The sequence below is a fragment of the Kitasatospora sp. NPDC097691 genome (genome assembly GCF_040302665.1).
In the GTDB taxonomy this organism is placed as follows: domain Bacteria; phylum Actinomycetota; class Actinomycetes; order Streptomycetales; family Streptomycetaceae; genus Kitasatospora.
On record NZ_JBEORY010000007.1, the window covers coordinates 169,362 to 217,408 of the forward strand.

Below are 48,047 nucleotides of genomic sequence, written 5' to 3' on the forward strand. Positions count from 1 at the left end.
GTCGAGGTACGAGCGCTGCATCTCGGTTTCGAGCTCGACCGGCTCGATCCGCATGGTCACCTGGGCGGTGGCCTCGGCGGCCTCGGGGGTCTCGGGCTGTTCGCCTTCGGGACGGTTGTCGTCGACCACTGGTGGTCAGTTTCCTTTCACGCGGACTGGTACGTGCGGGGCCTGGGGTGCAGGCGTCACACGTCCAGGAAGCGGACGTCCTTGGCGTTGCGCTGGATGAAGGAGCGGCGGGCCTCGACGTCCTCGCCCATCAACACGGAGAACAGCTCGTCGGCGCGGGCGGCGTCCTCCAGGGTGACCTGGAGCAGCAGCCGGTGCTCGGCGTCCATGGTGGTGACCCGGAGCTCCTCGGCGTTCATCTCGCCGAGACCCTTGAAGCGCTGGATCGCGTCGTCCTTGGGGAGCCGGCGCCCGGCCTCCACCCCGGCGGCGATCAGCGCGTCGCGCTCGCGGTCCGAGTAGGCGTACTCGAAGTCGTCCTTGCCCCACTTGATCTTGTACAGCGGCGGCATGGCGAGGTAGACGTACCCGGACTCGACCAGCGGCCGCATGAAGCGGAACAGCAGGGTCAGCAGCAGGGTGCGGATGTGCTGACCGTCGACGTCGGCGTCGGCCATCAGCACGATCTTGTGGTACCGCAGCTTGGACTCGTCGTAGTCCTCCTGGATGCCGCAGCCGAAGGCCGAGATCAGCGCCTGGACCTCGGTGTTCTGCAGCACCTTGTCGATCCGGGCCTTCTCGACGTTCAGGATCTTGCCGCGGATCGGCAAGATGGCCTGGGTGCGCGGGTCGCGGCCCTGCTTGGCCGAGCCGCCGGCGGAGTCACCCTCGACGATGAAGATCTCGCACTCGGACGGGTCCTTGGACTGGCAGTCCGAGAGCTTGCCCGGCAGCGAGGCGGACTCCAGCAGGCCCTTGCGACGGGTCAGGTCGCGGGCCTTGCGGGCGGCGACGCGCGCGGTGGCGGCCTGGATGGACTTGCGGATGATGTCCGCGGCCTCGTTGGGGTTGCGGTCCAGCCAGTCGTTGAGCTGCTCGTGGACGACCTTCTGGACGAAGGTCTTGGCCTCGGTGTTGCCGAGCTTGTCCTTGGTCTGGCCCTCGAACTGCGGCTCGCCGAGCTTGACCGAGATGATCGCGGTCAGACCCTCGCGGATGTCCTCGCCGGAGAGGTTGTCGTCCTTCTCGCGGAGCAGCTTCTTGTCCCGCGCGTAGCGGTTGACCAGGCCGGTCAGCGCGGCGCGGAAGCCCTCCTCGTGGGTACCGCCGCCGTGCGTGTGGATGGTGTTGGCGAAGCTGTAGACACCCTCGGTGTAGGAGGAGTTCCACTGCATCGCGATCTCCACCGAGATCGCCTTGTCCTTGTCCTCCGCCTCGAAGTCGATCACCGAGGGGTGGATGGGCTCGCCCTTGCGGGAGTTCAGGTGCGCGACGAAGTCGGCGATGCCGCCGTCGTACTTGTAGGTGACGGTGAGCGGCTTGCCCTCCTCGTCCACGTGCTCCGGGCGCTCGTCGGTCAGCGAGATCGACAGGCCCTTGTTGAGGAAGGCCATCTCCTGGAAGCGCCGGGAGAGCGTCTCGAAGGAGTAGACGGTGGTCTCGAAGATGTCGCCGTCGGCCCAGAAGGTGACGCTGGTACCGGTGCGGTCGGCCTCCTCGGCGGCCAGCTCGGTGCTCGCCAGGGCGGCGGTCGGGGCGCCCATCTTGTAGTCCTGGGTCCAGCGGCGGCCGTCCCGGAGGATCTCGACGGAGAGCCGGGTGGACAGCGCGTTCACCACGGAGACGCCGACGCCGTGCAGACCGCCGGAGACCGCGTAGCCGCCGCCGCCGAACTTGCCGCCTGCGTGCAGGACGGTGAGGACGACCTCGACGGCCGGCTTCTCCTGACCGGGGACGATGTCCACCGGGATGCCCCGGCCGTTGTCGACGCAGCGCACCGCGCCGTCGGGCAGGATCGTGACGTCGATGTGGGTGGCGTACCCGGCCATCGCCTCGTCGACGGAGTTGTCCACGACCTCCTGCACCAGGTGGTGCAGGCCGCGCTCGCCGGTGGAACCGATGTACATGCCGGGGCGCTTGCGGACGGCGTCGAGGCCTTCCAGCACCTGGATGTTGCTACCGGTGTAGGAAGCCTGGTCGGACTGGTCTGGGGTCTGGCTGGGGTTGCCGGAATCGGCCACGAAGCGCCCTCTCTGGCACAGCACGGGCCGCATTCCCGCCCCGTGCGGGCGAGCGTGCGACCACGGCGTTTCGACTCGGTTGCCACTAGCAACAGTGTTTGGCTCTCAGTCTACCGGTACGACTGACAGAGATGGGCGTTTGGCAGCCCTTGAAGGCAGATACGCCGCCCTGAATCCCCTCTGCACATGTCCCGATACTCGCCCGGGGGCCCCAGAGCGCCTGGGAGGGCTGTCAGGGGTTCCGGAAGATCGCCATCCGATCGGCACCGGGCGGGCGCCGGGCCGGCACCGCGTCGGCACTCGGGCCGACACCGGTCCGGCACCGGTCCGACACCGGTCAGCCCCAGGTGTCGCCCGGCCCCTTGCTCCCCGGAGCGCGCAGCCGGCCGTAGCCGCGGGCGGGCGCCGCCGGGCCCAGCACCTTGATGGTCTTGACCGTGCCGTGGCCCAGCTCGTGGTTCAGACGGGCCACCAACTGCCGCGCCAGCCATCGCAGTTGGGTGGCCCAGGCGGTGGAGTCGCACTGCACGGTGAGCACCGCGGCGGCCTCGTCGTAGGAGGAGGGGTGGCAGTGCGCGGCGATGTCCGGGCCGACGATCTGCGGCCAACGGCCCATCACCCCGCCGACGGCGGCCGAGGACTCCCAGCCGCGCTCGGTCAGCAGCCGGTTCAGCGCCGCGCCCAGCGGGACCGGGTCGCGGCCGTCCGAGCGGGCGCCGCTGCGAAGGCCGTGCCGCTTCGCCTCGCGCTTCTCCCGGACCTGCTCACCGCGCTGGCGGGCCTGGGCACGGGCCGCCCGCAGCGCGGAGCGGGCCAGGTCGGCACCGGTCGGCTCGGGGGTGCCGGGCTTGGGGGTGCCGGGCTTGGGGGTGCCGGGCTTGGGGGAGTGCTCCGCCGACTCGCTCACGGCGATCTCCTTTCCCCAGCCTGTGGACAACGGTCGCGGTCGCGCGCCCGTCGAGCCGTCCAGCCTACGGGAGTACTCGGACGCCGTGGATCGCGGCGGGGTCGGGGGAACGCGACGGGGGTCGTGGAACGGGTGCGCGGTCAGGCGTCGACGCGGCGCACGGCGCCGTCGGAGACCGCGAACCGGGCGCCGGCCAGCGCCTTCGGAACGTCCTCGGCGACCGCAGCGGTCACCAGCACCTGCTCGCCGTCGGCCACCAGCTCGGCCAGCCGGTCCCGGCGGGCGGCGTCCAGCTCGGCGAACACGTCGTCCAGGATCAGCACCGGCTCACCGCCGTCGGCGCGCAGCAGCTCGTACGAGGCCAGCCGCAGCGCCAGCGCGTACGACCAGGACTCGCCGTGGCTGGCGTAGCCCTTGGCGGGCATCGGGCCGAGCTTGAGCACCAGCTCGTCGCGGTGTGGGCCGACCAGGGTGAGGCCGCGTTCGACCTCCTGCTTGCGGACCGCCTGCAGCGCCTGCAGCAGCTGCTCCTCGGCCTGCTCGCGGCTGGTCGGCAGCTCGCCCTCGAAGGAGCTGCGGTACTCCAGGGTGGTCTCGCCGCCGCCGGGGGCCAGCTGCCCGTAGGCGGCCGTCACCAGCGGCTGCAGGGCGGCCACCAGCTGGATCCGGAAGGCCGTCAACTCGGCCCCGGCGCGGGCCAGGTGGCCGTCCCAGACCTCCAGGGTGGACAGGTCCGCGCCCTTGCCGCCGCCCGCCCGGCGGGCCATCGCGGCGGTCTTCAGCAGGGCGTTGCGCTGCTTGAGCACCCGCTCGTAGTCCTGCCGCACGCCGGCCAGCCGGGGCGCGCGGGCGGTCAGCAGCTCGTCCAGGAAACGTCGGCGCTCACCCGGGTCGCCCTTGACCAGGCTGAGGTCCTCGGGGGCGAACAGCACGGTGCGCAGCAGACCCAGCACGTCGCGCGGGCGGACGTTGTCGGAGCGGTTGATCCGGGCGCGGTTGGCCTTGCCCGGGGTGAGCTCCAGTTCGACCAGCGTCGAGCGGCCGCGGTCCACCACCGAGGTGCGGATCACCGCCCGCTCGGTGCCCAGCCGGATCAGCGGGGCGTCGGTGGCGACCCGGTGGCTGCCCAGGGTGGCGACGTAGCCGATCGCCTCGACCAGGTTGGTCTTGCCCTGGCCGTTGGGCCCCACGAAGGCCGTCACGCCCGGGTCGAGGGGAACCTCGGCCCGGGCGTACGACCGGAAGTCGGCGAGCGACAGATGCGCGACGTGCATGGCTGTGGACTGCGCTCGCCTTCTGTGGATGAACCGGGGCCGGGCCCCGGTGGGGACCGGGCCCCGGGGAGAACTACTTCGACTCGACCGCGTGGCCGCCGAACTGGTTGCGCAGCGCGGCGATCATCTTCATCTGCGGCGAGTCGTCCTGGCGGGACGCGAAACGGGCGAACAGCGAGGCGGTGATCGCCGGCAGCGGCACGGCGTGGTCGATCGCGGCCTCGACGGTCCAGCGGCCCTCGCCGGAGTCGGCGGCCCAACCGCGCAGCTTGGCCAGGTGCTCGTCCTCGTCCAGGGCGCGGACGGCCAGGTCCAGCAGCCAGGAGCGAATGACGGTGCCCTCCTGCCAGCTGCGGAAGACCTCGCGCACGTCGGTGACCTCGGGGGCGGCCTCCAGCAGCTCCCAGCCCTCGGCGAAGGCCTGCATCATCGCGTACTCGATGCCGTTGTGGACCATCTTGGCGAAGTGGCCGGCACCCACCGCGCCCGCGTGCACCGAACCGAAGTCGCCCTCGGGCTTGAGCGCGTCGAAGACCGGCTGGACCCGCGCGACGTGCTCGGCGTCGCCGCCGTACATCAGCGCGTAGCCGTTCTCCAGGCCCCAGACGCCGCCGGAGACGCCGCAGTCGACGAAGCCGATGCCCTTGGCGGCCAGCGCCTCGGCGTGCTTGACGTCGTCGGTCCAGCGGGAGTTGCCGCCGTCGACGACCACGTCACCGGGGGAGAGCAGCTCGGCGAGCTCGTCGACGGTCGCCTGGGTGGCGGCGCCGGCCGGGACCATCACCCAGACCACGCGCGGGCCCTGCAGCTTGGTGACGAGTTCCTGCAGGCTCTCGACGTCGGAGATGTCCGGATTGCGGTCGTAGCCGATGACGGTGTGGCCGGCGCGGCGGATCCGCTCGCGCATGTTGCCGCCCATCTTGCCGAGACCGATGAGGCCGAGCTCCATGACCAAGTCCTTACCTGTGGTGACGTGCCTGCCGGCGGCGCCGTTGCCGCACTCCCTGAGCCTACGCGCTGAACCACCGGGGCCCGTCTGCGGTCGGGCCCGACCGGGGGAGACGTCCACAGGCTGTGCACAGCGGGTGTGCACAGCCTGTGGACGGTCACGCGGAAGCGGAGCGGATCAACGGTTCAGCGGATCAACCGGAGAGGCGGACCGGCATGATCAGGTACTGGTACGCCTTGTCCTCCTCGGCGTCCACCGAGACCTTGCCGCTGAGCAGCGCGGGCTTGGTCGGGGTGGTGAAGCTCAGCTGGGCGTAGGCGGAGTCGATGGCCTTGAGGCCCTCCTCCAGGTAGCCCGGGTTGAAGGCGATCGAGATGGCGTCGCCCTCCAGGGAGGCCTCGATCCGCTCGGTGGCCTGGGCGTCGTCGCCCGAGCCGGCCTCCAGCGTCAGCACGCCCTCCTCGAAGTTGAGGCGGACCGGGGTGTTGCGCTCAGCGACCAGCGAGACGCGCTTGAGCGCCTCCAGGAAGGGCTGGGTCTGGATCGCGGCGATCGCGTTGAACTCGGTCGGGAAGAGGCTGCGGAACTTGGGGAACTCGCCCTCCAGCAGCCGGGTCGTGGTCCGGCGACCGGCGCCCTCGAAGCCGATCAGGCCCTCGCCCGCACCGCCCGAGGAGAGCGCGATGGAGACGTTGTCGCCGCTGCCCAGGGACTTGGCGATGTCCTGCAGGGTCTTGGCCGGCACCAGGGCGACCGCGGAGATGTCCGACTGCTCGGGCTTCCACAGCAGCTCGCGGACCGCGAAGCGGTAGCGGTCGGTGGCGGCCAGGGTGATCCGGTCGCCCTCGATCTCGACCCGGACACCGGTGAGCACCGGCAGGGTGTCGTCCCGGCCGGCGGCGACCGCGGCCTGGCTGACGGCCGAGGCGAAGACGTCCCCGGAGACGGTGCCGGTGGCGGTCGGCATCTGGGGCAGGGCCGGGTACTCGTCCACCGGGAGGGTGGGCAGGGTGAACCGGGAGCTGCCGCACACCACGCTGACCCGCTGGCCGTCGGTGGAGATCTCCACCGGCCTGTTGGGAAGGTTGCGGGAGATGTCGTTCAGCAGTCGACCGGAGACCAGGACGGTGCCGGCCTCCTCGACGTCCGCCTCCAGCTCGACCCGGGCCGAGACCTCGTAGTCGAAGCCGGACAGCGCCAGGCTGCCCTCCTGTGCCGTCAGCAGCAGGCCGGCCAGCACCGGCACCGGCGGCCGTGCCGGGAGGCTGCGGGCAGCCCAGGCCACCGCCTCCGCGAGGACGTCACGCTCCACCCGGAACTTCACCGGTAACCGCCTCCTGGATCGAGCGCTCCCGCTCGCACTCTGGTTCGTCTGATCTTGATCGTCGGTTGGGCTGTCCGCCGAGCTCTGCTCAACTCCGCTTCCAGTCGCAAGGACAGTCTGACGTACTCCGCCGACAGACGGGGCAGACGGGCGGAAGCAAGCCGAACAAGTGTCGGGGCGCGGTTGTCCACAGATTTCGGGCCCACCCACTTTGAAAGCAAGTCCACGGTCTAACTGTGTAGTGGTAGTAGTAGGGCCTGTGGAAACCGTGGATAACCCCGTTTCCGCAGGTCAGGGCCCGAATTTTGTCCACAGCGCATGTGGACGGCGGCTGTGGACGGGCAGGCCGCGCTGTGGACAGCCGAGCGTTACCCACAGGGCACGCAGGGTATCCACAGGTTATCCCCAGGGCTATCCCCAGATCCGGGCCCGGTTATCCACGGGCGCCGGTCAACTTTGCGTGACGCCTTTCACACCAGGGTATGAACGCCAGCCCACGGTTGTCGAACTGTGGACGCCGCTGTGGACAACCTGGGGATAACCTGCCCGCGCCTGGGGACAACCGGTGGACAACCCGGACGGCCCACTGGCTGGCCGTCAATTGTCCACACCCTGTGGATAACCGTTGTGCACAAGTCCACAGGCACCTGACCTGCGCGGAAGAGCGTAGCGGCGACGGGCCTGTGGACGAATTCTGGATAACTCCGGGCTCCCCGGCCTGTGGACGGCGGGGAAGGCGCTCGTCCTGTGGACAACGGCCTTGCGCGCCCCGGGTTTTCGAATCACCGGTCAGTTGTTCGACGCGGACTGTGGACTGGCACCCCGTCCGTCCACCGCGTTCATGCCCGGTCGGCGCCGGCCGCACACCTGTGGATGCGCGAAAAGGGCGTCAGGATCGCTCCTGACGCCCTCGGGCCGCGGTGTGCGGCGGTGGCTAGCTCTTGATGCGGTTGGTGAGTTCGGTGACCTGGTTGTAGATCGAGCGGCGCTCGGCCATCAGCGAGCGGATCTTGCGGTCGGCGTGCATCACGGTGGTGTGGTCCCGGCCGCCGAACTGCGCGCCGATCTTCGGCAGCGACAGGTCGGTGAGCTCCCGGCACAGGTACATCGCGATCTGGCGGGCCGTCACCAGGACGCGGCTGCGGGAGGATCCGCAGAGGTCGTCCACGCCCAGGCCGAAGTACGCGGCGGTCTGCTGCATGATGACCTGCGCGGTGATCTCCGGACCGGCGTCCTCGTCCCCGCCGGGGATCAGGTCCTTGAGGACGATCCCGGCCAACTCCATGTCCACCGGCGCCCGGTTGAGGTTGGCGAAGGCGGTGACCCGGATCAGGGCGCCCTCCAACTCCCGGATGTTGCGGGTGATCCGGGACGCGATGAACTCCAACACGTCGGCGGGAGCGTTGAGTTGCTCCTGGATCGCCTTCTTGCGCAGGATCGCGATCCGGGTCTCCAGCTCCGGCGGGGTGACGTCGGTGATCAGACCCCACTCGAAGCGGTTGCGCAGCCGGTCCTCCAGCGTGGTCAGCAGCTTGGGCGGCCGGTCCGAGGAGAGGACGATCTGCTTGTTCGCGTTGTGGAGGGTGTTGAAGGTGTGGAAGAACTCCTCCTGCGTGGACTCCTTGCTCGCGAGGAACTGGACGTCGTCCACGAGCAGGATGTCCATGTCCCGGTAGCGGCGGCGGAAGGTGTCCGCCTTGCCGTCCCGGATCGAGTTGATGAACTCGTTGGTGAACTCCTCGGAGGACACGTAGCGCACCCGGGTGCCCGGGAAGAGGCTGCGCGAGTAGTGCCCGATGGCGTGCAGCAGGTGGGTCTTGCCCAGCCCGGACTCGCCGTAGATGAAGAGCGGGTTGTACGCCTTGGCCGGGGCCTCGGCGACCGCCACCGCCGCCGCGTGCGCGAAGCGGTTGCTGGCGCCGATGACGAAGGTGTCGAACAGGTACTTGGGGTTCAGCCGGGCGGCCGGTTCGTCCTTGCGGGAGCCGCCGGCCGGGGGCGCGCCGGGCGGGGCGGGCACGCCGGGGACGGCGGAGCGCTCGCCGGGCCGCTCCGGGGCCGCCTTCTCGGCCGGGCGACCGCCGGTGGGGCGGGAACCGGCGGCGCGGCGGCCTGCGCCACCGCGGGGCTGCTCGTTCGGGCCGGGGCCGTAGGCGCCGCCGAAGAGGTCGCCCTGGGTGGTCGCGGATGCGCCCGGCAGGGGCCGCGGCGCCGGACGGGGCGCGGGCTCCTCGTGCTCGTAGGAGACGGGCGGCTGGTCCTGGTAGCCCGGCCAGCCCTGCGGGCCGGCGGAGGGGCCGCCGTACGGGGCCGGGCGCTGCTCGTAGCCGCCGGTGTCGTAGCGGGGGCGCTCGTAGTCCTGCTCGTACGGCTGGTCCTGCTCGTACCGCTGCCGCTGCTCGTAGGGCTGGTCCTGCTCGTACGGCTGCTGGTAGTCCTGGCCGCCGTAGCCGCCGGTGTCCTCGGCCGGACCGGGGTAGGGCTCGGCGGGGGCCTGGGGGGCGGGCGCAGGGGTGGTCGGCACGGCGTTGGCATCGACCATGACGGCGATCCGGACCGGGCGGCTGAGCTCACGGCTGAGGGCCTCGGTCAGCTGCGGCAGCAGCCGGCCCTCCAGCACCTGCTTGGCCCGCTCGTTCGGGGTCGCCAGCAGGGCGGTGTCGTGCATCATCCACATCGGCTGGGTGCGCTGCACCCACTGCTTGTCCATCTCTCCGACATCGGGGTCGCTGACCAGCCGCTCGACGACCCTGGCCCAGACCGGGACGAGGTCGCTGTTGACATCAGCCACTGGTGCACGCTTTCCAAGAACAAACCAGACAAGTTCTGCAACGGTAGTCAGCGAACAGGGCGGGATCAAGTCGTTGTCCACAGGCTGTGGGTAAAGCGGGTCGGGGAGGCTGGTTTGACCCTCGCACCCCGTCCCGCGTACCGTAACCAGGTCGAGTTGTCGATGGCCGCTGCCGCATGTCCGCGGGTCCACCCGCTCCATAAGGCGCGCAGCACGGGCGCCGTGGATTGCCCAAGACCCCAGCCGAACTGGGGCGATGGGCCGGATTTCCGAAATCAGGGGAGATCACGCGGACGCACGGTGACGGCCAAGCGACTTCTCGTCATCCTACGATTCACCTCAGGAGCCCCCGAGTGAGCAAGCGCACCTTCCAGCCGAACAACCGTCGCCGCGCGAAGACCCACGGCTTCCGGCTGCGTATGCGTACCCGCGCCGGCCGCGCCATTCTGGCTGCCCGCCGTGGCAAGGGCCGCGCCAGCCTGTCCGCCTGATCCGCGCCAGAGTCTGTTGTGCTGCCCTCCGAGAATCGGCTGCGGCGGCGCCAGGACTTCGCGACCGCGGTGAAACGCGGTCGCCGGGCCGGCCGGCCCCTTCTGGTCGTCCATCTCAGCAGAGAGGGTGACCCCCAGGGGCAGACCGACCGGACCAGCGACTCCCGCCCGCACGTCGCCGAGGGGACTCCTTCGGCGCGTGCGGGTTTCGTCGTGAGCAAGGCCGTTGGTCCGGCGGTCGTCCGCAATCTGGTGAAGCGCAGGTTGCGCCATCTCGTGCGTGATCGCCTGTCCAGGCTGCCCGCCGGTAGCCTGATAGTGGTGCGTGCGCTGCCCCAGGCCGCGTCCGCCTCGTACCAGGATCTCGAACGGGACCTGGACGCGGCGCTGAAGCGGTTGCTGAGGGCCGAGCCCGCCGCCACGGCGCCGACGGGAGCAGGGCGATGAAGTACCTGCTGATGGGTCTGATCAGGGTCTACCAGTGGACGATCAGCCCACTGCTGGGTCCGGTATGCCGTTACTACCCCTCCTGCTCGCACTACGGCTACGAGGCCGTGAAGGTACACGGGGCGGTCAAGGGCGGCGGACTGACCGTGTGGCGCATCCTGCGCTGCAATCCATGGACGCCCGGCGGGGTCGATCACGTCCCGCCGCGCAAGCATCCGGTGTGGCACCGCCGGCTGCGTGATCTTCTGAGCCCCCAGAGCGGGACCGCCGAGCCGGAGCCGGTGGCGAAGCCCGATGCCCAAGGAGTCTGACCGGTGACCTTCGGTTTTCTGAGTCCCCTCTACACAGCAGTGTCCTGGATCATCGTCCAGTTCCACTCGCTGTACAGCCACATCTTCGACCCGGACGGTGGCTGGGCGTGGGGTCTGTCCATCGCCTCGATGGTGGTCGTCATCCGGATCTGCCTGATCCCGCTCTTCGTGAAGCAGATCAAGGCGACCCGGGCCATGCAGGCGATCCAGCCGAAGATGAAGGCCATCCAGGAGCGCTACAAGAACGACCGCCAGCGCCAGTCCGAAGAGATGATGAAGCTGTACAAGGAGGCGGGTACCAACCCGTTCTCCAGCTGCCTTCCCATCATCGTGCAGGCGCCGTTCTTCACCGCCCTCTACGGCGTGCTGGCCAAGGTCGCCAAGGGTCAGGACATCGGCGTCATCCACGGTGACCTGCTGGTGAGCGCCGGCAAGGCGCACATCTTCGGCGCCCCGCTCTCCGCGACCTTCCTCGGCAGCAGCGAGACCAGCGTCAAGATCGTCACCGCCGTGATGATCATTCTGATGTCGCTGTCGCAGTTCGTCACCCAGCGACAGCTGATGACCAAGAACGTCGACCTCACGGTCAAGACGCCGTTCATGCAGCAGCAGAAGATGCTGATGTACGTCTTCCCGGTGATGTTCGCCGTGATGGGCATCAACTTCCCCGTCGGTGTCCTGGTCTACTGGCTGACCACCAACGTCTGGTCGATGGGCCAGCAGCTGATCGTCATCCACAACAACCCGACCCCGGGCAGCAAGGCTTTCCAGGAGCGCCAGGCGCGGCTGAAGAAGGCCGGCCGGCTGCGTCCGGACGGCACGGAGATCAAGGGCGCGCTCTGGGGCATCCTGCCCCCGTCCAAGGAGGCCCTCAGCGCCGCGTCGAGTGCGTCCGCGGTGGTCGAGGAGTCGGTGCAGGCGCGCCGCCAGCAGCCCCGTCGGCAGACCAAGTCGCAGCGCCAGCACGGCGCCGCCGGTCACCAGACGGCCGAGCTGAGCAAGGACACCCCGGCCGAGGAGCCCGTCGAGGCCGTCCCGGCCGAGTCGGAGACCAAGTCGACGGCTCCCGAGCAGACCGCGGCCAAGCCGACCGGCACCAAGCAGGGCACCCGGCAGCAGCCGAAGCGCGGTGGCGGCCAGCGGCCGAAGAAGAAGTCCTGACTGGCCCCGGGCCTGTCGTGACAGCCGCGAAGAGCTTCGTTCCCGGCCCGCCAGACGGGCCCATCTCCGAAGGAGTCCATCAGTGACGGAAGGCACCACCTCCGCCATCGAGGCCGAGGCCGCCGCCAGCGCCGACGAGAACCTCATCACCCGCCTGGAGCAGGAGGGGGACATCGCGGCGGACTACCTGGAGGGTCTGCTCGACATCGCGGACCTCGACGGTGACATCGACATGGACGTCGAGGGCGACCGCGCCCTGGTCTCCATCGTCAGCGACGGCAACGACCGCGCGCTGCAGCGCCTGGTCGGCCAGGACGGCGAGGTGCTGGAGGCGCTGCAGGAGCTGACCCGGTTGGCTGTCCACCGGGAGACCGGCGAGCGCAGCCGCCTCATGCTGGACATTGCCGGCTTCCGGGCCCGCAAGCGTGCGGAGCTGGCCACGCTCGGTGCCGAGGCGGCCGAGCAGGCGAAGAGCAGCGGCGAGCAGGTCAAGCTGCGTCCGATGACGCCGTTCGAGCGCAAGGTCGTCCACGACGCGGTCGCCGCGGCCGGTCTGCGCAGCGAGTCCGAGGGCGAAGAGCCGCAGCGGTGCGTGGTCGTGCTGCCGGCCTGAGGCCGGCGGATCGATGACCGGCCGCGGTGGCGGCCGGAGAGCTTCACCGGACGCGACCCCGTCCGCCTCGTGCGGGCGGGGTCGTCGTCCCTTCCGCGGGCAGCGGCCCGGCGGGAGACGTTTCACGTGAAACAGTGCGTTGAGCGGGTCGGTGGATCCGGGGATCGGAGAGGTCGAGATGGACACGGAGAACGCGGCTGCCGGCCGGCCGGGGGCGGACGTGGATCCGGCCGCCGAGGGGCGGGCCGCCGAGGTGGTGGCACCGCCGGAGGCACCGGCCGTCGCCCGGGAGGTCTTCGGCGACCGGTTCGACGCCGCCGTCCGGTACACCGAGCTGCTGGCGACCGCAGGTGTCCAGCGCGGGCTGATCGGTCCGCGTGAGGTGCCCCGGCTCTGGGACCGCCACGTCCTCAACTGCGCGGTGCTGGCCGAGCTGCTGCCCGGCGGCACCACCCTGTGCGACGTCGGCTCCGGCGCCGGCCTGCCCGGCATCCCGGTGGCGCTGGCCCGGCCGGACGTCTCGGTGACGCTGCTGGAGCCGCTGCTGCGCCGGACCACCTTCCTGGAGGAGGTCGTCCGGGAGCTGGGACTGGAGAACGTCACGGTGCTGCGAGGCCGCGCCGAGGAGATGGTCGGCAAGCTCGCGGTGGACGTGGTGACCGCCCGGGCGGTGGCGCCGATGGAGCGGCTGGCCGGCTGGGGCCTGCCGCTGCTGCGCCCGCACGGTCAGATGCTGGCGCTCAAGGGGGACAGCGCGGAGCAGGAGCTGGCCGATTCGCGCGCCGGGCTGGCCAAGCTGGGCGCGGTCGAGTGGAGCGTGATCTCGGTCGGCGCCGGCACCCTGGAGACCTCCACCCGGGTGGTCCAGGTCAAGGCGGGGGAGAGCCCCGGCGGGGTGAAGGCCGCGACCCGGCGGGCCAAGGCGGCCCGGGCGGGCCGCAACGCGAGCGCCCGCAACGGCGAGCGCGGCCGGGGCGGGCGGCGTCGCACCCGCTGAGCCGGGAGGCGTCGGACACGTACGGAGACGGGCGGACGGGCCTCCTGGACGGGAGGCGCGTCCGCCCGTCGTCGTCCGGGTGACCAGCGGGACGACCTTCCGGCCTTCGGCCGGGAGGTGGGGTGCTTCAGGACACCGGAGTGTCGCACCATCAGATTTCCGGCAAACCGGGCATGGTGTTTCACGTGAAACGTCGCTCCTTGCTCTCGGGCATCCTCCGCCGTGACCGGGCGGCGACTGTTGCCGCTCCGGTTTCACGTGAAACACTGACCCCCATGCAGGACTCGGAGACCATCGACCAGATCGATGACACGCCCATCGCGCGGGCTGCCCAGGCTGCGGTTCAGGCGATCGGCCGAGCGGGTGAGGGGCTTCCCCGGCCCGCCGCGACCCGGGTGATCGTGGTCGCGAACCAGAAGGGTGGGGTGGGCAAGACCACCACCACCGTGAACATGGCCGCCTCGCTGGCCATGCACGGACTGCGCGTCCTGGTCGTCGACCTCGACCCGCAGGGCAACGCCTCGACGGCGCTGGGCATCGACCACCACGCCGAGGTGCCGTCCATCTACGACGTCCTGGTGGAGGGCAAGCCCCTGGCCGACGTGGTGCAGCCGGTGCACGACGTCGAGGGGCTGTTCTGCGTCCCCGCCACCATCGACCTGGCCGGCGCCGAGATCGAGCTGGTCTCCCTGGTGGCCCGGGAGAGCCGGCTCCAGCGCGCCATCGCGGCGTACGAGCAGCCGTTGGACTACATCCTGATCGACTGTCCGCCCTCGCTGGGCCTGCTGACGGTCAACGCCCTGGTCGCCGGCCAGGAGGTGCTGATCCCGATCCAGTGCGAGTACTACGCGCTGGAGGGCCTCGGCCAGCTGCTGCGGAACGTCGAGCTGGTGCGCGCGCACCTCAACCCGGCGCTGCACGTGTCGACCATCCTGCTCACCATGTACGACGCCCGGACCCGGCTGGCCGCCCAGGTCGCCGAGGAGGTCCGGACCCACTTCCAGCAAGAGGTGTTGAGCACGGCGATCCCGCGCTCGGTACGCATCTCGGAGGCGCCCAGCTACGGGCAGACGGTGCTCACCTACGACCCGGGTTCGACCGGGGCGCTCTCCTACCTGGAGGCCGCCCGCGAGCTCGCGATGCGTGCGGTGGGCCAGGGCGGCTCGCTGGTGGGCCAGCAGCGGGACGGCCAGCAGGGGCACGACGCCCCGGTGGCACAGCACGGCACGACGGAGGGTCATCAGTGAGTGGTCGCAGGGGTCTGGGTCGAGGGCTGGAGGCGCTGATCCGCCCTGCCGTGCCGGTGGACGGCGGGGCGGCGACGCCTGCGACAGCCACGCCCGCACCGGCCCCGGTGGTGGCGACCGGTGCGACGGCGTCGGCCCCGGTGCTGCCGGGTGGTCGCGGCACGGTGGCGGCCCGGGCGGCCGCGGAGAAGCAGGCCGAACAGGCGCAGCCGGCGGGTGCCTACTTCGCCGAGCTGCCGCTGGACGCGATCACCCGCAACCCGTGCCAGCCGCGCAAGGTCTTCGACGACGACAAGCTGGCCGAGCTGGTCACCTCCATCAAGGAGGTCGGTCTGCTGCAGCCGATCGTGGTGCGCCAGGCCGGCGTCGACAGCTTCGAGCTGATCATGGGCGAGCGTCGCTGGCGGGCCTCCCGGGAGGCCGGGCTGGATCGGATCCCGGCGATCGTCCGGGCCACCGAGGACGACAAGCTGCTGCTGGACGCCCTCCTGGAGAACCTGCACCGGGCCGAGCTGAACCCGCTGGAGGAGGCCGCCGCCTACGACCAGCTGCTGCGGGACTTCTCCTGCACCCACGAGGAGCTGGCCGACCGGATCGGCCGGTCCCGCGCGCACGTCTCCAACACCCTGCGGCTGATGAAGCTCCCGTCGTCCGTCCAGTCCCGACTGGTGGCCGGAACGCTGATGGCCGGGCACGCGCGGGCGCTGCTCGGCGTGCCGGACGCCGAGCAGCAGGAGCGGCTGGCCGCGCGGATCATCGCCGAGGGCCTCACCGTGCGCAACGTCGAGGAGATCGTCCTGCTGATGCGCTCGGAGGACGAGGAGGCGAAGCCCAAGCGCCAGACGCCCAAGGCGGGCAAGCTGCTCTCCCCGGCCTTCAATGACCTGGCGAGCCGGCTGTCGGACCGTTTCGACACCCGGGTCAAGGTCGAGGTCTCGCAGCGCGGGGGCAAGCTGGGCAAGGGCAAGGTGGTGCTGGAGTTCGGTTCGGTGGAGGACCTCAACCGGATCCTGGACAGCATGGCCCCCGGCGAGGACGGTCTGCGGCTGTCGCAGGGCTGAGCCGGGATCCGGGGCCGAGGGCACCGACCCGATGGGTGCATGCTTCACGTGAGCGCTGTTTCACGTGAAACATGCACCCATCGGTGTTCATGGGGGAATGCTCGACCGTGAAGTGGAGGAGGAGGTGCGGGCATGGGACGCCGGATCGCTCCGCTGACGCTGGACAACCTCGGGGACCTGCCGGACGGCTGCCGCTCCTGTGTGTTCTGGGAGCTGGACCCGGTCAGCGCCAAGGCGGCGGTGGAGTCCGGGAAGCCGGAGCTGGAGAAGGAGGGGTGGATCTCCACGGTGCTGCTGGAGTGGGGCTCCTGCGGTCGGATCGTCTACGTGGACGACCGGCCCGCGGGGTTCGTGCTCTACGCGCCGCCCGCCTACGTCCCCCGCTCGCAGTCCTTCCCGACCAGCCCGGTCTCGCCGGACGCCGTCCAGCTGATGGTCAGCCGGGTCCTGCCGGGCTACCAGCGCCAGGGGCTCGGCCGGGTGCTGGTGCAGACGGTGGCCAAGGACCTGATCGGGCGCGGGGTGCGGGCGATCGAGGCCTTCGGCTCGGCCGGCCGGCAGCCGACCGGCTGTGTGCTGCCGGCCGATCACCTGCTCGCGGTCGGCTTCAAGACCGTCCGGCCGCACGCCCGCTACCCGCGTCTGCGGCTGGAGGCGCGGACGACGCTCTCCTGGCGGGGGGACGTGGAGGGGGCGCTGGAGCGGCTGCTCGGCGGCGGGCGCAAGGAGCCGGCCCTGCGACCGTTCTGAGCCTCCCCAGGGCCCGCCTTCCGGCCCGGGGCGGGAAGTGGGACGAAAGACGGCGGCGGGGCTCCCGAGTGGGGAGCCCCGCCGCCGTGTGGTCGACGATCCGACGACCTAGATGAAGCCGTCCAGCTCGCGCAGCAGCGCGGCCTTCGGACGGGCACCGGTGATGGACTTCACCGGCTCGCCGCCCTTGTAGAGGATCAGGGTCGGGATCGAGATGACGCCGTACTGGGCGGCGGTCGCCTGGTTGGCGTCCACGTCGAGCTTGGCGATGGTCAGCTTGTCGGCGTGCTCGGCCGCGATCTCGTCCAGGATCGGGGCGACCTGGCGGCACGGGCCGCACCAGGTGGCCCAGAAGTCGACCAGCACGGGCTTGTCGCTGTCCAGGACGTCGGACTGGAACGTCGCGTCGGTGACGGTGGTGGTTTCGCCGGCCACGGGAACTCCTCGGGTTCGGACGGAGGGGGCGGGGGGAGGGGGTGCTGCCGGGAGAACAACGGGCGGGCCCGTTCTGTTTCTGCCCGGCAGGGGCGGGGGTGTTCCACGGGGGACACCCCCGCGGGGGTGGGTCGGTGGCCCGGGGTCAGACCGCCACGGTGGCGGCCTGGGCCTCCAGGTCGTCCAGCGCGGCGAGGTAGCGCTCGGCGTCCAGGGCGGAGGAGCAGCCGGTGCCGGCGGCGGTGATGGCCTGGCGGTAGGTGTGGTCCACGACGTCGCCGGCGCCGAAGACGCCCGGGATGTTGGTCCGGGTCGAGGGGGCCTCGACCTTGAGGTAGCCCTCGGCGTCGAGGTCCAGCTGGCCCTTGAACAGCTCGGTGCGCGGGTCGTGGCCGATCGCGATGAACAGGCCGGTGACGGCCAGCTCGCGGGTCTCGCCGGTGGTGGTGTCGCGCAGGGTGACACCGGTCAGCTTCGGGTCGCCGTGGATGGCCTCGACCGCGCTGTCCCACTCGAAGCGGATCTTCGGGTCGGCGAAGGCGCGCTCCTGCATCGCCTTGGAGGCGCGCAGGCTGTCGCGGCGGTGGATGATCGTGACGCTCTTGGCGAAGCGGGAGAGGAAGGTCGCCTCCTCCAGGGCGGTGTCACCGCCGCCGACCACCGCGATGTCCTGGTCGCGGAAGAAGAAGCCGTCGCAGGTGGCGCACCAGGAGACGCCGCGCCCGGAGAGCTTGTCCTCGTTCGGCAGGCCGAGCTTGCGGTGCTGGGAGCCGGTGGTGACGATCACGGCACGGGCCTTGTGGACGTTGCCCTCGGAGTCCGTGACGGTCTTGACGTCCCCGGTCAGGTCGACCGCGACGATGTCGTCGGGGACCAGCTCGGCGCCGAAGCGCTCGGCCTGGGCACGCATGTTGTCCATCAGCTCGGGGCCCATGATGCCGTCCCGGAAGCCCGGGAAGTTCTCGACCTCGGTGGTGTTCATCAGCGCACCACCGGCGGTGACGGCCCCCTCGAAGACCAGCGGCTTGAGGGAGGCACGGGCCGTGTAGAGCGCAGCCGTGTACCCGGCCGGGCCGGAACCGATGATGATCACGTTACGGACGTCGCTCACTGCTTCTCCTGGTTCGCATCGCGACCCGCGTTAGCTGCGGGGAGGGCGGTCCTGCTCCGCCGCCCGGGACAACGACTGACCAGTGTCTCGCATTCCCAGGCGGATCAGTACCAGGTGCCCGAACTCCGGAAGCGGCGTGCCGCACTGGGCGTGGATCGCATGGGAACCGCTGGTCAACGGCTGGGAACGCTCTGGTGCAGGACGATCCGGCCGCAGTCGGAGGCGCGCAGGTAGACGTCCACCAGGTCGGGCCGGCCGGGCACCGGGTAGACCAGGACGTCCACCGGGGCGCCGTCGAAGCTGCCCCGGTCGGTGGCCACCGGGACGCCCGGGGCGGGGGCCGGGCAGCTCGGCGAGGCGGCGGGGGAGGACGGAGCCGGGGAGGAGAGCTCCGGCCGGGCGCCCTCGGCGGGCAGGACGCTCTCGGGCCTGGCCTGTCCGGTCGGCTGCAGCCCCGGGGCGGTGGCGGCACCCTCCGAGCGGGCCAGCAACTGCTGGATCTGGGGGGCGAGCAGGTCGGCCCGGTAGACGGTGCCGCCGCTCGCCGTGTGCGGGGTGCGGGCGCTCTGCGCCGCGGCGGCGGTGGTGTCCGCCGGGGCGCCCGCGCTGACCGCCGTGCCGCCGGTCCGGTCGTCGGTGTGGAGCAGCACCGCCCCGCCGATTCCGACGGCGGCCAGGGCGGCGGCGGCACCGAGCAGCAGCGCGAAGCGTCGCCGGGGGCGCGGGCGGCCGGGGCCGGTGGAGGCGGCGGGCCGGGACGGCGGCGCGGTGGACCCCGTGGCGGCGCGGGCGGGCGGAGCGGGGGTGCCGGGCCGGCGGCCGGTGGCGGTGCCGTCCTGCGCGCGCGCCACGGTCGCGCGGCGGTCGCCGGGCGTGGCGTCCGGGGCGTCGGACGCACTGGGGGTGTCGGTGGTGTCGGAGGCTGCCTCGGCCACGGCGCGGGCCAGTGCGGCGTCCAGTCGGGCGGCGACGTCGGCGGGCATCGGCGGGGTCTCGACGGTGCCGAGCAGTTCCTGGACCTCGGCGAGGGCGTCGAGGGTCTCCCGGCACTCGGCGCAGTCGGCCAGGTGCCGGTGCAGCGCCTCGACGGCCCCGGGGGAGTCGATCAGCCCCTCGGAGAGGTCGGCGAGCCGTTCGATCGGCGGGTGGTCCCCGGCGTGGTCGGGGGAGGAGGGGGTGGCGGTCATCGTGTGCTCGCGTCTCCTTCCAGCATCGTCCGACCGGTGCTCGGGCCTGTCCCTCTGACGGCGCGGGGGCCCGTCGGGTTCCCGGGGGTGCCCCGCCCCGGTGGGGCCGAGCCCGGGGTGCCCGGTGTTTCACGTGAAACATCCGGCCCGTCGTCGCTCTCGCGCAGGTGCCGAACCAGCGGGAGCAGCCGGGCCCGGCCGCGCGCGCAGCGGCTCTTCACGGTGCCCACCGGGACGCCCAGCAGCTCGGCGGCCTCGGCGACCGGGTAGCCCTGCATGTCGACCAGGACCAGCGCGGCCCGCTGGTCCGCGGGCAGTTCGCCGAGCGCCGCGGTCACCTCGCGGTGCAGCTCGGCCCGGACCACCGGGGAGTCGGCCGGCTCGGCGGCGCCGACCAGGGTGTCGAGCCGCTGCGGGTCCTCGTCGAGCGGGGTGGTGCGGCGGGTGGCGCTGCGCCGGGCGCGGTCCAGGCAGGCGTTGACCACGATCCGGTGCAGCCAGGTGGTGACGGCCGAGCGGCCCTGGAACCCGGCAGCGGCGCGGAAGGCGGAGACCAGGGCGTCCTGCAGCGCGTCGGCGGCCTCCTCGCGGTCGCCCAGGGTGCGCAGGGCGACCGCCCAGAGGCGGTCGCGGTGGCGGTCCACCAGCAGACCGAAGGCCTCCCGGTCACCGGCGACGTGCCGAGCGAGCAACGCCGCGTCGTCGTCCGTCCGGTCCACGCTGTCCGCCACCGCCACCTCTTCGTCCTCGCCGTGCGCGTGTCGCCCCACGGCCCGCCGCGACCGTCGGGTCAGCCGGTGACCTTCACCTCGGCGACGCGGCCCTGGAACTTGCCCTCGGAATTCTTCGGCAGGCCGGTCAGCCAGATCAAGAGGTAGCGGGTGGTGACCGGGTTGTCCAGGGAGAAGTCGGCCGTGGGGCCGCTCTTCTTGCCGACCACCGCGTAGTCGTTGAGCGGGGCGCCCTTCGGGTTGGCCGCGGCCGCGGCGTTGGGCACCCGGAGCTCCGCCGTGTGGTTCCCGACGAACTGGACGTTCACGGAGTTGACGGGCTGCGGCGAGCCGAGGTCGATCAGCAGTCCGGTACCCGCCTTGTAGAGGTTCGGGGCGAACTGGTCCTCGTACCACTGGGTGATCCACTGCGTGTCGGGCTTGCCGTCGATGGCGTTGGCGAGGGTGTCCTTGCCCTCGGCACCGTCGCCCAGCGGGTTGTACGACTGCGCGTCCTTGATGGCGATCGGCGCCGGGTTGTGGGCGCTGGTCTGCGGGCTGGGCGCGGTGCTGCCGATCGAGGGCAGCGGGGACGCGGTGGCGGCGGCGCCGCCACCGTTGTTGGTGTGGCGCAGGTGGTCGACGAACTGCCACGAGGCGACGCCGATCGCGCCCAGGGCGACCGTCCAGGCGGTGGCCTTGACCACCCGGCGCAGCCGCCGCTTCATCCGCCGGGAGGCGGTCGGCCGGGAGGAGGCGGGCAGCGGGGCGACCGCCGGGTCGGCGACCCGGGTCGGGCTGGGCGCGGTCGGCAGGGCGTGGGTGTTGTGCCGGGGCGGGACGGGGTAGGCGGGCAGCTCCGGCTCGGGCGGGCGGATCCGGGGCATCTGCGCGATCGCCCGGACCAGCTCCTCCGGGGTGGTGATCGGCTCGGCGTGGTGCGGCGGGTGGTCGAACAGGGCCCGCGCGGCCAGCTCGGACAGCCCCTTGTGGACCCCGGCGCGGACCTGGTCCGGCGCGACGTTCTGGAGGCCCTTCGGCAGGCCGCGGAGGTCGTAGCGGTCCTCCGGATACGGCCAGCGGTGGGTGAGCGCGGCGAACAGCAGGGCGCCGATCGCGCGGGTGTCGGTGCGCTGGGCGTCCTCGGTGGCGTCCTCCTGGGACAGCCCGCGCAGGGCGGCGTCCACCGCGATGCCGTTGATCCGGTACTGACCGCTGTCGGTGCGCAGCACACAGCGCGGGGTGAGCCGCAGGTGGGCCTGGCCGCGCCGGTGGGCGGCCGCGACCGCGTCGGCGACCTGGCGGACCATCTGGTACGCCTCGTGCGGCTCCATCGGTCCGTTGGCGAGCAGCCTGGCCAGGTCGGAGGAGTGCGGCAGCCACTCCCGCACGACGACGACCAGTTCGCCCTCCTGGACGGCGTCCAGGACCTGGACGAAGCGCGGGTCGCCGAGCAGGGCGGCGGACTTGGCCGCGGCCAGCACCTTGCGGGCCCGCTGGTGGCCGGAGGCCATCAGGTGGACGCCGACGGCCCGGCGCAGCTTCTCGTCGACGGCACGCCAGCTGCTGAAGGTGTCGGTCTCGGAGATGCACTCCTCCAGCAGGTACCGGTGGCCGATCATGTCGCCGCTACGGTGCTGGGGTGCCGGGAGGGTGCGCGGGAGGGTGGCGGTGTCGCGCGGGTCGACCGTGGGCTGCGGGTCGGTGGGGCGGCGTTTGCCGGGTGCCTGCGCGGGGGCGGGGGCCGGCTTCTTGCGGGCGGAGCCCGCGGCGAGTTCGGCGGCGATCTCCTGGACCGAGAGCGGGGCGGTGATCTCCGAGGTCTCCTCGCTCACGGAGGCCTCCGGGCCCTGTCCGGCGGAGTCCCCGGGAACGTCCCGGTCGGTGTTCCCGTCGACGCCCGCGCGGTTCTTCCCGGCAACGGCGGCAGCGGTGGGGGCGACCTCGCCGTCGACCGCGGAGGCGCGCCCGTCGGTGTCCTTCGCGACGGCGAGCTCGTCGATCGCCGCGGCCAGCGCGGCTTCGTCAGCCGCCGCGTCAGCTGTTGACGTGTCGACGACCGCCTTGGTGCCATCAGCCACCGTGGTCCTGCCTCCCCTTGTGTCGCCCCGGCTGAGAGAGTCGCTGGAGCCCGCGGGTTGGCGGCCCTGTGCTCCAGGACAATTGTGCCCACTCTTCTCCACCGGGTACGACCGCTGAGGGGGCGTCTCGGTTGCCCACCGGTGGAGAGATGTGGTGCAGATAGGACACCGGGTCACCATCCGGCCGCCGGACGGGCCCGGGGCGGCTGGCGGCCCAGCAGTCGGCCGGACGAGCGGCGGAGCTGTCCGCTCCGGTTGACGCCCGGTCAGGGCGCCCGCTCGTCCGGCCGTCGAAAGTGCGGTCAGCGGCCCAGTCGGCCGCGGACCATGCCCAGCATGGCGTTCAGTTCCTCGATCCGCAGGCGCTTCGCGATCAGCACGAAGACCCCGAGCTGCAGGCCGCCGGCCACGACGAGCGAGGCCACACTGCCCGGCCAGCCGCCGAGCACCTGCTGGACCGCCAGGCTGGCGCCGAGGCCGACCAGGGCGGCCGGGACGCAGGCGGCAGCCAGTCGGCTGTACGTCTTGCCGATCCGCTTGGTGTCCAGCCCGCCGATCTTCTTCTTCAGCTTCGGTACGGCCACCATCACCCCGATGGCGTAGGCGAAGCCGTAGCCGAAGGCGATGCCGACCACGGTCCACTGTGCGGGCAGCAGCAGCCAGCACAGCAGCGAGAAGCCGGCCTGGCACACCGCGACCCAGACGGTGTTGGAGAACGGCGTCCGGGTGTCCTCGTAGGCGTAGAAGCCGCGCAGCATCACGTACTGCGCCGAGTACGGGATCAGGCCCAGCGCGAAGGCCGAGAGCATCAGGCCGACGTTGGTGGCGTCGTTCAGGACGGTCTCGTTGCCGCCGACCGCGTAGATCGAACGGCCGATCACCGGTCCGAGTGACAGGAACAGGAACGCCGCCGGGACCACCGCCACCGCGGTGGTGCGCAGACCGTAGGAGATGTCGTCGCGGACGGCTCCGGCGTCGTCGTCGGCGGCCGCCCGGGAGAGCCGGGGGAGCACCGCGCTCATGATCGAGACGGTGATCACGGCCTGCGGCAGCTGCCAGATCAGCAGGGCGTTGGAGAACGCGGCCAGACCGACACCGCCGTGGCCGGCCGCCGAGGCGGCGTCGCCGGCCTTGGTGGACAGCTGGGTGATCACCAGGTAGCCGGCCTGGTTGGCGAGCACGAAGAAGAACGTCCACTTGGCCAGCCGGGCGGCCTTGCCCAGGCCGTGGCCGCGCCAGTCGAAGCGGGGCCGGAAGTGGAAGTCGGCCGCCCGCAGGTACGGGATCATCGCCAGCGACTGGACGACCAGGCCGATCAGGGTGCCGAGGCCGAGCAGCCGGACGCCCTCGGGCGAGATGGACTCCGGGGTGACGTGGGTGGTGCCGAAGCCGCCGTAGACCCAGACGTAGGCGGAGAAGGTGAAGATCACCACGATGTTGTTCAGGACCGGGGTCCACATCATCGCGCCGAACCGGCCGCGGGCGTTGAGGACCTGGCCCATCACCACGTGGATGCCCATGAAGAAGATGGTCGGCAGGCAGTAGCGGGCCATCGCGACCGTGGTCTCGGCGCGCTCCGGGTTCGCCATCATCGGGTCGGCGATCAGCCGGACCAGGACGGGCGCCCCGAGCACCGCGAGGAACACCACGCCGCCGAGCCCGACCATCACCAGCGTGAGCAGCCGACTGGCGTAGGCGGTGCCGCCGTCCTCGTCGTTCTTCATGCTGCGCACCAGCTGCGGTACGAAGACCGCGTTCAGCGCGCCGCCGCCGATCAGGATGTAGAGCAGGGTCGGCAGGGTGTTCGCCGCGTTGTACGAGTCACCCATCACGCTGACGCCGATGGCCGCGGTGATCACCATGGTCCGGACGAAGCCGGTGCCGCGGGAGACCAGCGTGCCGGCCGCCATGATCGCGCTGGAGTTCAGCAGGCTCGCGACCTTGCCGCCCCCGCCGGCCGCTGCGGGTTCCGGCTGTGCGGTGTGCTCCTCGGTGGCGAGGTCCGCCAGCGGCTCGACCGCCGGGGGCACCGCGACGGCGGCCACCTGCATGGTGGCCTCCTCCTCGGAGAGCGGCGGGTCGAACTCGATCGGCGGCACGAAGGGGCGCTGCCCGTCCGGACCGCCGTGCTGCTGCCGGTGTCCCGGGTAGCCGCCCGCCGGCGGGTACGGCGCGGGGCCGCCCGGCGGCACGGGCGCGCCGGGCGGTACGGGCGCGCCGGGCGGTACGGCTCCGGGCACGCCCTGCTGGGCGGCCTGCGCGGCCTGCGGGGCCTGCGGCGGGGCCGGGGCCTGCGCCTGGCGGTTGCCGAAGAGCGCCTCCACCCCGACGTACTCGGTGGTCTCGGTGTCCCAGGCGGAGTGCGCCGGGCCGGGCTCCCACTGCTGCTGCCCGGCACCGCCCCAGTGGCCGCCAGCCGGAGCCGGAGCCGGAGCCGGAGTCGCCTCCGGCTGCCACTCGGCCTGCGGCGGGGTGTCCCAGCCGGGCTGCACCGGCGGCACCGGCGGCGAGAACTGGTCCGCCGCCGGGTACGGGGTCGGCGGCACCGGCGTGGGGTAGCCGCCGCCCTGCGGCGGCAGCTGCGGCGGCACGTCGTACGCGGCGGCCTGCTGCTGCGCGGCCGGCCGACCGGCCCGCAGACCGTACGGGTCCTGGCCGTCCTGCTGGGACCCGTACGCGTCGGCCGCGTACGGGTCCTGGGCGTAGGTGTCGGCCACGTACCAGTCGCCGGACGGCGACTCGGCACCCGGCCGGCTCTCACCGCGGCCCGGCGGCCGCTCCTCGCTGCGCCCGGTCATGTCACCTCTTCGCTGTCGTGGGGGGAGGCCGGCCCGGCGTCACGGGGGGTCGGCGGTATCAAGGACCAACCTTCTCATCACTGGCGGCCCGATCCCGGCCATCCGGGCTGCTGGCGCGCGGTGTCTGCGCGGGACCCTCACCAGCGGCATCGTCCGCCGGCCCGTCCCCGTCGGACCCGCCGATCCCGCCGGACCCACCGGACCCGTCGGACCCGTCGGACCCGGTGTCCCCGCTCGCCTCGTCCGCCGTCGGCTCCTCGGCCGCGGCGCCGTCCGTCGCCGGGGCGTCCCCGACCGGCTGGTCGCCGTCCTGGTGCGGCTGACCGCCCCGCCGCTTGCGCTGGCGCATGAAGCGCACCGCGGCCAGCAGCAGCAGGAGGCCGGCGCCCGCGAAGACGTACAGCACTCCGTTGGTCACCGAGGTCACCTCGACCGTGAACGTCCGGGCCTCGCCGTACGCTCGCGGGTTGGGGCCGGTGGTCCACAGCTGGGCGGTCATCTGGACCGGCCCGTTGTTGTGGGCCTCGGCCTGGAACCGGAGGGTGGCGCTCTGCGAGGCCGGGAGGACCAGGTCCTCCGCCTTGCTCACCCGCAGCCTGTTCGGCTGGAGCGAGGTGAGGACCAGCTTCAGGTTGGTGACCGTCTGGGTCAGGTCGTTGCGGACGCTGACCTGCAGCAGGCCGGTGTCGCCGGCCAGCGTGACCGAGGTCTTCTCCGGCACCTGGACGGCCTTGGTCAGTTCCTTCAGGTACTGCGTGACGCCCGTGCGGTAGGCACCGCCGGCCGGGGCCTGGGTGCGCCACTCGGTGGACAGCGATCGGACCATGGCGGCGTTGAACGGCCCGCGCACCCGCTGCGGCAGGGTGAGCACCCGCATCAGCGTGTCCAGGTCGTACTGGATGCGGTTGGTGCTGTCCAGGTCGGTCGCCGTCAGCTCCGAGGCGCGGGCCTGGGTCGGGTAGTCGGTGGCCGCCGGGACGCCGGTGTTGGCCTTCTCGTCGGGCGACGACTGCGCCACCGCGTCCAGCTTGACCGGGGCGATCCACTTGCCGGACGCCTGCTGCAGGGCGTTCGCCAGCACCTTGGCGGTGGCGACGCTCAGCTCGCGCGGCGGCATGATCAGCAGACCGCGCTGGTTCTGCGGCTGCTCGTGGGTGATCGCGAAGGTCTCGGCGAGGAAGCGCTGGGTCGACTCGGTCTGGTCCTTCGCGGAGGTCAGGTCCCTCTGGAAGAGCCCGGAGACCGTCTCGTCGGCGACCACGGCGTTCTGCCCGTTGCCGATCGGGCGCGCCGCGGTCGGGGTGTAGTTCAGCGCGTCCGGCTCCGGCATGCTCGCCCCGTTGGCCAGCACCAGGCCGCTGCCCGCCTGCTGGGCGAGGGCGGCGATCTGCTGGTCGACGTAGCCCTGGTAGGGCCAGGCGACGTCGGAGCGGGTGTCCACGGAGAGCCGGCCCTCGACGGTCAGCCGACCGGCCGTGGCCGCCTTGTTCAGCGCCGTGGGCATGCCGGGCAGGTCGGCGCCGTTGTGCGCGATCGAGGCGATGTCCGGGTCGGCGTACGGCAGCGCCACCACCTGGGTGTCCGGCTTGGCGACGGCGCCCCGCAGCTTGTCCAGCCAGGCGGCGGCGGCCGCCGAGCCGTTGCGCGTGACGGTGTTGTCGTCCCTGGCCGGCTTGCCAGCGGACTCGGTGCCCGGGTTCTGCACCCGGTACGGCTTGGTCATCGCGAACGCGGCGTCCAGCAGGTCCGGGTCGACCACCCAGGTCAGCCCGGGCAGCTTGGCGCCGGTGTCGACCAGCTCGTACAGCCGGCCGCCCGGGGCGAACTCGGCGGCCAGGCTGTCGTCACGCAGCACCGGGACGGACTGCTCGTTGTCGGCGACGGTCTGTGCGGCCAGCACCGGCGCGTGCACCAGCGGCCACAGCGTGGTGACCTTCGTCGGCTGCGCCTCGGCGCCGCCCGGGTTGTACGGCAGGAAGCTCCGGGCGATGCCCAGGGCACGGTCGTGCCCGTTGTCGGCGGTCGAGCCCCAGGCGTCCACGGCGAGCTCGTACACGCCGCTCGACGACAGCCCGAGGTCGTTCACCGCGACGCTCAGGGTGTACGGCAGGGTCTGGCCCGGGTTGAGCTCCGGCAGGGCGTACTGCGGGCTGTCCAGCTCGACGCCGTCCCGCTCGATCGGCGTGGTGCGGCCGGCCACGTTGGCCAGGTCGCTGCGCCGGTCCAGCGGCCTGCCGGAGTACGGCTTGCGGACGGCCGCGTGGGCGCCCTTGAGCGCGGACCGGCCGGCGTTGGTCACGTGCCCGGTGATCGTCACGGTGCCGTTGGGCACGGCCACCTGCGGGGCCAGCGACTCGATGGTCAGGACCACCGGGTACTCGGCCGAGGCGGTGGAGTCGGCGGTCGGGTGGGTGTCCCCGCCGGCCGGGCGGGTGTTCCCGCCGGCCGGCAGCGCACCGGCCGGGGCGGCCGTGAAGAGGGTCAGGGCGGCCGCGCAGGCGGCGGCGAGGCGCAGGCCCGCCCGGCGGACCGGATGACGTCCCCCGGCGGGGCGTTCGGCCCGTCCAGGCTGTCGGTGCGCCCCCAGGCCCGAGTGCCGTGCCGGCTCACTCACTCGCTTCGCCCTCGCCGTTCTCGATCGCTGCTGATGCTGTTCGTCCCGTCCGGCGCGGTCCGCCCGACGGTGTTCGCTTGGAACTCTTGAAATTCTTGAAACGCTTGAACTGTTCGCCCGACGCCGTCGCCGCACCGCTTCCGCGGGAGTTCCGCGGGCCGTGGCGGCACGCGACACCGCATCCCCTGTCCGGTGCCCGAGACTCGTCCACCGGCATGGTAACGATGCAGCCTGCGGTGCAGTGTTGCGGGCTGTGGGGTGAGACGCCCAAAACGCGCGGGCGGTTGACCTTCCGGGGCACGTACCCTTGTGAGCCGTGTCCACTGCCAATGAGCCCACCACGCGCACCGACCGTCCGAGCACCGCCGTCCGGGCCGTACCAGGCCTGAGCGAGGCCCAGACCATGGGTCTGCAAGAGCTGCTGCGGGTGTCGCCGGTCGCCGACGAGATCGCCCGCCGCTTCCAGGCGGCCGGTCACCGGCTGGCGCTGGTCGGCGGCTCCGTCCGGGACGCGCTGCTCGGTCGGCTCGGCAACGACCTGGACTTCACCACCGACGCCCGCCCGCAGCAGGTGCTCAAGCTGGTCAAGGGCTGGGCGGACGCGGTCTGGGACGTCGGCATCGCCTTCGGCACGGTCGGCGCCCGCAAGGACACCGCCGAGGGCTCGTTCCTGATCGAGATCACCACCTACCGCTCCGAGGCCTACGACCGTACCTCCCGCAAGCCCGAGGTGACGTACGGCGAGACCATCGAGGAGGACCTGGTCCGCCGCGACTTCACGGTCAACGCGATGGCCGTCGACCTGCCCGGCCGCGGCTTCGTCGACCCGCACCGCGGCCTGGAGGACCTGGAGGCCCGGGTGCTGCGCACCCCCGCCACCCCCGAGGAGTCCTTCTCCGACGACCCGCTGCGGATGATGCGGGCCGCCCGCTTCGCCGCCCAGCTCGACTTCGACCCGGCGCCCGAGGTGGTCGCCGCGATGACCGCGATGGCCGAGCGGATCACCATCGTCTCGGCCGAGCGGGTCCAGGCCGAGCTGAACAAGCTGCTGCTGGCCAAGCACCCGGTGAAGGGCCTGCGGCTGCTGGTCGACACCGGCCTGGCGGGGTACGTGCTGCCCGAGCTGCCCGCCCTGCGGCTGGAGCGCGACGAGCACCACCGGCACAAGGACGTCTACGAGCACTCGCTGACCGTCCTGGAGCAGGCCATCGACCTGGAGCAGGACGGCCCGGACCTCGCCCTGCGGCTGGCCGCGCTGCTGCACGACATCGGCAAGCCGCGCACCCGCCGCTTCGAGTCGGACGGCCGGGTCTCCTTCCACCACCACGAGGTGGTCGGCGCCAAGATGACCCGCAAGCGGATGCGCGAGCTGAAGTACTCCAAGGAGCTCACCGAGGACGTCTCGCGCCTGGTCGAGCTGCACCTGCGCTTCCACGGCTACGGCGGCGGCGAGTGGACCGACTCCGCGGTGCGCCGCTACGTCACCGACGCCGGGCCGCTGCTGGAGCGCCTGCACAAGCTGACCCGCTCCGACTGCACCACCCGCAACAAGAAGAAGGCGGCCACCCTCGCGCGCACCTACGACGGCCTGGAGAAGCGGATCTCCGAGCTGAAGGCGCAGGAGGAGCTGGACGCCGTCCGCCCGGCCCTGGACGGCAACCAGATCATGGAGCTGCTCGCCCTCAAGCCCGGCCCGCAGGTCGGCAAGGCGTACAAGCACATGCTCGAACTCCGACTGGAGCACGGCCCGATGGAGCACGACGAGGCGGTCGCGGCGCTGCGCGCCTGGTGGGCCGAGCAGCAGGGCTGACACCGGCCGCGGCTTCCGGCACGACGCGAGGGGTGGTCCCGGCACCGGGCCGGGGCCACCCCTCGCGCGTGCGGCGGGCCGCCTGAACTGCCTGAACCGCCCGAACTACTTGAGCTTCTTGAGGCAGAGCACGTAGTTCAGGGACGGGAAGTTGGTGTAGGTGCGGGTGTACCAGCTGTCCGCCTTCGACTGCTTCTCGCAGACCTTCTCGTCGGACGTGGCGAGGTACTTGTAGATCACCTTGTACTGGGCCTTGGCGTCGGTGCAGGGCAGGACCGAGACCTTCGGGTGGGTGTCGGTGGTCTCGCCGGCCGGGCCGTTCTCGTTGTGCAGGCAGTCGCCCGCCTTGGCCTGGTCCACGCTGTCGGTGTCGTCGGTCGGGGTGGTGACCGGCGGCAGGGTGATGCTCGGCACCGCCGGCATCGTGAAGGTCGGCGAGGGGAAGGCCGGCGGCGGCGAGGGCGTGAAGGTGAAGGTCGAGGCCGACGGCGAGGGCGAGGGCGCCGCGATGATCGGGTCGGACGGGTCGTCGTGCTTCGCCGGGCCGAGCACGCCGGTGGCGGCCAGGACGAGGGTGACCGCCAGCGAGACCGGCACCAGCAGCATCGCGATGTGCGGGCGGCGGGTCAGCGGGACGCCCGGGTTCAGCTGCGGGCCGTGGCTGCCCGGGACGGGCGGCTGCAGCTGCTTGAACCGGTTGTGCGGGCCGAGGTTCATCAGCAGCGTGATCGGGGTCAGCAGCCACGACACCAGGCTCCACCAGCCCTGGACCAGCGTCCGGGCGGACATGTCGCGCACGGTGGCCGTGCCGCAGGTGTGGCAGAACGGGCCGGACATCCGCAGCATCCGGTAGGCCACGATCAGGCCCTGGTGGCCGCGGACGGTGGCGTTCACCGCCGGGTAGCCGCCGCAGAACCGGCAGGTCAGGCCGTCGGCCGGGCCCTGCGGCGGGTACCCGTAGCCGTAGCCGGCCGGGGGCTGCTGGTAGCCGTACGGCTGCTCCGGCGGCGGGGCGCTCGGGTAGCCGTAGCCGGGCTGGCCGGGCGGCGGGGGCGGCGCGCCGTAGCCACCGCCGGAGGAGTAGGGGTTGCCGTCGCCCGGGGGCGGACCGTACGGCATCTGGGGCGGAGGCGGAACGGACAAGTGGTCCCCCGGGGACGGAGTGGCGGAAGGGTTCAGGACTTCTTCACCGGCGGGACGCCGGTGGAGGCGGGTGTCATCGGGCCGAGGCAGAGCACGTACCGCTTCTTGTTCCAGCGGCGGCCGCTCTTGCCCGAGACGGCGCTCGTGGTCTGCGGCGTCTGCTTGCACCGGTTCACGTCGGTGGTGCCTTCGAACTTCGACAGTACGCGGTAATTCGCTTTGGAATCCGTGCACTTGACGATGTCGACATCACGGGAGCCGCTCACCCGCACACAGTCGCCGGGCTTGGCGCTGCTGACGCTCGGCCCGGCGACGAAGTACCCGACCGCCAGGGCTATGCCGCCGCCGACCAGGCCCACGGCCTTCAGCTTGGACTTGGTGCCGAGCTTCTTCGCGGGGGCGCTCGGCGCTGCGGTCGCGGGCTGCGGGTAGCCGTACGCCCCGGCGGGCGGCTGCTGTCCGTACGGCGCCTGCCCGTACGGAGACTGTCCGGGCGGCTGTTGGCCGTACGGCTGCTGTCCGTACGACGGCGGCGCTCCGTAGCCGGCCGGGGCGGGCCGCGCGGGCTGCCCGTAGCCGGGCGGAGGTCCGTACGGCGTGGCAGGAGGGGGGACGGGCGCACCGTACGGCTGCGCGACGGGCGGCCCCGGCTGTGGCGGCCCGTACGGGTTGGGCGGTGTGCTCATCAGTTCGTCCCCCGAGACAGAGTGCTGTCGCTCCGACAGGTCTGACACCTTAGCGACTCGCTCGGACGCCATCGGTCCCGAGCCCCGGGGGATCCGGTGGGGAGCAGGTCAGGGGAGCGGGCGGCGGCGGGCGGCGCGCAGGTAGACGGCCGCCGTGACGGCGTACACCGCGGCGACCCCGACGACCACCGTGCCGGAGCGGCCGGACAACGGCAGCACCAGTGCGGTGACCATGGCGGCGGCCACGAAGGCGACGTTGAACAGCACGTCGTAGATGGCGAAGACCCGGCCGCGGTACTCGTCCTCGACCGTCTCCTGCACGACGGTGTCGGCGCAGATCTTGGTGCCCTGGGTGACCACCCCGAGCAGCAGGGCGGCGATCAGGCACGGCACCAGGGTGAAGCTCAGGCCGAGTGCCGGGACGAAGACCACCGGGGCGACCAGGCAGGCCGTCATCCAGCCGGTCAGGCCGAGCTTCCGGGTGCACCAGGGGCTGACCACGGCGGCGACGAAGAACCCGGCGGCGGAGAGGCCGACCGCCTGGCCGAGGGTGACCAGGCCGGCCGCGCTGTCGGCCGGGTCGTTGAAGGTGTACCGGGCGAGCATCACCACGACCACGATCAGCACGCCGTAGCAGAAGCGGGCCGCGGTGACCGCGGCCAGCGCGTGTACGGCGGGCCGGCAGTCCCGCACCAGATGGCGCACCGCGGCGCCGAGCTCGACGGCGGCCCGGAGCAGCGCCTGGCCGAGCGCCGGGCGGTCGGCGTGCTGGTCCGGGCCGAGCAGGTCGCGGTCCATCCGACGGGCGGCCAACGCGGCCGACAGGTAGAGCAGCGAGGCGACCGTGACCAGCGCGGCGTCCGCCTTCGGACCGGGACTCATCACCTGGTGCAGCGCGAAGCCGATGCCCCCGCCCGAGGCGGCGGCGACCGTCCCGAGAGTGGGGGAGAGCGCGTTGGCAGTGACCAGCTGGTCCTGCTCCACCACCCGGGGCAGGGCGGCGGACAGGCCGGCCAGAATGAACCGGTTGAGCGCGGTGACCAGCAGGGCCGACGCGAAGAACAGCCAGGTCGGCGCCTCGGCCAGGAGCAGCGCTCCGGTGCCCAGGCCCAGTCCGAAGCGGGCGAGATTGCCGAAGTACAGCACCTGGCGGCGGCGCCAGCGGTCCAGCAGCACCCCGGCGAACGGGCCGATCACCGAGAAGGGCAGCAGCATCACGGCCAGCACCGAGGCGATGTCGGCGGGGGAGGACTGCTTCTCCGGGGAGAACACCACGTAGGCGGCGAGCGAGACCTGGAAGACGCCGTCCGAGAGTTGGGAGAGCACCCGGGCGGTCAGCAGCCGCCGGAAGTCGCGGCCCCGGAGGAGGTCGAGGAGCGTGGCGCGGTGCGCGGGCTGGTGGGTGCTGCCGTTCTCGGTGATCGCCACCCGCCCAGAGTGCCATGGAACCGGTGGCTGTTTCACGTGAAACATTGGCCGGGAAAAGGTGAAGGGCCCACGATCCGGTGATCGTGGGCCCTTCCGAGGAGCTATCGAGCGGTCAGCTGCTCGGTGCTCAGCGCTCGACCTCGCCGCGGATGAACTTCTCGACGTTCTCCTTGGCCTCGTCGTCGAAGTACTGGACCGGCGGGGACTTCATGAAGTACGAGGAGGCCGACAGGATCGGGCCACCGATGCCGCGGTCCTTGGCGATCTTCGCGGCGCGCACCGCGTCGATGATGACACCGGCGGAGTTCGGGGAGTCCCAGACCTCCAGCTTGTACTCCAGGTTCAGCGGGACGTCGCCGAACGCGCGACCCTCGAGGCGGACGTAGGCCCACTTGCGGTCGTCCAGCCACGCCACGTAGTCCGAGGGACCGATGTGGACGTTCTTGGCGCCCAGCTCGCGGTCGCGGATCTGCGAGGTGACGGCCTGGGTCTTGGAGATCTTCTTGGACTCCAGGCGCTCGCGCTCCAGCATGTTCTTGAAGTCCATGTTGCCGCCGACGTTCAGCTGCATGGTGCGCTCGAGGATGACACCGCGGTCCTCGAACAGCTTGGCCATCACGCGGTGCGTGATGGTGGCGCCGACCTGGGACTTGATGTCGTCACCGACGATCGGCACGCCGGCCTCGGTGAACTTGTCCGCCCACTCCTTGGTGCCCGCGATGAACACCGGCAGGGCGTTCACGAAGGCGACCTTGGCGTCGATGGCGCACTGGGCGTAGAACTTGGCGGCCTTCTCGGAGCCCACCGGCAGGTAGCAGACCAGGACGTCGACCTGCTGGTCCTTGAGGACCTGGACGACGTCGACCGGGGCCTCGTCGGACTCCTCGATGGTCTCCAGGTAGTACTTGCCCAGGCCGTCGAGGGTGTGACCGCGCTGGACGGTGACGCCGGTCGGCGGCACGTCGCAGATCTTGATGGTGTTGTTCTCGCTGTTGCCGATGGCGTCGGCCAGGTCGAAGCCGACCTTCTTGGCGTCGACGTCGAAGGCGGCGACGAACTCCACGTCACGGACGTGGTAGTCACCGAACTGGACGTGCATCAGCCCGGGGACCTTGCCGGCCGGGTCGGCGTCCTTGTAGTACTCGACACCCTGCACCAGCGACGCGGCGCAGTTGCCCACGCCCACGATGGCTACGCGAACCGAACCCATTTCCGGTTGCTCCCTGTGATCTCATGAGGACCGCCGGGACCGGCGGAACTCGTCCTGCTTCTTCGATGACTGCTTGTAGGGCGCGAGGCGCCCACTCCTGCCGCGCGGCACAGGGCTGGCGCGGTGTCAGCGCTCCTGGGCGGAGCGCCCCGGGCGGTCGTACGGTGGCCCGGACGGGTCCGAGGACCCGGTCTCCTGGCCACGGCCGTCCGAAGTCTTGTGGGGTACGGCGGTGGAGTCGCCGCCGGTGGCGGGACCGGTCCGGCCGGTGCGGTTGGACCGCTCGGTCTCGATCAGCTCGTTGAGCCAGCGGACCTCGCGCTCCACCGACTCCAGTCCGTGCCGCTGGAGTTCGACGGTGTAGTCGTCGAACCGCTCGCGGGCACGGGCGAGCGAGTTGCGCATCCGCTCCAGGCGCTCCTCCAGCCGGCTGCGGCGCCCCTCCAGGACGCGCATCCGGACGGCCCGGTCGGTCTGGCCGAAGAACGCGAAGTGGACGCCGAAGTGCTCGTCCTCCCAGGCGTCCGGGCCGGAGTCGGCGAGCAGCTCCTCGAAGCGCTGCTTCCCCTCGGCGGAGAGCCGGTAGACGATCTTGGATCGCTTGCCGTTGAGGGCGGTGGCCGGGACGTACTCGACGTCCGGGTTGTCCTCGACCAGGAAACCCTGGGCGACCAGGCTCTTCAGACAGGGGTAGAGCGTTCCGTAGGAGAGTGCCCGGAACGTGCCGAGCAGGATGTTGAGCCGCTTTCGCAGCTCGTAGCCGTGCATCGGAGCGTCATGGAGCAGGCCGAGAACGGCGAACTCCAGCACTCCTGAGCGCCTGCCCACTGCCGTGGTCCTCCTCCCTCTCGGCTCTCGTCCGGCCGCTGCATCCGGCGGTATTCCGCTTCGATGTATCGGCTCGATATATCGAGAACAGTAAACCCGACCCCCGGAACGGGCAAGGGGGGCACGCGTGAATGTGATCACAAGGCGACGCGCGGGTGAGCTTGGCAACGGGCGTGTAATGATCTGTCGCCGTTTTGTGGTTATTGGCGACTGATGCCCGATTAGTTGTATTTCCGTGCTGCGTACGCTGTCGCGTGTGCACGAGGACCACCTCCGGGAGTCAGGGCGGTTGGCGGGCATCGGACGTGAACCCTGCCTTCAGGCTGGAGACGCCTGGCGAGGAGTGGCTGGAAGATGAGCGAACGACGGCGAAGGACGCCCGACCCGGGCGGTGACGGGCAGCAGCCCCCGGGAGGCGGCGGCCGTCGGGGAGGGCCGACGCCCGACGAGCTGAGCTCGGACGGGATCAGTCGTCGGCGCCCGCAGGGTGTCCGGGAGACAGCTCGGCAACCCCGGATGACCCGTGCAGAGATGCGCAAGGCCGGACAGAAGAAGGGCAAGGGGGGAGGCGGGCGCGGTCCTGCCGCGGCCGCCGGGCCCGGCAAGAAGCGCTTCATCGACTACCCGAGGTTCGGCAAGACCGGGATCCGGCGCTGGCTGCCGTCCTGGAAGCAGTGGATGAGCGGCTTCCTGCTGGTCTTCGCCTGCTTCGTGGGTGTGGTGTTCTACCTGTACCAGACCACCCAGATCCCCGACATGAACAAGCTGGTGCAGGGCCAGAACACGATCTACTACTGGGCCGACAACACGGAGATGGCCCGCAAGGGCCAGACCAACCGTCAGATCGTCCCGCTCCAGGACATCAGTCCCCACCTGCAGGACGCCGTCATCGCCGCGGAGAACCAGGACTTCCGCACCGACCACGGCATCGACCCCAAGGGCATGCTCCGCGCCGTCTACAACATGGCGAAGGGGGGTGAGACCCAGGGCGCCTCGACCATCACCCAGCAGTACGTCAAGAACGCCTACCTGAGCCAGGAGCAGACCCTCAGCCGCAAGATGAAGGAGTTCTTCATCACGCTGAAGGTCGACCAGAAGCAGGGCAAGGACGAGATCCTCACGGGCTACCTGAACACCAGCTGGTTCGGCCGCGGCGCGAACGGTGCCCAGGCCGCCGCCCAGGCGTACTACGGGGTGAACGCCAAGGACCTCGACGCCTGCCAGAGCGCCATGCTGGCCGGCCTGCTGAAGGGTGCGGCGTACTACGACCCCACCAACCCGGCCAACAAGGAACGGGCCCAGGGCCGGTGGTCCTGGATCCTCGACAACATGGTGAAGACCAAGGCCCTCACCCCGGAGGAGCGGGCCAAGTGCACCACGTTCCCGAACCCGATCCCGCTGAAGCCCAGCTCCAACCTGAACGGTGAGATCAGCTACCTGGTCGACACCGCCAACAAGTACGTGATGAACACCGACAAGAACATCACGCAGCAGGTGCTCGACAAGGGCGGCCTGAAGATCTACACGACCTTCGAGAAGGACAAGGTCGACGCCCTGAAGAAGGCCGTGGACGACGTCAAGGCCGAGAACCTCGACCCGCAGAAGCGCCCGGACAACGACACCAACATCCAGTTCGGCTCCGCCAGCATCCGCCCCGGCGACGGTGCGATAGTCGCCCTGTACGGCGGCGACGGCGTGGAGAACGGGCACTTCGACAACAACGCCGACGCCACCGGCGTCCAGGTCGGTTCGACCTTCAAGCCGTTCGTGCTGGCCACCGCCATGCAGGTCGGCGTGCAGACCGCCAAGGGCGACGACGGCAAGCCGAAGCGGATAAACGCCGACAGCCGCTACATGGCCGACGACCTGTCCGAGATCCGCAAGCCGGACGGCTCGCTGGTGATCGGGGACGACGGCAAGCCGTACCACCAGAAGAACGAGGACTCCAGCAAGCACGGCTACGTCTCGCTGCGGCAGGCCATGCAGTTCTCGTACAACGTGCCCTTCGTCCAGCTCAACCAGGACGTCGGCGGCCAGAACGTGGCCGACATCGCGGTGCAGATGGGCATCCGGAAGGACAGCCTCGCCGACCCGAAGACGGCGACCTTCCCGCTCGGCACCTCCACCATCAGCCCGATCCGGATGGCCACCGCCTACGGCACCCTGGCGGCCAGTGGCAAGGAGGCCGAGCCGTACTCGGTCACCAAGGTCGAGTGGGACGGCGTGGCACGCACGGGCTTCGCCAAGAAGGAGCCCAAGGTCGCGCTGGAGCCCTCGGTCGCCGACAACGTCACCGACGTGCTGGTGAACGTGGCGGCGAAGGGCACCGGTACCAAGACCCTCGCCCTGGGCCGCCCGGTGGCGGGCAAGACCGGTACCACCGACGAGAACAAGTCGGCCTGGTGGGTCGGCTACACCCCGCAGCTGGTGACCAGCGTCGCGATGTGGCGCGAGGACCCGTCCGCGCACCAGCGGCAGTCGCTCAAGGGAACCGGTGGCAAGGAATCCATCCACGGTGGTGACATCCCGACCGACGTCTTCACCCGGTACATGAAGGTCGCGCTGGCCAACGAGAAGAAGATGGACTTCCCGAACCCGCAGCCGGTCGGCTCGGAGGTCGACTCCTCCGGTGCGCCGTCGACGGCCACGGCCGTGCCGACGCCGACCACGACCGACAGCCCGTCGGCCCCGGCACAGACGCAGCCGCCGACGCAGCCGGCCCAGCCGCAGCCGACGCAGACCCCGAGCTGCGTGCCGGGCGTGGACTGCCCCGGCGACCAGCCGAGCCCGACGAAGACCCACAAGCCCCCGGTCCCGACCAACACGTGTCTCCCGGTGATCGGCTGCCAGACGCAGCAGCCGACGCCCACGGACACCACGACACCGGGCGGCGGCGGCAAGCCGACCAAGCCGACGATGACGCCCACCGGCCCCGCGCCGGGCGGCCCGGGGCAGTAGCCCGCGGCGAGCACCCGGAACGGCGGTGGCGGTCCTCCTCGGAGGGCCGCCACCGCCGTTTTCGTCATGGTTCGCGGACCCGCCGGCCCGCGGACCTCCGCAGACCGTTGCGGGGTCCTCCTCGTCCCGACCGGGATGGTGCGGCAGGATGTCCGGCATGACGTCGAGCGATCGTGACGAAACCACCGGCCCGGTCGGGGCCGGCGGTCTCGCAGGGCCCACCCCGGATGCCGTCGCCGCGGCCGCGCCGCCGGCCAACACCGTGGTCGTCCCGGCCGACGAGGACCCGGTGGCGGCGGCCGGCAGCGAGGTGATCGGCGGGCCGCCCGGGCGCCGGGCGCTGCTCGGCGTCTCCTGGTGGATCCCGGCGCGCTTCCTGGCCCTCGCGGTGATCGTGGTCTCGGTGCTCGGCATGGTGCAGAAGCTGCCCTGCTACGACCAGGCCTGGTTCCAGCCGGGCTCCCCGCAGTACATCCACGCCTGCTACAGCGACATTCCGCACCTGTTCTCCGGGCGCGGCTTCGCGGCCGGGCTGCACCCGTACGTGGACCGCATCCCGGGCTCCACGGGGGACCTGCAGTACCTGGAGTACCCGGTGCTTACCGGCCTGTTCATGCAGGTCGCGGCCTGGCTGACGCCCGGCGGGGGCGACCAGCAGAGCCAGGAGCAGTGGTTCTGGGCGATCAACGCCGGACTGCTGATGGCCTGCGCGGTGGTCGCGGTCGTGGCGCTCACCCGCACCCACCGCCGCCGCCCCTGGGACGCGCTGCTGTTCGCGCTCGCGCCCACCCTGCTGCTCAACGGCACGATCAACTGGGACCTGCTCGCGGTCGCGCTGGCCGCCGTGGCGATGGCCTGGTGGGCCGGCTCCCGGCCGGGCTGGGCCGGCGTCTTCATCGGCCTGGCCACCGCCGCCAAGCTCTACCCGCTGCTGCTGATCGGCCCGCTGCTGGTGCTCTGCTGGCGGGCCGGCAAGTGGCGCGAGTTCCGGGTGATGCTCGGCGGCGCGGTGGGCTCCTGGCTGCTGGTCAACCTGCCGATCATGCTCGCCAACTGGCAGGGCTGGTCGACCTTCTACGTGTTCAGCAAGCACCGCGGCGAGGACTACGGCTCGTTCTGGCTGATCCTGATGCAGCTCCGCGGCGTCGGGCTGGCCGACCTCGACCTCTACATCGGCGTGCTGATGGTGCTGGGCTGCCTGGCCATAGCGTGGCTCGGCCTCTCGGCCCCGCGCCGCCCGCGCTTCGCGCAGCTGGCCTTCCTGGTCGTCGCGCTGTTCGTGCTGGTCAACAAGGTGTACTCGCCGCAGTACGCGCTCTGGCTGCTGCCGCTCGCGGTGCTGGCCCGGCCGCGCTGGCGGGACTTCCTGATCTGGCAGGCCTGCGAGGTGCTCTACACCCTGGGCATCTGGTCCCACCTGGGCTTCGTCACCGGGCCCAAGCAGCACGGGATCGGCGAGGCCTGGTACCACTTCGCGATCGGGCTGCACCTGATCGGCACGCTCTACCTGGTCGGCCTCGTGGTCCGCGACGTCCTGCACCCGGACCACGACCCGGTCCGCTGGGACGGCAGCGACGACCCCTCCGGCGGGGTGCTCGACCACGCCCCGGACGTGGTCGTGCTGGGCAACGCCCGGCGGCTGCGCGAGGAGGAGAGCTACGCCGCGTACGCGCCGGCCGGCCCCGAGCAGTGGCTGGGCGAGCCCGAACTGCTGGAGCCGGCCGAGAAGCCGTGACCCGTCGCGCGTGACGGTCTAGCGGTCCACCACGCGGTCGAAGTGCGTGGTGGTGTGGCGGACCTGGAGACCGAGCTCCTCGCCGATCGCGGGGGGCTTGGTCTCGCCGTCCAGGAACAGCAGCGAGACCTGCATGTGCGGCGGCTCGGCGAACCAGAGCTGCTTGCCGGCCCAGTGGAACGGCGACTTGGTCTTGTTGACCGTCGCCAGACCGGCCCGGGCGATGCCCTTGGCCCGCGAGGCCATGCTCGCCACGTACTTGGGCGCCTCCAGGCCGATGCCGTGCGCGGTGCCGCCGGCGACCACCAGGAGGTGGCCGTCGGCGGGTGCCGGGTGCTGGCGGTAGCCGTAGCGGTCGCCCTTCTTCACCGGGGTGACGTCCAGGACGGTGGCCCGGACCTCCAGCGCGGCGTGGTCACCCAGCCAGAGCCGGGTGCCGATCCGCGCCCGGAAGACGGTCTCCGGGTAGCGCTGGGCCAGCTGTTCCATGCCCGCCGCGCCGAGATGGCTGACGAACACGGTGTGCACCGGGATGCCGGCCGCACGGGCGGTGTCCACCCAGTAGGCGACCTCCTCGACCGGGCTGGAGCCGTCCGGCCGGTCCATCGGCAGGTGCAGCGCCAGGCCCTCGAAGGCGATGCCACCCAGCTCGGCGGCGACGGTGCGCAGGTCGTCGGCGCTCACGCCGTGGCGGCGCATGGTGGTCATGCACTCCAGCACCACCCGGGTGCCGTGCAGCGTCCGCAGCGCGTCCACGCTCGCCACCGTGCGGATCACCCGGGCGTGCGGCAGCGGGAGGACCTCCTCGCCGACCCGGTACGGGGTGAGCACCAGCAGCTCGCCGCCGTACCACTCGGCGGCGTCGGCCGCCTCGTACGCGGTACCGACGGCGAGCACACCGGTGCCCAGCAGCGTCGCCTCCTCGGCCAGCCGGTGGTTGCCCAGGCCGTATCCGTTTCCCTTGGCGACCGGCACCAGGCCGGGGAACTCGGCGAGGACGGAGCGCTGGTGGGTGCGCCAGCGTTCGGTGTCGAGGTAGAGCGACAGCGTCATCGGGTCAGCCTCCTCAGCGGCGGGACATGTAGAGGTCGAGGGCCTTGTGCAGCAGCTTGTTGAGCGGGAAGTCCCACTCGCCGAGGTACTCGGCCGCCTGGCCGCCGGTGCCGACCTTGAACTGGATCAGGCCGAACAGGTGGTCGTTCTCGTCCAGGGTGTCACTGATGCCGCGCAGGTCGTACACCCCGCCGCCGAGGGCGTAGGAGTCGCGCATCATCCGCCACTGGATGGCGTTGGACGGCTTGACCTCGCGCTTGTGGTTGGCCGAGGCGCCGTAGGAGTACCAGACGTGCTCGCCGACCACGAGCATCGTGGTCGCGGCCAGCGGCTCGCCCTCGTGGTAGGCGATGTAGAGGCGCATGCGGTTCGGGTCCTCGGCGGTGAGGGCCTTCCACATCCGCTGGAAGTAGGACAGCGGGCGCGGGGTGAACCTGTCGCGCTCGGCGGTGACCAGGTAGAGCTGGTGGAAGATCGGCAGCTCGTCGTAGCCGCCCTGGAACACCTCGACGCCGCTCTTCTCGGCCTTCTTGATGTTGCGGCGCCACAGCTGGTTGAAGTTCTTGTGGATGTCGTCCAGCGAGCGGTTGGCCAGCGGCACCTGGAAGACGTAGCGGGGCTGGACGTCGCCGAAGCCGGCGCCGCCGTCCTCGCCCTGCAGCCAGCCGGCCTTGCGCAGCCGGTCGGCCACCTCGAAGGCGCGCGGCTCGTACCAGTCGGCCTCGACGTCGCGCAGGCGCTTGGCCTGCTTGGCGGCGATGGCCTCCTTGATGGTGGGGGCGTCCCAGCGGCGGATGACCACCGGCGGGCCCATCTTGACCGAGAACGCGCCCTGCGACTTCAGGTGCGCCAGCATCGGCTGCAGCCAGCGGTCGAGGTCGCGGTCGAACCAGTCGATGACCGGGCCCTCGGGCAGGTAGGCGAGGTAGCGCTTGAGCTTCGGCAGCTGGCGGTAGAGGACCAGACCGGCGCCGACGAGCTGGTTGGCGTCGTCGAACCAGCCGATCGACTCGGACCGCCACTCGGCCTTCACGTCACCCCACGACGGCACCTGCATGTGGCTGGCCGAGGCGCGGCTCCTGATGAAGGCGAGGTGCTCCTCGCGGGTGATCGTCCTCAGGCGCAGGCTCATTGCTCGGTGCTCCTCGTCGGTCGGGCTGCATTGGGCCCCGGGTTCTCGGGCTGACCTTATCGTCCGGGGCCCGGGCGCCCGTCGCGGCGGGCACGACGGCGCCCCCGTCGCGTACCTGTCTTCTTCCAGATACGCGGCGGGGGCGTCAGGGGTTCCGGCGGAGCCGTTCCGGAGGCGCGGGATCAGCCCCAGAGACCGCCGCGGGCGATGCCGAGGTAGAAGCCGACCCCGGAGGCACCCAGCGAGACCATCAGGACGAAGCGCTCGGCCGTGGTGACCGAGACGAACACGCCCCAGAAGCCCGTGACGAGGCCGGCCAGGCCGGTCCACGAGGTCAGCAGGTGCAGGTTGTAGAAGAACGAGGTGATGAAGGCGATCACGCCGAACACGGCGGTGAGCGCGACCAGGGTGTTCTCGCGGGGGTGCGGGTGGCCGTCGGTGTTCAGCGTGAGCGCGGGCATGCGGTGGACGGACTGGGCCATGAGTGCCACCTCCTGGCGTGGAGACGAACGGGCAGGAATCCCGTTCCGTCCAGATTGCGGCGGTTGGGTCGGTCTCACAACCCCTATGCGTTTTGTTCGGCCGTCCGGGTGCGGGTAGGCTGTGCCGTCTGCACTGGTGTAGTTGTGCCCCCTTGCGCCCTCTTTCGGGCGACACCCCTCCGGGGTGGGCGGGGTCGACTGTCCGACCCGCCCGCTACGGTGGGCCGGAGTCGTCACCACACCGGTGCCGACGCTACGCACAACCCTCCTGCCACGGAGAGACCGTGGCCGCTGAGTCCAAAGGAGGTGGGTTACCCATGCGTCACTACGAGGTGATGGTCATCCTCGACCCGTCGGTCGAGGAGCGCGCTGTCTCCCCCCTGATCGAGAACTTCCTCACGGTCGTCCGCAACGCGGGCGGCAAGGTGGAGAAGGTCGACACCTGGGGTCGTCGCCGTCTGGCTTACGAGATCAACAAGCAGTCCGAGGGCATCTACTCGGTCATCGACCTCAAGGCCACGCCTGAGGTCGTCAAGGAGCTCGACCGCCAGATGGGCCTGAGCGAGTCGGTTCTGCGGACCAAGGTCCTGCGCCCGGACACCCACTGAGCCACCTCTGAGGCCTTCGGGTCTCGGGTAGCTCGCGTCCGCTGTTTCACGTGAAACAGCGGTGAACGGACATCTTCCCGAGAGGTCATCACCACCATGGCAGGCGAGACCGTCATCACCCTCGTCGGCAATCTCGTCGACGACCCCGAGCTGCGCTTCACCCCGTCGGGTGCGGCGGTCGCGAAGTTCCGCATCGCGTCCACCCCCCGCACCTTCGACCGTCAGACGAACGAGTGGAAGGACGGCGAGAGCCTCTTCCTCACGTGCAACGTCTGGCGGCAGCCGGCGGAGAACGTGGCCGAGTCGCTGCAGCGCGGCATGCGCGTCATCGTGCAGGGCCGACTGCGCCAGCGGTCTTACGAGACCAAGGAAGGCGAGAAGCGGACGGTCTTCGAGGTCGAGGTCGACGAGGTCGGCCCGAGCCTGCGCTCGGCGACCGCCAAGGTCACCCGGGCCAACCGGTCCGGCGCCCCCGGTGGCGGCTTCGGCGGCCAGCAGGGCGGCGGCCAGGGCGGTGGCAACTGGGGCGGCGGTGGCGGCCAGCAGGGCGGCAACTGGGGTGGAAACTCCGGCGGCCAGTCCGGCCCCTCCGAAGACCCCTGGGCTTCCAGCGCCCCGTCCGGTGGCAACCAGGGCGGCGGCTGGGGTGCCCCGTCCGGTGGTGGTGGCGGCGGCTACTCGGAAGAGCCCCCGTTCTAAGAGCTGACAGATTTCGTGCGGCCCGGCCGTCGGCGTCCCCGGACGCCCGCCGGGCCGTGAACCCCAAATGGAGCACACAATGGCGAAGCCGCCTGCTCGCAAGCCGAAGAAGAAGGTTTGCGTCTTCTGCAAGGACAAGGTCAACTACGTTGACTACAAGGACACGAACCTGCTGCGGAAGTACATCTCCGACCGCGGCAAGATCCGTGCCCGCCGGGTCACCGGCAACTGCACCCAGCACCAGCGTGACGTCGCCACGGCCGTGAAGAACAGCCGTGAGATGGCGCTGCTGCCCTACACCAGCACCGCGCGCTAAGAGAGGGTGACCAAGTAATGAAGATCATCCTCACGCACGAGGTGCCGGGTCTCGGCTCCGCCGGCGAGGTCGTCGAGGTCAAGGACGGCTACGGCCGCAACTACCTGGTCCCGCGTGGCTACGCCATCCGCTGGACCAAGGGTGGCCAGAAGGACGTCGACGCCATCCGTCGCGCCCGCAAGATCCACGAGATCCAGACCCTCGAGGCCGCCAACGAGGTCAAGGGCAAGCTGGAGGGCGTCCAGGTCAAGCTGGCCGTCCGCTCGGGTGACGCCGGCCGTCTGTTCGGCTCGGTGACCCAGGCCGACGTCGTCGAGGCCATCAAGGCCGCCGGCGGCCCGGCCGTGGACAAGCGCGCCGTCTCGATCGCCTCGCCGATCAAGACCGTGGGCACCCACAAGATCTCGGTCAAGCTGCACTCCGACGTCCAGGCCAACCTGGACATCGCGGTCGTCGCTGCCTGAGTCCCGTAGCAGTGGCCCGAGGGCCGGACTCCTCCGGGAGTCCGGCCCTCGGTCGTTCCCGGGCCGGTACGGGGGCCGGTGCGGATGCGGGGCGCGGGGGCGCTACCCGCGGACGGCGCCGGTGACCAGCCACTCGCCGCCGCGGGCACGCCAGACCAGGAAGCCCGCGCGGACCAGCATGAACAGGTTCATCGCCCACCAGAGCCCGGCCAGCCCGGCGCCGGTGGCGGGGACGGCGAAGGCCGCCGGGACGAACACCGCCAGGGTCGCGAGCGCCGCCCGGGCCAGGTACGGACCGTCCCCGGCGCCCATCAGCACCCCGTCCAGCACGAAGACCAGTCCGGAGACCGGCTGGCTGAGCGCGAGCAGCAGCAGGGCGGTGTCCAACTGCGCCTGCACGGCCGGGTCGGGCGTGAACAGCGGGACGTAGAGCGGGCGGGCGGCCACCACCAGCAGGCCGAGCACCACCCCGGAGCCGATGCCCCACTCGACCATCCGCCGGGTCGCGGCCTTGGCACCCGGGACGTCCGAGGCGCCGAGGTAGCGGCCGATGATGGCCTGGCCGGCGATCGCGATGGCGTCGAGCGCGAACGCCAGGAAGCTGAACAGCGTCATGGTGATCTGGTGCGCGGCCACCTGCTCGTCGCCCAGCCGGGCGGCCACCGCGGTCGCGATCATCAGTACCGCGCGCAGGCTGATCGTCCGGATCAGCAGCGGGCCGCCGGCCTTGGCGCAGGCCCGGATGCCCGCCGCGTCCGGCCGCAGCGAGGCCCGCTCGCGTCGCGCGCCGCGGACCACCACGACCAGGTAGACGGCGGCCATCCCGGTCTGCGCGAGCACGGTGCCCCAGGCCGAGCCGGCCACCCCCAGCCCGGCGCCGTACACCAGACCGGCGTTGAGGCCGATGTTGGCGGTGAAGCCCGCGACGGCCACCAGCAGCGGCGTACGGGTGTCCTGGAGGCCGCGCAGCACACCGGTGGCCGCCAGCACCATGAGCATCGCCGGGATGCCCAGGGAGCTGATCCGCAGGTACGTCACCGCGTAGGGCGCCGCGGTCGGCGAGGCACCCAGGACGTCGGCCACCCAGGGGGCGACCAGCAGGGTCGACAGGACCACCGGGACGGCCAGCCCCAGGGCGAGCCAGATGCCGTCGATGCCCTGCTGCACGGCGCCGCGGCGGTCTCCCGCGCCGATCCGGCGGGCGACCGCCGCGGTGGTGGCGTAGGCGAGGAAGACGAACACGCCGGTCGCGGTGGTGAGCGCGGCGGAGGCGACGCCGACCCCGGCCAGCCGGGCCGTGCCGAGGTGGCCGACGATCGCCGAGTCGGCCATCAGGAAGAGCGGCTCGGCGACCAGTGCGCCGAAGGCCGGGACGGCCAGGGCGAGGATCTCCCGGTCGTGGCGGCGTCTGGAGGGCGTGGCGGTCATGGCGTCCAGGCTACTCATCCACAGGTAATGACTGCCAGGGGCATTCAGTCGTTACTCGAAATCTTGAGCGAGGCGGTGCGCACGCTCTGTGCCCACAGCCATTCGGAGGTGTGTGAAGAATTTCTCATGCACAGGCCCGGGAAGAGGTAATCCCAGGTCAGCAAGTTGACGGTGGATCGATCGTCCGGTTATCCACAGGGACGTCCACAGGGGTGTCCACAGCTTTGCGGCAGTTCTCCACAGGTAGGGGGCGTTCATCCACACCCCCTGTGGATAACCGCCTTGGCGCAAGGGCGTCCGGCGCTTTAGCGTGGGCCATCCGCCCGACACTCGCACCGCCCCGGCGTCCGATTTGTCGGAGCCGTGGCGTACAAAGAGGAGCGGATCCGCTCCACCCAGCCACCGGCAAGCCCGCTCCAACTCGCACCACTCGCTGATCGGGGAACACGCGTGACCGGCCCCCAGTACGACGACCACGACGCCCCGCCGCCGGAGGAGGACTGGCAGACCGCCGAGGACCCCTTCCCGGCCGGTGCCTTCGACGACGCGCCCTTCCCGGACGGCCCCGGCGACCGGCTCCCGGTCTCCCGCGGCCGCGGCGGCCAGGGCGGTCAGGGCGGTGGCCGCGACGGCTTCCAGAAGGACGGTTTCCAGAAGGGCGGCTTCCAGGGCGGCAAGGGCGGCCGGAACGGCTCCTCGCGCGAGGGCGGCCAGCGGGACGGCGGCTGGCAGCGCCGGGGCGAGGGCGACGGCGAGGGCGGGGTGGACGGCTTCGAGCGCGTCCCCCCGCAGGACCTCGCCGCCGAGCAGTCCGTCCTCGGCGGCATGCTGCTCTCCAAGGACGCCATCGCCGACGTGGTTGAGGTGCTCAAGCCCGCCGACTACTACCGGCCCGCGCACGAGATGGTCCACGGCGCGATCCTCGACCTCTACGCCCGTGGCGAGCCGGCCGACCCGATCACCGTGGCCGGCGAGCTGACCAAGCGGGGCGAGCTGCAGCGGGTCGGCGGCGCCTCCTACCTGCACACGCTGGTCAACTCCGTCCCGACGGCGGCCAACGCCGAGTACTACGCGCAGATCGTCCACGAGCGCGCCGTGCTGCGTCGCCTGGTCGAGGCGGGCACCCGGATCGCCGGCATGGGCTACGCGGCCGAGGGCGACGTGGACGAGATCGTCAACGCCGCCCAGGCGGAGATCTACGCCGTCACCGAGCAACGCACCAACGAGGACTACGCGCCGCTCGCCGACATCATGGAGGGCGCCCTCGACGAGATCGAGGCGATCGGCTCCCGGCAGGGCCAGATGTCCGGCGTGCCGACCGGCTTCGCCGACTTCGACCAGCTCACGAACGGCCTGCACCCCGGCCAGATGATCGTCATCGCGGCCCGCCCCGCCATGGGTAAGTCCACCCTGGCGCTGGACTTCGCGCGCGCCTGCTCGATCCAGCACAAGCTGCCGAGCGTGATCTTCTCGCTCGAAATGGGGCGCAACGAGATCGCCATGCGTCTGCTGTCCGCCGAGGCCCGGGTCGCGCTGCACCACATGCGCTCCGGGAACATGACGGACGACGACTGGACCCGGGTCGCCCGCCGGATGCCCGACGTGAGCGAGGCGCCGCTGTTCATCGACGACTCGCCGAACCTGTCGATGATGGAGATCCGCGCCAAGTGCCGTCGGCTCAAGCAGCGCAACGACATCAAACTGGTCGTCATCGACTACCTCCAGCTGATGCAGTCCGGCGGCTCCCGCCGGGCCGAGAACCGCCAGCAGGAGGTCTCGGACATGTCCCGTAACCTCAAGCTGCTGGCGAAGGAGCTGGAGGTCCCGGTCATCGCGCTCTCCCAGCTGAACCGTGGCCCCGAGCAGCGCACCGACAAGCGGCCGATGGTCTCGGACCTGCGTGAGTCGGGCTCGATCGAGCAGGACGCGGACATGGTCATCCTGCTGCACCGCGAGGACGCCTACGAGAAGGAGTCCCCGCGTGCGGGCGAGGCCGACCTGATCGTCGCCAAGCACCGTAACGGTCCGACCGCGACCATCACGGTGGCCTTCCAGGGTCACTACTCGCGCTTCGTCGACATGACCCGGGACTGACCCGGGACCGACCACGGACTGATCGGGGGCTGCCCCCGGCCGGGGGCGAGATCTCCCGGATGGGCTAACCTCCGGCAGATGACGATCAGGGGGGCACTGGCTCGGCGGGGGGTCCGGAAGGTCGGGCGGCGCGAACGCGCCGCCGCACCGGGGAGTCGGCTCGGGTGGCTGGACGCGCTGCGCGGGATCGCCGCGCTGGCCGTGACGGCCCATCACTTCGATGTCCTGAAGCTGGTCCCGCACGGCGCCACCGTCTCGGCCCACTTCGACCTCGGCTTCTACGGGGTCATGGCGTTCTTCATCGTCAGCGGGTACATCATCCCGGCCTCGTTGGAGCGACGCGGTGACGTCCGGGCCTTCTGGATCGGTCGGATCTTCCGGATCTATCCGGCGCTGATCGTCACCATGCTCTTCGCCGAGCTGGTCCTGCCGCACGCGTACCAGGTCCTCACCTTCGACGGTTACCACCACGACCTGCTCTGGCTGGCGGGCAACGGCCTGATGCTGTCGGACGTGCTGGGCGTG

The 48,047-nt window shown here is 71.3% G+C and carries 41 protein-coding genes (1 of these 41 only partly in view); 18 read left to right on the forward strand and 23 right to left on the reverse strand.

Going from position 1 to position 48,047, the window contains the following annotated elements; all coding sequences use genetic code 11:
- The 7 genes from gyrA to dnaA form a co-directional block, all read right to left on the reverse strand.
- A protein-coding gene (gene gyrA / locus ABTY56_RS07745; protein ID WP_502893052.1) for a DNA gyrase subunit A crosses the window boundary here: on the reverse strand, window positions 1-54 show its 5' portion. It extends 2,493 nt beyond the left edge of the window; 54 of the gene's 2,547 nt are visible here — the first part of the coding sequence; it begins with the start codon at window positions 52-54; its stop codon lies off the left edge, out of view.
- A gap of 131 nt (window positions 55-185) precedes the next feature.
- Window positions 186-2,213, reverse strand: coding sequence for a DNA topoisomerase (ATP-hydrolyzing) subunit B (gene gyrB, locus ABTY56_RS07750; RefSeq protein ID WP_350627461.1), 2,028 nt, complete (start codon window positions 2,211-2,213; stop codon window positions 186-188).
- A 313-nt stretch (window positions 2,214-2,526) separates the two neighbouring features.
- The gene (locus tag ABTY56_RS07755) at window positions 2,527-3,096 is read right to left on the reverse strand and encodes a DciA family protein (protein WP_502893046.1); all 570 of its coding nucleotides are present in this window, start codon (window positions 3,094-3,096) and stop codon (window positions 2,527-2,529) included.
- Window positions 3,097-3,236: 140 nt separating this feature from the next.
- Window positions 3,237-4,370, reverse strand: a complete 1,134-nt coding sequence (recF, locus tag ABTY56_RS07760) for a DNA replication/repair protein RecF (protein WP_350627462.1) — start codon at window positions 4,368-4,370, stop codon at window positions 3,237-3,239.
- 73 nt (window positions 4,371-4,443) lie between these two features.
- Window positions 4,444-5,319, reverse strand: a complete 876-nt coding sequence (gene gnd / locus ABTY56_RS07765; protein WP_350526571.1) for a phosphogluconate dehydrogenase (NAD(+)-dependent, decarboxylating) — start codon at window positions 5,317-5,319, stop codon at window positions 4,444-4,446.
- A 193-nt stretch (window positions 5,320-5,512) separates the two neighbouring features.
- A complete protein-coding gene (dnaN, locus tag ABTY56_RS07770; protein ID WP_350526572.1) occupies window positions 5,513-6,643 on the reverse strand; it encodes a DNA polymerase III subunit beta in 1,131 nt (376 codons plus the stop codon).
- Window positions 6,644-7,577: 934 nt separating this feature from the next.
- The gene (gene dnaA / locus ABTY56_RS07775; protein ID WP_350627463.1) at window positions 7,578-9,434 is read right to left on the reverse strand and encodes a chromosomal replication initiator protein DnaA; all 1,857 of its coding nucleotides are present in this window, start codon (window positions 9,432-9,434) and stop codon (window positions 7,578-7,580) included.
- 353 nt (window positions 9,435-9,787) lie between these two features.
- Between dnaA and rpmH the strand changes: the two genes are divergently transcribed.
- The 9 genes from rpmH to ABTY56_RS07820 all read left to right on the forward strand — a co-directional run bounded on the left by rpmH (window position 9,788) and on the right by ABTY56_RS07820 (window position 16,512).
- Window positions 9,788-9,925, forward strand: a complete 138-nt coding sequence (gene rpmH, locus ABTY56_RS07780; protein ID WP_030059672.1) for a 50S ribosomal protein L34 — start codon at window positions 9,788-9,790, stop codon at window positions 9,923-9,925.
- Between the two features lie 18 nt (window positions 9,926-9,943).
- Entirely contained in the window at window positions 9,944-10,372 is a 429-nt protein-coding gene (gene rnpA / locus ABTY56_RS07785; protein ID WP_350526574.1) for a ribonuclease P protein component, read from the forward strand.
- On the forward strand, window positions 10,369-10,683 hold the full coding sequence (gene yidD / locus ABTY56_RS07790; protein WP_350526575.1) for a membrane protein insertion efficiency factor YidD: 315 nt from the start codon (window positions 10,369-10,371) through the stop codon (window positions 10,681-10,683). Before rnpA ends, yidD begins: the two co-directional genes overlap by 4 nt.
- A 3-nt stretch (window positions 10,684-10,686) precedes the next feature.
- Window positions 10,687-11,844: a membrane protein insertase YidC gene (gene yidC / locus ABTY56_RS07795; protein ID WP_350627464.1), complete on the forward strand. Its 1,158-nt coding sequence runs from the start codon at window positions 10,687-10,689 to the stop codon at window positions 11,842-11,844.
- Window positions 11,845-11,926: 82 nt separating this feature from the next.
- Entirely contained in the window at window positions 11,927-12,457 is a 531-nt protein-coding gene (locus ABTY56_RS07800) for a Jag family protein (RefSeq protein WP_350627465.1), read from the forward strand.
- A 178-nt stretch (window positions 12,458-12,635) separates the two neighbouring features.
- Window positions 12,636-13,454, forward strand: coding sequence for a 16S rRNA (guanine(527)-N(7))-methyltransferase RsmG (gene rsmG / locus ABTY56_RS07805; RefSeq protein ID WP_350627466.1), 819 nt, complete (start codon window positions 12,636-12,638; stop codon window positions 13,452-13,454).
- A 275-nt stretch (window positions 13,455-13,729) separates the two neighbouring features.
- Entirely contained in the window at window positions 13,730-14,701 is a 972-nt protein-coding gene (locus ABTY56_RS07810) for a ParA family protein (RefSeq protein ID WP_502893047.1), read from the forward strand.
- The gene (locus ABTY56_RS07815; protein ID WP_350627467.1) at window positions 14,698-15,762 is read left to right on the forward strand and encodes a ParB/RepB/Spo0J family partition protein; all 1,065 of its coding nucleotides are present in this window, start codon (window positions 14,698-14,700) and stop codon (window positions 15,760-15,762) included. Before ABTY56_RS07810 ends, ABTY56_RS07815 begins: the two co-directional genes overlap by 4 nt.
- Window positions 15,763-15,894: 132 nt before the next feature.
- Window positions 15,895-16,512: a GNAT family N-acetyltransferase gene (locus tag ABTY56_RS07820; RefSeq protein WP_350627468.1), complete on the forward strand. Its 618-nt coding sequence runs from the start codon at window positions 15,895-15,897 to the stop codon at window positions 16,510-16,512.
- A gap of 108 nt (window positions 16,513-16,620) precedes the next feature.
- Here the strand turns inward: ABTY56_RS07820 and trxA are convergent, their stop codons facing one another.
- The 7 genes from trxA to ABTY56_RS07855 all read right to left on the reverse strand — a co-directional run bounded on the left by trxA (window position 16,621) and on the right by ABTY56_RS07855 (window position 27,448).
- The gene (gene trxA / locus ABTY56_RS07825) at window positions 16,621-16,947 is read right to left on the reverse strand and encodes a thioredoxin (protein WP_350627469.1); all 327 of its coding nucleotides are present in this window, start codon (window positions 16,945-16,947) and stop codon (window positions 16,621-16,623) included.
- Window positions 16,948-17,092: 145 nt separating this feature from the next.
- Complete coding sequence (trxB, locus tag ABTY56_RS07830) at window positions 17,093-18,058, reverse strand: thioredoxin-disulfide reductase (RefSeq protein ID WP_350627470.1); 966 nt, start codon at window positions 18,056-18,058, stop codon at window positions 17,093-17,095.
- A 173-nt stretch (window positions 18,059-18,231) separates the two neighbouring features.
- Window positions 18,232-19,245 carry a hypothetical protein gene (locus tag ABTY56_RS07835; RefSeq protein ID WP_350627471.1) on the reverse strand — a complete coding sequence of 338 codons (1,014 nt, stop codon included), beginning with the start codon at window positions 19,243-19,245 and terminating at the stop codon, window positions 18,232-18,234.
- Entirely contained in the window at window positions 19,242-19,982 is a 741-nt protein-coding gene (gene sigM, locus ABTY56_RS07840; RefSeq protein WP_502893048.1) for an RNA polymerase sigma factor SigM, read from the reverse strand. The genes ABTY56_RS07835 and sigM overlap by 4 nt, the downstream gene beginning before the upstream one ends.
- 53 nt (window positions 19,983-20,035) lie before the next feature.
- Window positions 20,036-22,036 (reverse strand): serine/threonine protein kinase, encoded by a 2,001-nt coding sequence (locus ABTY56_RS07845; RefSeq protein ID WP_350627473.1) that lies wholly within the window; start codon window positions 22,034-22,036, stop codon window positions 20,036-20,038.
- Window positions 22,037-22,338: 302 nt separating this feature from the next.
- The gene (murJ, locus tag ABTY56_RS07850; RefSeq protein ID WP_350627474.1) at window positions 22,339-24,834 is read right to left on the reverse strand and encodes a murein biosynthesis integral membrane protein MurJ; all 2,496 of its coding nucleotides are present in this window, start codon (window positions 24,832-24,834) and stop codon (window positions 22,339-22,341) included.
- A gap of 58 nt (window positions 24,835-24,892) precedes the next feature.
- Window positions 24,893-27,448 carry a DUF6049 family protein gene (locus tag ABTY56_RS07855; protein WP_350627475.1) on the reverse strand — a complete coding sequence of 852 codons (2,556 nt, stop codon included), beginning with the start codon at window positions 27,446-27,448 and terminating at the stop codon, window positions 24,893-24,895.
- A gap of 403 nt (window positions 27,449-27,851) precedes the next feature.
- Here ABTY56_RS07855 and ABTY56_RS07860 point away from each other — a divergent pair, with 403 nt between their 5' ends.
- The gene (locus ABTY56_RS07860) at window positions 27,852-29,258 is read left to right on the forward strand and encodes a CCA tRNA nucleotidyltransferase (protein WP_350627502.1); all 1,407 of its coding nucleotides are present in this window, start codon (window positions 27,852-27,854) and stop codon (window positions 29,256-29,258) included.
- A gap of 105 nt (window positions 29,259-29,363) precedes the next feature.
- On the opposite strand, the gene ABTY56_RS07865 is transcribed toward ABTY56_RS07860, so the two are convergent.
- The 5 genes from ABTY56_RS07865 to ABTY56_RS07885 all read right to left on the reverse strand — a co-directional run bounded on the left by ABTY56_RS07865 (window position 29,364) and on the right by ABTY56_RS07885 (window position 34,553).
- A complete protein-coding gene (locus tag ABTY56_RS07865; protein ID WP_350627476.1) occupies window positions 29,364-30,401 on the reverse strand; it encodes an LppU/SCO3897 family protein in 1,038 nt (345 codons plus the stop codon).
- 32 nt (window positions 30,402-30,433) lie between these two features.
- Complete coding sequence (locus tag ABTY56_RS07870; RefSeq protein WP_350627477.1) at window positions 30,434-31,087, reverse strand: LppU/SCO3897 family protein; 654 nt, start codon at window positions 31,085-31,087, stop codon at window positions 30,434-30,436.
- Window positions 31,088-31,195: 108 nt separating this feature from the next.
- Window positions 31,196-32,515 (reverse strand): MFS transporter, encoded by a 1,320-nt coding sequence (locus ABTY56_RS07875; RefSeq protein ID WP_350627478.1) that lies wholly within the window; start codon window positions 32,513-32,515, stop codon window positions 31,196-31,198.
- Window positions 32,516-32,642: 127 nt separating this feature from the next.
- The gene (locus tag ABTY56_RS07880; protein ID WP_350627479.1) at window positions 32,643-33,725 is read right to left on the reverse strand and encodes an inositol-3-phosphate synthase; all 1,083 of its coding nucleotides are present in this window, start codon (window positions 33,723-33,725) and stop codon (window positions 32,643-32,645) included.
- Window positions 33,726-33,851: 126 nt separating this feature from the next.
- Window positions 33,852-34,553 (reverse strand): PadR family transcriptional regulator, encoded by a 702-nt coding sequence (locus ABTY56_RS07885; protein ID WP_350627480.1) that lies wholly within the window; start codon window positions 34,551-34,553, stop codon window positions 33,852-33,854.
- 516 nt (window positions 34,554-35,069) lie between these two features.
- On the opposite strand from ABTY56_RS07885, the gene ABTY56_RS07890 reads away from it, so the two are divergent.
- On the forward strand, window positions 35,070-37,511 hold the full coding sequence (locus tag ABTY56_RS07890; protein WP_350627481.1) for a transglycosylase domain-containing protein: 2,442 nt from the start codon (window positions 35,070-35,072) through the stop codon (window positions 37,509-37,511).
- 157 nt (window positions 37,512-37,668) lie between these two features.
- Complete coding sequence (locus tag ABTY56_RS07895; RefSeq protein WP_350627482.1) at window positions 37,669-39,246, forward strand: glycosyltransferase family 87 protein; 1,578 nt, start codon at window positions 37,669-37,671, stop codon at window positions 39,244-39,246.
- A gap of 18 nt (window positions 39,247-39,264) precedes the next feature.
- Here ABTY56_RS07895 and ABTY56_RS07900 read toward each other — a convergent pair whose 3' ends face one another.
- The 3 genes from ABTY56_RS07900 to ABTY56_RS07910 form a co-directional block, all read right to left on the reverse strand.
- Entirely contained in the window at window positions 39,265-40,299 is a 1,035-nt protein-coding gene (locus ABTY56_RS07900; RefSeq protein WP_350627483.1) for an alanine racemase, read from the reverse strand.
- A 13-nt stretch (window positions 40,300-40,312) separates the two neighbouring features.
- Window positions 40,313-41,431 (reverse strand): lipid II:glycine glycyltransferase FemX, encoded by a 1,119-nt coding sequence (locus ABTY56_RS07905; RefSeq protein WP_350627484.1) that lies wholly within the window; start codon window positions 41,429-41,431, stop codon window positions 40,313-40,315.
- A 182-nt stretch (window positions 41,432-41,613) separates the two neighbouring features.
- Window positions 41,614-41,913, reverse strand: a complete 300-nt coding sequence (locus ABTY56_RS07910; protein WP_350627485.1) for a hypothetical protein — start codon at window positions 41,911-41,913, stop codon at window positions 41,614-41,616.
- A 317-nt stretch (window positions 41,914-42,230) separates the two neighbouring features.
- On the opposite strand from ABTY56_RS07910, the gene rpsF reads away from it, so the two are divergent.
- The 4 genes from rpsF to rplI all read left to right on the forward strand — a co-directional run bounded on the left by rpsF (window position 42,231) and on the right by rplI (window position 44,000).
- A complete protein-coding gene (rpsF, locus tag ABTY56_RS07915) occupies window positions 42,231-42,521 on the forward strand; it encodes a 30S ribosomal protein S6 (protein WP_063348486.1) in 291 nt (96 codons plus the stop codon).
- 96 nt (window positions 42,522-42,617) lie between these two features.
- Complete coding sequence (locus ABTY56_RS07920) at window positions 42,618-43,220, forward strand: single-stranded DNA-binding protein (RefSeq protein WP_350627486.1); 603 nt, start codon at window positions 42,618-42,620, stop codon at window positions 43,218-43,220.
- A 79-nt stretch (window positions 43,221-43,299) separates the two neighbouring features.
- Window positions 43,300-43,536, forward strand: a complete 237-nt coding sequence (gene rpsR / locus ABTY56_RS07925) for a 30S ribosomal protein S18 (protein ID WP_030059640.1) — start codon at window positions 43,300-43,302, stop codon at window positions 43,534-43,536.
- Between the two features lie 17 nt (window positions 43,537-43,553).
- Window positions 43,554-44,000, forward strand: a complete 447-nt coding sequence (rplI, locus tag ABTY56_RS07930) for a 50S ribosomal protein L9 (protein ID WP_350627487.1) — start codon at window positions 43,554-43,556, stop codon at window positions 43,998-44,000.
- Window positions 44,001-44,102: 102 nt separating this feature from the next.
- Here rplI and ABTY56_RS07935 read toward each other — a convergent pair whose 3' ends face one another.
- Window positions 44,103-45,428: an MATE family efflux transporter gene (locus ABTY56_RS07935; RefSeq protein WP_350627488.1), complete on the reverse strand. Its 1,326-nt coding sequence runs from the start codon at window positions 45,426-45,428 to the stop codon at window positions 44,103-44,105.
- A 450-nt stretch (window positions 45,429-45,878) separates the two neighbouring features.
- Between ABTY56_RS07935 and dnaB the strand changes: the two genes are divergently transcribed.
- Together dnaB and ABTY56_RS07945 are read left to right on the forward strand one after the other, a co-directional pair.
- Window positions 45,879-47,522, forward strand: a complete 1,644-nt coding sequence (dnaB, locus tag ABTY56_RS07940; protein WP_350627489.1) for a replicative DNA helicase — start codon at window positions 45,879-45,881, stop codon at window positions 47,520-47,522.
- A gap of 78 nt (window positions 47,523-47,600) precedes the next feature.
- A partial coding sequence (locus tag ABTY56_RS07945) for an acyltransferase family protein (RefSeq protein ID WP_350627490.1) occupies window positions 47,601-48,047 on the forward strand: 447 nt, incomplete at its 3' end.

What these genes read in the sequence shown, in the direction of transcription:
- ABTY56_RS07890 (WP_350627481.1), top strand. Translation starts at nt 35,070, where the DNA reads ATGACCCGTGCAGAGATGCGCAAGGCCGGACAGAAGAAGGGCAAGGGG.
- ABTY56_RS07880 (WP_350627479.1), bottom strand. Translation starts at nt 33,725, where the DNA reads ATGGGTTCGGTTCGCGTAGCCATCGTGGGCGTGGGCAACTGCGCCGCG.
- rpsF (WP_063348486.1), top strand. Translation starts at nt 42,231, where the DNA reads ATGCGTCACTACGAGGTGATGGTCATCCTCGACCCGTCGGTCGAGGAG.
- ABTY56_RS07895 (WP_350627482.1), top strand. Translation starts at nt 37,669, where the DNA reads ATGACGTCGAGCGATCGTGACGAAACCACCGGCCCGGTCGGGGCCGGC.
- rplI (WP_350627487.1), top strand. Translation starts at nt 43,554, where the DNA reads ATGAAGATCATCCTCACGCACGAGGTGCCGGGTCTCGGCTCCGCCGGC.
- ABTY56_RS07820 (WP_350627468.1), top strand. Translation starts at nt 15,895, where the DNA reads ATGGGACGCCGGATCGCTCCGCTGACGCTGGACAACCTCGGGGACCTG.
- murJ (WP_350627474.1), bottom strand. Translation starts at nt 24,834, where the DNA reads ATGACCGGGCGCAGCGAGGAGCGGCCGCCGGGCCGCGGTGAGAGCCGG.
- ABTY56_RS07935 (WP_350627488.1), bottom strand. Translation starts at nt 45,428, where the DNA reads ATGACCGCCACGCCCTCCAGACGCCGCCACGACCGGGAGATCCTCGCC.
- rpsR (WP_030059640.1), top strand. Translation starts at nt 43,300, where the DNA reads ATGGCGAAGCCGCCTGCTCGCAAGCCGAAGAAGAAGGTTTGCGTCTTC.
- ABTY56_RS07910 (WP_350627485.1), bottom strand. Translation starts at nt 41,913, where the DNA reads ATGGCCCAGTCCGTCCACCGCATGCCCGCGCTCACGCTGAACACCGAC.
- ABTY56_RS07810 (WP_502893047.1), top strand. Translation starts at nt 13,730, where the DNA reads ATGCAGGACTCGGAGACCATCGACCAGATCGATGACACGCCCATCGCG.
- yidD (WP_350526575.1), top strand. Translation starts at nt 10,369, where the DNA reads ATGAAGTACCTGCTGATGGGTCTGATCAGGGTCTACCAGTGGACGATC.
- ABTY56_RS07835 (WP_350627471.1), bottom strand. Translation starts at nt 19,245, where the DNA reads ATGACCGCCACCCCCTCCTCCCCCGACCACGCCGGGGACCACCCGCCG.
- ABTY56_RS07900 (WP_350627483.1), bottom strand. Translation starts at nt 40,299, where the DNA reads ATGACGCTGTCGCTCTACCTCGACACCGAACGCTGGCGCACCCACCAG.
- rsmG (WP_350627466.1), top strand. Translation starts at nt 12,636, where the DNA reads ATGGACACGGAGAACGCGGCTGCCGGCCGGCCGGGGGCGGACGTGGAT.
- ABTY56_RS07920 (WP_350627486.1), top strand. Translation starts at nt 42,618, where the DNA reads ATGGCAGGCGAGACCGTCATCACCCTCGTCGGCAATCTCGTCGACGAC.
- ABTY56_RS07860 (WP_350627502.1), top strand. Translation starts at nt 27,852, where the DNA reads ATGGGTCTGCAAGAGCTGCTGCGGGTGTCGCCGGTCGCCGACGAGATC.
- ABTY56_RS07905 (WP_350627484.1), bottom strand. Translation starts at nt 41,431, where the DNA reads ATGAGCCTGCGCCTGAGGACGATCACCCGCGAGGAGCACCTCGCCTTC.
- ABTY56_RS07870 (WP_350627477.1), bottom strand. Translation starts at nt 31,087, where the DNA reads ATGAGCACACCGCCCAACCCGTACGGGCCGCCACAGCCGGGGCCGCCC.
- recF (WP_350627462.1), bottom strand. Translation starts at nt 4,370, where the DNA reads ATGCACGTCGCGCATCTGTCGCTCGCCGACTTCCGGTCGTACGCCCGG.
- gnd (WP_350526571.1), bottom strand. Translation starts at nt 5,319, where the DNA reads ATGGAGCTCGGCCTCATCGGTCTCGGCAAGATGGGCGGCAACATGCGC.